The 57,671-nt window shown below is 69.1% G+C and carries 45 protein-coding genes and 1 tRNA gene (1 of these 46 cut by a window edge); 27 read left to right on the forward strand and 19 right to left on the reverse strand.

The window, feature by feature from the left end:
* Positions 1–1,692, forward strand: partial view of an acyl-CoA dehydrogenase family protein gene (locus DFR72_RS07715; RefSeq protein ID WP_090066647.1) — the 3' portion only. The gene continues 183 nt to the left of window position 1, outside the view; 1,692 of the gene's 1,875 nt are visible here — the last part of the coding sequence; its start codon lies beyond the left edge, outside the window; the stop codon is at positions 1,690–1,692.
* 220 nt (positions 1,693–1,912) lie between these two features.
* Here the strand turns inward: DFR72_RS07715 and DFR72_RS07720 are convergent, their stop codons facing one another.
* Entirely contained in the window at positions 1,913–3,082 is a 1,170-nt protein-coding gene (locus DFR72_RS07720; RefSeq protein ID WP_245982630.1) for an ROK family transcriptional regulator, read from the reverse strand.
* A gap of 151 nt (positions 3,083–3,233) precedes the next feature.
* Here DFR72_RS07720 and DFR72_RS07725 point away from each other — a divergent pair, with 151 nt between their 5' ends.
* A complete protein-coding gene (locus DFR72_RS07725; protein WP_090066648.1) occupies positions 3,234–7,469 on the forward strand; it encodes a GH92 family glycosyl hydrolase in 4,236 nt (1,411 codons plus the stop codon).
* A 261-nt stretch (positions 7,470–7,730) separates the two neighbouring features.
* On the opposite strand, the gene DFR72_RS07730 is transcribed toward DFR72_RS07725, so the two are convergent.
* Positions 7,731–8,639 (reverse strand): cation diffusion facilitator family transporter, encoded by a 909-nt coding sequence (locus DFR72_RS07730; RefSeq protein WP_090066787.1) that lies wholly within the window; start codon positions 8,637–8,639, stop codon positions 7,731–7,733.
* A gap of 150 nt (positions 8,640–8,789) precedes the next feature.
* Between DFR72_RS07730 and DFR72_RS07735 the strand changes: the two genes are divergently transcribed.
* Positions 8,790–8,861: transfer RNA gene (locus DFR72_RS07735), tRNA-Arg, on the forward strand.
* Between the two features lie 355 nt (positions 8,862–9,216).
* Positions 9,217–10,008: a hypothetical protein gene (locus tag DFR72_RS07740; protein ID WP_090066649.1), complete on the forward strand. Its 792-nt coding sequence runs from the start codon at positions 9,217–9,219 to the stop codon at positions 10,006–10,008.
* A 390-nt stretch (positions 10,009–10,398) separates the two neighbouring features.
* Here the strand turns inward: DFR72_RS07740 and DFR72_RS45385 are convergent, their stop codons facing one another.
* Positions 10,399–10,566 carry a hypothetical protein gene (locus DFR72_RS45385; protein WP_170176167.1) on the reverse strand — a complete coding sequence of 56 codons (168 nt, stop codon included), beginning with the start codon at positions 10,564–10,566 and terminating at the stop codon, positions 10,399–10,401.
* Positions 10,567–10,632: 66 nt separating this feature from the next.
* On the reverse strand, positions 10,633–13,614 hold the full coding sequence (locus DFR72_RS07745; RefSeq protein WP_170176168.1) for an AfsR/SARP family transcriptional regulator: 2,982 nt from the start codon (positions 13,612–13,614) through the stop codon (positions 10,633–10,635).
* Between the two features lie 210 nt (positions 13,615–13,824).
* On the opposite strand from DFR72_RS07745, the gene DFR72_RS07750 reads away from it, so the two are divergent.
* A complete protein-coding gene (locus DFR72_RS07750; protein WP_090066651.1) occupies positions 13,825–15,012 on the forward strand; it encodes a hypothetical protein in 1,188 nt (395 codons plus the stop codon).
* Positions 15,012–15,251 carry a hypothetical protein gene (locus DFR72_RS07755; protein ID WP_143086746.1) on the forward strand — a complete coding sequence of 80 codons (240 nt, stop codon included), beginning with the start codon at positions 15,012–15,014 and terminating at the stop codon, positions 15,249–15,251. The genes DFR72_RS07750 and DFR72_RS07755 overlap by 1 nt, the downstream gene beginning before the upstream one ends.
* Here DFR72_RS07755 and DFR72_RS07760 read toward each other — a convergent pair.
* Positions 15,228–17,339: a tetratricopeptide repeat protein gene (locus DFR72_RS07760; RefSeq protein WP_170176169.1), complete on the reverse strand. Its 2,112-nt coding sequence runs from the start codon at positions 17,337–17,339 to the stop codon at positions 15,228–15,230. The two genes, DFR72_RS07755 and DFR72_RS07760, sit on opposite strands and share 24 nt — an antisense overlap.
* Before the next feature lie 644 nt (positions 17,340–17,983).
* Between DFR72_RS07760 and DFR72_RS07770 the strand changes: the two genes are divergently transcribed.
* Positions 17,984–19,273, forward strand: coding sequence for an ABC transporter substrate-binding protein (locus DFR72_RS07770; RefSeq protein ID WP_245982633.1), 1,290 nt, complete (start codon positions 17,984–17,986; stop codon positions 19,271–19,273).
* Positions 19,274–19,276: 3 nt separating this feature from the next.
* On the opposite strand, the gene DFR72_RS07775 is transcribed toward DFR72_RS07770, so the two are convergent.
* Genes DFR72_RS07775 through DFR72_RS07785 form a run of 3 tightly spaced genes read right to left on the reverse strand, consistent with a single transcriptional unit; the run spans position 19,277 to position 21,962 of the window.
* Complete coding sequence (locus tag DFR72_RS07775) at positions 19,277–20,119, reverse strand: alpha/beta fold hydrolase (protein ID WP_090066656.1); 843 nt, start codon at positions 20,117–20,119, stop codon at positions 19,277–19,279.
* Between the two features lie 21 nt (positions 20,120–20,140).
* Positions 20,141–21,145: an NADP-dependent oxidoreductase gene (locus DFR72_RS07780; RefSeq protein WP_090066657.1), complete on the reverse strand. Its 1,005-nt coding sequence runs from the start codon at positions 21,143–21,145 to the stop codon at positions 20,141–20,143.
* 1 nt (position 21,146) lies between these two features.
* A complete protein-coding gene (locus tag DFR72_RS07785; protein WP_090066658.1) occupies positions 21,147–21,962 on the reverse strand; it encodes an oxidoreductase in 816 nt (271 codons plus the stop codon).
* A 114-nt stretch (positions 21,963–22,076) separates the two neighbouring features.
* Here DFR72_RS07785 and DFR72_RS07790 point away from each other — a divergent pair, with 114 nt between their 5' ends.
* Complete coding sequence (locus DFR72_RS07790) at positions 22,077–22,673, forward strand: TetR/AcrR family transcriptional regulator (protein ID WP_090066659.1); 597 nt, start codon at positions 22,077–22,079, stop codon at positions 22,671–22,673.
* A 446-nt stretch (positions 22,674–23,119) separates the two neighbouring features.
* Here DFR72_RS07790 and DFR72_RS07795 read toward each other — a convergent pair whose 3' ends face one another.
* Complete coding sequence (locus tag DFR72_RS07795) at positions 23,120–23,707, reverse strand: hypothetical protein (RefSeq protein WP_147290325.1); 588 nt, start codon at positions 23,705–23,707, stop codon at positions 23,120–23,122.
* Positions 23,708–24,470: 763 nt separating this feature from the next.
* Between DFR72_RS07795 and DFR72_RS07800 the strand changes: the two genes are divergently transcribed.
* From DFR72_RS07800 to DFR72_RS07810, 3 genes are read left to right on the forward strand one after another with little or no spacing between them, the layout of a single operon-like run.
* The gene (locus tag DFR72_RS07800) at positions 24,471–27,461 is read left to right on the forward strand and encodes a scabin-related ADP-ribosyltransferase (protein WP_170176170.1); all 2,991 of its coding nucleotides are present in this window, start codon (positions 24,471–24,473) and stop codon (positions 27,459–27,461) included.
* Positions 27,458–28,423, forward strand: a complete 966-nt coding sequence (locus DFR72_RS07805; protein ID WP_090066662.1) for a nucleoside hydrolase — start codon at positions 27,458–27,460, stop codon at positions 28,421–28,423. The genes DFR72_RS07800 and DFR72_RS07805 overlap by 4 nt, the downstream gene beginning before the upstream one ends.
* Positions 28,420–30,573, forward strand: a complete 2,154-nt coding sequence (locus tag DFR72_RS07810; RefSeq protein WP_090066663.1) for an SseB family protein — start codon at positions 28,420–28,422, stop codon at positions 30,571–30,573. The genes DFR72_RS07805 and DFR72_RS07810 overlap by 4 nt, the downstream gene beginning before the upstream one ends.
* Positions 30,574–30,577: 4 nt before the next feature.
* Here DFR72_RS07810 and DFR72_RS07815 read toward each other — a convergent pair whose 3' ends face one another.
* The 3 genes from DFR72_RS07815 to DFR72_RS07825 all read right to left on the reverse strand — a co-directional run bounded on the left by DFR72_RS07815 (position 30,578) and on the right by DFR72_RS07825 (position 32,502).
* On the reverse strand, positions 30,578–31,411 hold the full coding sequence (locus DFR72_RS07815) for a WXG100 family type VII secretion target (protein WP_090066664.1): 834 nt from the start codon (positions 31,409–31,411) through the stop codon (positions 30,578–30,580).
* A gap of 17 nt (positions 31,412–31,428) precedes the next feature.
* Positions 31,429–31,932, reverse strand: a complete 504-nt coding sequence (locus DFR72_RS07820) for a YbaB/EbfC family nucleoid-associated protein (RefSeq protein WP_090066665.1) — start codon at positions 31,930–31,932, stop codon at positions 31,429–31,431.
* A gap of 87 nt (positions 31,933–32,019) precedes the next feature.
* Complete coding sequence (locus tag DFR72_RS07825; protein ID WP_245982635.1) at positions 32,020–32,502, reverse strand: MarR family winged helix-turn-helix transcriptional regulator; 483 nt, start codon at positions 32,500–32,502, stop codon at positions 32,020–32,022.
* Between the two features lie 64 nt (positions 32,503–32,566).
* Here DFR72_RS07825 and DFR72_RS07830 point away from each other — a divergent pair, with 64 nt between their 5' ends.
* Both DFR72_RS07830 and DFR72_RS07835 read left to right on the forward strand, forming a co-directional pair.
* Complete coding sequence (locus DFR72_RS07830; protein WP_245982636.1) at positions 32,567–33,136, forward strand: hemerythrin domain-containing protein; 570 nt, start codon at positions 32,567–32,569, stop codon at positions 33,134–33,136.
* A 56-nt stretch (positions 33,137–33,192) separates the two neighbouring features.
* On the forward strand, positions 33,193–33,666 hold the full coding sequence (locus DFR72_RS07835; RefSeq protein WP_090066668.1) for a hypothetical protein: 474 nt from the start codon (positions 33,193–33,195) through the stop codon (positions 33,664–33,666).
* Positions 33,667–33,825: 159 nt separating this feature from the next.
* Here the strand turns inward: DFR72_RS07835 and DFR72_RS07840 are convergent, their stop codons facing one another.
* The 3 genes from DFR72_RS07840 to DFR72_RS44905 all read right to left on the reverse strand — a co-directional run bounded on the left by DFR72_RS07840 (position 33,826) and on the right by DFR72_RS44905 (position 36,996).
* Positions 33,826–35,913: a M6 family metalloprotease domain-containing protein gene (locus tag DFR72_RS07840; RefSeq protein WP_090066669.1), complete on the reverse strand. Its 2,088-nt coding sequence runs from the start codon at positions 35,911–35,913 to the stop codon at positions 33,826–33,828.
* A 64-nt stretch (positions 35,914–35,977) separates the two neighbouring features.
* Positions 35,978–36,781 carry a hypothetical protein gene (locus DFR72_RS07845; RefSeq protein ID WP_114773632.1) on the reverse strand — a complete coding sequence of 268 codons (804 nt, stop codon included), beginning with the start codon at positions 36,779–36,781 and terminating at the stop codon, positions 35,978–35,980.
* Positions 36,782–36,792: 11 nt separating this feature from the next.
* Positions 36,793–36,996 (reverse strand): hypothetical protein, encoded by a 204-nt coding sequence (locus tag DFR72_RS44905; RefSeq protein WP_090066671.1) that lies wholly within the window; start codon positions 36,994–36,996, stop codon positions 36,793–36,795.
* Positions 36,997–37,001: 5 nt separating this feature from the next.
* On the opposite strand from DFR72_RS44905, the gene DFR72_RS07850 reads away from it, so the two are divergent.
* Positions 37,002–38,312: a DUF2252 domain-containing protein gene (locus tag DFR72_RS07850; RefSeq protein WP_090066672.1), complete on the forward strand. Its 1,311-nt coding sequence runs from the start codon at positions 37,002–37,004 to the stop codon at positions 38,310–38,312.
* 3 nt (positions 38,313–38,315) lie between these two features.
* Here DFR72_RS07850 and DFR72_RS07855 read toward each other — a convergent pair whose 3' ends face one another.
* Entirely contained in the window at positions 38,316–39,125 is an 810-nt protein-coding gene (locus tag DFR72_RS07855) for a GGDEF domain-containing protein (protein WP_170176171.1), read from the reverse strand.
* 335 nt (positions 39,126–39,460) lie between these two features.
* Between DFR72_RS07855 and DFR72_RS07860 the strand changes: the two genes are divergently transcribed.
* The 5 genes from DFR72_RS07860 (at position 39,461) to DFR72_RS07880 (ending at position 43,753) form a co-directional block, all read left to right on the forward strand.
* On the forward strand, positions 39,461–40,168 hold the full coding sequence (locus DFR72_RS07860; RefSeq protein ID WP_090066674.1) for a hypothetical protein: 708 nt from the start codon (positions 39,461–39,463) through the stop codon (positions 40,166–40,168).
* A gap of 64 nt (positions 40,169–40,232) precedes the next feature.
* Positions 40,233–40,790 carry a hypothetical protein gene (locus DFR72_RS07865; RefSeq protein ID WP_090066675.1) on the forward strand — a complete coding sequence of 186 codons (558 nt, stop codon included), beginning with the start codon at positions 40,233–40,235 and terminating at the stop codon, positions 40,788–40,790.
* On the forward strand, positions 40,777–41,994 hold the full coding sequence (locus tag DFR72_RS07870; protein ID WP_143086748.1) for an MAB_1171c family putative transporter: 1,218 nt from the start codon (positions 40,777–40,779) through the stop codon (positions 41,992–41,994). The genes DFR72_RS07865 and DFR72_RS07870 overlap by 14 nt, the downstream gene beginning before the upstream one ends.
* Positions 41,995–43,362 (forward strand): FAD-dependent oxidoreductase, encoded by a 1,368-nt coding sequence (locus DFR72_RS07875; protein WP_090066677.1) that lies wholly within the window; start codon positions 41,995–41,997, stop codon positions 43,360–43,362.
* A 43-nt stretch (positions 43,363–43,405) separates the two neighbouring features.
* Positions 43,406–43,753, forward strand: coding sequence for a hypothetical protein (locus DFR72_RS07880; protein ID WP_143086749.1), 348 nt, complete (start codon positions 43,406–43,408; stop codon positions 43,751–43,753).
* Here the strand turns inward: DFR72_RS07880 and DFR72_RS07885 are convergent.
* Entirely contained in the window at positions 43,737–44,210 is a 474-nt protein-coding gene (locus DFR72_RS07885; protein WP_090066679.1) for a VOC family protein, read from the reverse strand. The two genes, DFR72_RS07880 and DFR72_RS07885, sit on opposite strands and share 17 nt — an antisense overlap.
* An 83-nt stretch (positions 44,211–44,293) precedes the next feature.
* Between DFR72_RS07885 and DFR72_RS07890 the strand changes: the two genes are divergently transcribed.
* Positions 44,294–45,247 carry a helix-turn-helix transcriptional regulator gene (locus DFR72_RS07890; RefSeq protein WP_090066680.1) on the forward strand — a complete coding sequence of 318 codons (954 nt, stop codon included), beginning with the start codon at positions 44,294–44,296 and terminating at the stop codon, positions 45,245–45,247.
* 66 nt (positions 45,248–45,313) lie between these two features.
* Here the strand turns inward: DFR72_RS07890 and DFR72_RS07895 are convergent, their stop codons facing one another.
* Entirely contained in the window at positions 45,314–45,793 is a 480-nt protein-coding gene (locus DFR72_RS07895) for a DUF4262 domain-containing protein (protein WP_090066789.1), read from the reverse strand.
* Between the two features lie 280 nt (positions 45,794–46,073).
* Here DFR72_RS07895 and DFR72_RS07900 point away from each other — a divergent pair, with 280 nt between their 5' ends.
* From DFR72_RS07900 to DFR72_RS07915, 4 genes are all read left to right on the forward strand, one after another.
* Positions 46,074–49,118, forward strand: coding sequence for a TIR domain-containing protein (locus DFR72_RS07900; protein WP_114773634.1), 3,045 nt, complete (start codon positions 46,074–46,076; stop codon positions 49,116–49,118).
* Between the two features lie 119 nt (positions 49,119–49,237).
* The gene (locus tag DFR72_RS07905; protein ID WP_170176172.1) at positions 49,238–49,711 is read left to right on the forward strand and encodes an RNA polymerase sigma factor; all 474 of its coding nucleotides are present in this window, start codon (positions 49,238–49,240) and stop codon (positions 49,709–49,711) included.
* The gene (locus DFR72_RS07910; protein ID WP_090066683.1) at positions 49,704–50,735 is read left to right on the forward strand and encodes an NsdA family TPR-like regulatory protein; all 1,032 of its coding nucleotides are present in this window, start codon (positions 49,704–49,706) and stop codon (positions 50,733–50,735) included. Before DFR72_RS07905 ends, DFR72_RS07910 begins: the two co-directional genes overlap by 8 nt.
* A gap of 57 nt (positions 50,736–50,792) precedes the next feature.
* Positions 50,793–51,596 carry an SAM-dependent methyltransferase gene (locus DFR72_RS07915; protein ID WP_090066684.1) on the forward strand — a complete coding sequence of 268 codons (804 nt, stop codon included), beginning with the start codon at positions 50,793–50,795 and terminating at the stop codon, positions 51,594–51,596.
* Here the strand turns inward: DFR72_RS07915 and DFR72_RS07920 are convergent.
* Positions 51,593–53,206, reverse strand: coding sequence for a PI-PLC domain-containing protein (locus DFR72_RS07920; RefSeq protein ID WP_090066685.1), 1,614 nt, complete (start codon positions 53,204–53,206; stop codon positions 51,593–51,595). The genes DFR72_RS07915 and DFR72_RS07920 overlap by 4 nt on opposite strands.
* A 181-nt stretch (positions 53,207–53,387) precedes the next feature.
* On the opposite strand from DFR72_RS07920, the gene DFR72_RS07925 reads away from it, so the two are divergent.
* From DFR72_RS07925 to DFR72_RS07935, 3 genes are all read left to right on the forward strand, one after another.
* The gene (locus tag DFR72_RS07925) at positions 53,388–53,876 is read left to right on the forward strand and encodes a sigma-70 family RNA polymerase sigma factor (protein WP_245982639.1); all 489 of its coding nucleotides are present in this window, start codon (positions 53,388–53,390) and stop codon (positions 53,874–53,876) included.
* A complete protein-coding gene (locus DFR72_RS07930; protein WP_090066687.1) occupies positions 53,873–54,799 on the forward strand; it encodes an LCP family protein in 927 nt (308 codons plus the stop codon). Before DFR72_RS07925 ends, DFR72_RS07930 begins: the two co-directional genes overlap by 4 nt.
* A gap of 86 nt (positions 54,800–54,885) precedes the next feature.
* Positions 54,886–57,645, forward strand: coding sequence for a helix-turn-helix transcriptional regulator (locus tag DFR72_RS07935; RefSeq protein ID WP_090066688.1), 2,760 nt, complete (start codon positions 54,886–54,888; stop codon positions 57,643–57,645).
* Positions 57,646–57,671: the final 26 nt, after the last annotated feature.

Consider the following 57,671-nt stretch of genomic DNA (forward strand, 5'->3'; position numbering starts at 1 on the left):
GAGTTCACCGAGTCCCACATCGACAACGCCGTCATCGAACGCGACGCGCAGATCCCCGACGACGTCCTGAAGGGCCTCAAGGACCTCGGCGCGTTCGGGATGAAGATCAAGCCCGAGTACGGCGGCATCGGCCTCACCCAGGTCTACTACAACAAGGCCCTCATGCTGGTGGGCAGCGCGAGTCCCGCGCTCGGGGCCATGCTCTCCGCCCACCAGTCCATCGGCGTCCCGCAGCCCGTCGCGATGTTCGGCAGCCCTGAGCAGAAGCAGGAGTTCCTGCCCCGGTGCGCCAAGGGCGAGATCACCGCGTTCCTGCTCACCGAACCGGACGTCGGCAGCGACCCGGCGAGGCTCGGCACCATCGCCACGCCCGACGGCGACGACTACGTCCTCGACGGTGTGAAGCTCTGGACCACCAACGGCGTCGTCGCCGATCTTCTAGTCGTCATGGCACAGGTGCCGGGCAAGGGCATCACGGCGTTCGTCGTGGAAGCGGGCGCCGAGGGCATCACCGTCGAGAACCGCAACGCGTTCATGGGCCTGCGGGGCTTGGAGAACGGCGTGACGCGGTTCCACCAGGTCCGCGTGCCCAAGAAGAACGTCATCGGCCGGGAAGGCGCCGGGCTCAAGATCGCCCTGGCCACCCTGAACACGGGCCGTCTCAGCCTGCCCGCCCTCTGCGCGGGCAGCGCGAAGTGGTGCCTCAAGATCGCGCGCGAATGGTCGAGCGAACGCATCCAGTGGGGTCTGCCGGTCGGCAAGCACGAAGCCGTCGCCGGCAAGATCGCCTACATCGCCGCGACCGCCTACGCGCTGGAAGCCGTGCTGGACCTCAGTTCCGAGCTCGCGGACGCCGGCAAGCACGACATCCGCATCGAAGCGGCGCTCGCCAAGCTCTACGCGTCGGAGAAGGCCTGGCTGGTGGCCGACGAACTGGTCCAGATCCGCGGCGGCCGGGGTTACGAGACGGCGGAAAGCCAGGCGGCGCGCGGGGAACGCGGCATCGCGGCCGAGCAGGTCCTGCGGGACCTCCGCATCAACCGGATCTTCGAGGGCTCGACGGAGATCATGCACCTGCTGATCGCCCGCGAGGCGGTGGACGCGCACCTCAGCGTCGCCGGCGACATCATCGATCCGGACGCCGACCGCAACGCGAAGGTGAAGGCAGCGGCCAAAGCAGGCGGCTTCTACGCCAAATGGCTGCCCACGCTCGTCGTCGGCAAGGGTCAGACCCCGGCCGGCTACACGGAGTTCGGGCCGCTCGCCAAGCACCTGCGGTTCGTCGAACGGTCGGCGCGCAAGCTGGCGCGGCAGACGTTCTACGCCATGTCGCGGTGGCAGGGGAAGATGGAGCGCAAGCAGCGCTTCCTGAGCCGGATCGTGGACATCGGGGCCGAGCTGTTCGCGATCAGCGCCGCGTGCGTGCGGGCCGCGCAGGACGAGAACCCCAACGCCCAGGCGCTCGCGGACGCGTTCGCCAAGCAGGCGCGGATCCGGGTCGACGAGCTGTTCGAGAAGCTCTGGAAGAACACCGACGACAGCGACCAGGTGCTGGCGAAGCAGGTCCTCGACGGCAACTACGCGTGGGTCGAGGAGGGCGTGGTCGACTCGTCGATCCCAGGCAGCTGGATCGCGGACTCCACGCACCACGAGTCGACGGCGGACAACGTCCACCGGCCGACACCTCGATAGCTCCGTTGCTGCACTGGGCAGGCTGATGGTGGTGCGGGCGCGGCACCTGCCCAGTGCACGGCCGGTAGGGGGCTACGTCCCCCGCATCCCCCTACCGGCTCCCCTTGCAACGGAAGGACACAACCCTCCAGGAGGAGGTGCCGGTAACGCTAAGCCACAAAACACCGTTAACAGTTACGACAATTGAGTGAACTACCAGGTGAGGGGTACTCAACTACTCTCAGAGAGTTACTGCAAATACCCATTCACGAGCGGCTTCGAGGCCCATCGCGATGGCCCCGGAGAGCACCGCGCCGTCTCCGAGCGAGCCCGCCACGATCCGCGGCGCCAACGGTGTCATCGTGCGCAACGCGGCTTCCAGCGGCTCCAGCAGCAGGTCCACGTTCGACCCGACGCCACCCCCCAGGACGACCAGTTCCGGGTCGATCACCGCGGTGACGGCGGCCACGAGGAACGCCAGCCGTTCCGCTTCCAGCCGCACGACCGCCAGAGCATGGACGTCACCTTTTCGCGCGAGTCCGAACACTTCACGCGCCGTGCGCGCCGTCAGTCCGCGCTCCCGCGCCAGTGCCACCACGGATCCCGCCGACGCGGCGTCCTCGAACTGTCCACGACGGACGTCCGAAGCGGACTTCCCGTACGGCAGGAAGCCGACCTCACCGGCCGCCCCGTGCGCACCGCGGAACAGCGTGCCGTCCACGACGATCCCCATGCCGACGCCGGTGCCCACCGTCGCGCACACGAACACGCGCGCGTCCCGTGCCGCCCCGTAGACGTGCTCGCCCAGGGCGGCCAGGTTCGCGTCGTTCTCCACGACCATCACCGGCCCGAGCGACGCCTCCAGCCCGTCGAGGACACCGTTCGACTCCCAGCCGGGCAGCTGCGGCGCGTGCCGCACGACCCGTGACCGCTGGTCGACCACCCCGGGGCTGCCGATCACCTTCACCAGGACGTCCGTGAGAGCGATCCCAGCATCGGCCACCGTCCGCTCGGCCAGGCCGGTCACCGTGCGCACCACGGCGGCGGCCGAGCGGCTGCGGTTCCGTTCGTCCACGCGGGCCACCACGGACCCGCCCAGATCGGCCAGCGCCACCCGGATGCGCTCGCGGCCGATGTCGACGCCCAGCACGTACCCGGCGGTGGGGTTCGGCTCGTAGACGACGGCCGACCGGCCGGGACCCGACGTCGTGCGGCCGGTGGGACGCACCAGGCCATGGCGTTCGAGGTCTGCCAGCGCCTGTCCGACCGTCGGCTTGGACAGCCCGGTGTCCTTGGCGATCTGGGGACGCGTGGCCGCACCCGAACGGCGCAGCCGGTCGAGCACAGCGCGTTGGTTGAGCACGCGCATGCCCGCCGGTGTACCCACCTCTGGCGGCTTGCGGTCGCTCACCTGGCGATTCTAGATCTTGATCGACTCGACTCGCGCGCCACTGTGGAGAAGACAGGTTGCGCGACAATTCCCGTCCACTCCCTTGACAACGATGTCACGTGCCGAAAAGGTCCCCACCAAAAGGGGCAGGCTAGGCGGCGGAAGGGTTGCAATGAGGCAACTGGGGAAGAGACGAACCAGAACTCTGGTGAGCGTTGCGATCACTGCGACACTGGTGTGTGGCGTCACCAACGGCTACGCGGCCGCCGCACCAGAGGAGCCAGGAGTGGGTTTTACGTCGTCCTTTGAGGACGGTCAACCACAACCGTCGTGGTCCAGCACCGTCGAGACCGACGCGTCGGGCAACCCGAAGTCCGCGGGCGTGATCGGCTCGGACGGCACGAGCGGCATCCCCGGCAACGTCGCCGACCAGGCGATCGCGGTGAAGGCCAACGGCGAGAACGCGGAGTCGAACGAGTTCGCGGTGAACCTCAACGACCTCAACGTGAACTCCAAGTGGCTGGTCTTCGCCACCACCGGCTGGGCGACGTACGAGTTCGCGGCGGCCCAGGACATCAAGAGGTACGCGCTGTCCTCGGCCAACGACTCGCCGGAGCGCGACCCGAAGAACTGGACGCTGCAGGGCTCGGACAACGGCACCGACTGGACCGTGGTCGACACCCGCACCGGCGAGACGTTCGCCGAGCGTTTCCAGACCAAGACCTACGACATCGCGGCGCCGCGGGCGTTCAAGCACTTCAAGCTCGACATCACGCTGAACAACGGCTCCACGAACATCGTGCAGCTCGCCGAGTGGCAGCTGTCCGACGGCTCCACGACTCCGCCCGCACCGAACATGCGCAGCGTTGTCGGCGCCGGCCCCACGGGTGGTTACACCGCCAAGGGGCGTGCCGGCTGGACGGGCGTGAAGGCGTTCCGCGCCCAGGGCAAGCACACGACCGAGGGCCGGGCGTACAGCTACAACAAGGTCTTCGACGTCGACGTCCCGGTCAACGCCAAGACCGAGCTGTCGTACATGATCTTCCCGGACTTCGTCACCGACAACCTTAACTACCCGAGCACGTACTCGTCGGTCGACCTCGCGTTCTCCGACGGCACCTACCTGAGCGACCTCAAGGCCGTCGACCAGCACGGCGCGACGCTGTCGCCGCAGGGTCAGGGCGCGGGCAAGTTCCTGTACGCCAACCAGTGGAACAAGGTGGCGTCCACGATCGGCGCCGTCGCGGCCGGCAAGACGATCAAGCGGATCCTGGTCGCCTACGACGGTCCCAAGGGCCCGACGGAGTTCGGCGCCTGGTTCGACGACATCCGCGTCGGCGACGTCGTCACCAAGCAGTACGCGAAGCCTTCCGACTACGTGCTGACCACGCGGGGCACGAACTCGAACGGCTCGTTCTCGCGGGGCAACAACTTCCCGGCGACCGCGGTGCCGCACGGCTTCAACTTCTGGTCGCCGATGACCAACGCGGGTTCGATCTCCTGGTTGTACGAGTACCAGCAGCGCAACAACGCGCAGAACCTGCCGACGTTGCAGGCGTTCACCACGTCCCACGAGCCCAGCCCGTGGATGGGTGACCGCCAGACGTTCCAGGTCATGCCGTCGGACAAGGCCCCGACGCAGGACCGCGCGCTGCGGGCGCTGCCGTTCAGGCACGACAACGAGGTCGCGAAGGCGCACTACTACGGCGTGACCTTCGAGAACGGCATGAAGACCGAGATCGCGCCGACCGACCACGCGGCGGTCTTCCGGTTCACGTTCGCCGACACGGGCGAGAAGAACCTGGTGTTCGACAACGTCAGCAACCTCGGTGGTCTCACGCTGGACGCGGCGAACGGCGTCGTCACGGGCTACTCGGACGTCAAGAGCGGCCTGTCGACCGGTGCGACCCGCCTGTTCGTCTACGGCAAGGTCGACAAGGCGGTCACGGCGAGCGGCAGGCTCACCGGCGCGGGCCGTGACAACGTGGGCGGTTTCTTCTCGTTCGGCGACAAGACCGTCGAGCTGCGGATCGCCACCTCGCTGATCTCCGTCGACCAGGCGAAGTCGAACCTGGGGCAGGAGGTCTCGGCGTCCGACACGTTCGACGCCGTGCGCGACCGCGCCCAGGCCGCGTGGGACAAGATCCTCGGCATCATCTCGGTCGAGGGCGCGTCCGAAGAGCAGCTGATCACGCTGTACTCCAACATGTACCGGCTCTACCTCTACCCGAACTCGGGCTTCGAGAAGGTCGGCGACAAGATCCAGTACGCGTCCCCGGTGTCGCCGCCGGTCGGTGAGACCACGCCGACGAAGACCGGCGCGAAGATCGTGGACGGCAAGGTCTACGTCAACAACGGGTTCTGGGACACCTACCGCACGACCTGGCCCGCCTACAGCCTCTTCACGCCGTCCAAGGCGGGCGAGATGGCCGAGGGCTTCGTCCAGCAGTACAAGGACGGCGGCTGGGTCTCGCGCTGGTCCTCCCCCGGTTACGCGGACCTGATGACGGGCACGAGCTCCGACGTGGCGTTCGCGGACGCGTACCTGAAGGGCGTCTCGAACTTCGACATCAAGGCCGCCTACGACGCCGCGGTGAAGAACGCGTCCGTCGTGCCACCGAGCAACAACGTCGGCCGCAAGGGCATGGACCGGTCGATCTTCCTCGGCTGGACCGGCAACGACCAGCTGCACGAGGCGTGGTCGTGGGCGATCGAGGGCTACCTCAACGACTTCGGCATCGCGTCGATGGCGAAGGCGCTGCACGAGAAGACGGGCGAGAAGCGGTACGCGGAAGAGCACGAGTACTTCCTCAACCGCGCCCAGAACTACGTGCTGACGTTCGACAAGCGGATCGACTTCTTCCAGGGACGCAACGTCGACGGCTCGTGGCGCGTCGAGGACCCGGCGAAGTACAACCCGCAGGACTGGCGCTACGACTACACCGAGACGAACGGCTGGAACATGGCGTTCACGGTGCCGCACGACGGGCAGGGTCTCGCGAACCTGTACGGCGGGCGGGACAAGCTGGCGCAGAAGCTCGACTCGTTCTTCACCCTGCCGGAGACCGCGAAGTTCCCCGGCGGCTACGGCGGCGTGATCCACGAGATGATCGAGGCGCGGGACGTGCGGATGGGCCAGTACGGCCACTCCAACCAGCCGTCGCACCACATCGCCTACATGTACAACTACGCGGGCAAGCCCTCCGGCACCCAGGAGAAGGTGCGCGAGATCCTGTCGCGCCTGTACGTGGGCTCCGAGCAGGGCCAGGGCTACGCCGGCGACGAGGACAACGGCGAGATGTCGGCCTGGTACCTCTTCTCGGCGCTGGGCTTCTACCCGCTGCAGATGGGCAAGCCGGCCTACGCGATCGGTTCGCCGCTGTTCACCAAGGCGACCGTGAAGCTGGAGAACGGCAAGAAGCTCGTCATCAACGCGCCGAAGAACAACGCGAAGAACATCTACGTGCAGGGCGTGAAGGTCAACGGCAAGGCGTGGAACAAGACGTCGCTGCCGCACGACCTGCTCTCGGCCGGCGCCACGATCGACTTCGACATGGGTCCCAAGCCGTCTGCCTGGGGCACGGGCGTCAACGACGTGCCGGACTCGATCACCAAGGGTGACGCGGTCCCGACGCCGCTGCGGGACGTGGCTTCGGGCGTTGCGGTCGGTGCTTTGGCCGACAACAACTCCTCGACCTCCGCGGTGGTCCGCTCGTTCGACTTCAAGGCCGCGGACGCCAAGGAGAAGGCGGAGTTCTACACGCTGACCAACGGCAAGACGGGCACGTCGCCGTCGGCGTGGGAGCTGAAGGGCTCCTACGACGGCAAGACGTGGTCGACGGTCGACAAGCGTTCCGGTGAGAACTTCCAGTGGCAGCAGTACACCCGGTCGTTCAAGATCGCCTCGCCGGGCCGGTACAACTTCTACCGGCTGGAGTTCTCCGGCGACGTGACGCTGGCCGAGTTCGAGCTGATGTCGAAGCCGCTGCCCGCCGCCACCACCACGGTGACGGGCACGGTCAGCGGTCCGCTGCAGGTCAAGGGCGTGACCTATGTGGACGGTGCCACGATCAGCGGCCCGGTGACGGTGCAGAAGGGCGCCACGCTCTACGTCTTCGGCGGCGAGATCAAGGGCCCGCTGTCGGCGTCGGACGCGGCCTCCGTCGTGCTGGTCGGCGCTCGCGTGGGCGGTCCGGTGACGGTCCACGGTTCTTCCTCGGAAGTCGCGGTGGAGAACTCCTCGGTCGGTGGCCCTGTGTCACTGACGTCGAACAAGACCAGGTCAGTCGTGGCGGCCACCTCGGTCGGCGGACCGTTGTCCTGCACGGGCAACGACCCGGCGCCGTCGAACAACGGCTTCGCGAACGACGTGAAGGGTCCGAAGGCAGGACAGTGCGCTGGGCTGTAACGCGCAACTGACCTTCACGCAGACGAGAAGGGCCGCGTTCCGTCACGGAACGCGGCCTTTCCCGTTCACCTGAAAGGATCTATCCCTTTCAGACATACTTCGATGAGATCTTGGCAGTTCGCGCGCGTGACTGGGGAGGCTGTTGTGGTGCCGTTCGAACGAGGCCGCGTGTGGGTGGCGGTGCCGCGACCCAGGCTCCCGGTCATTCCGTCACGAACCGGCGCGCAGTCCACCAAGGACGGGATCCGCGACCTGCCCGGCTCACCACGAAAGCTCCCGGCACCGCTGCGCTGACGAGCCGCCCTCGACCTGCAGCGTCGCGTGCTCGATGTGGTACTTGGTCGCCAGCAACGACTGCGCGGCCTTGAGCACGTTCTCGTGGTCCGCCTCCTCCGCGGTCGTGAGGTGAGCCGAAGCCACCTCCATACCGCTGGTGAGCGTCCAAACGTGCAGGTCGTGCGCCTCGGCGACACCGGGGATCTCCGTGAGGGCGGCCTGCATCTCCGTCACGTCCAGCCGCTCCGGCGCGTGCTGGAACAGGATGTGCAGCGCGTTCTTCGCGAGGCTGTACGTCCGCGGCAGCACCCAGACACCGATCAGCACACCCATGATCGGGTCCGCGTACTTCCAGCTCGTGGTGATCGTGATCAGCGCGGAGATGAGCACACCGACCGACCCGATCAGGTCAGCGAGCACCTCGAGGTACGCGCCCCGGACGTTGATGCTGTCCTTCGCGCCCTCCTTGAGGACGCTGAAGCTGACGAGGTTGGCCGCAAGCCCCAGCGTCGCCGCGATCAGCACCGGCCATCCCGGCACGCTGGGCGGGTCCTGGAACCGGCCGACCGCCTCGTAGATCACGTACCCGGCCACCCCGAAGAGCAGCACGGCGTTGGCCAGCGCGGCCAGCACCTCAGCCCGGTAGAACCCGAACGTGCGGTTCTTCCCGGCCTTGGCCCTCCTGGCGACCATGATCGCGGCCAGGGCCATGCCGACCCCGAGCACGTCGGTGAGCATGTGCGCGGCGTCGGAGATCAGGGCGAGCGAGGACGTCGCGAACCCCACGACGAACTCCACGACCATGAAGACCGCACCGATGCCGAACGCGATCCAGAGCTTGCCGACGTGCTGCCCGCTCGCCGAAGCCGATCCGTGTCCATGGCCGTGACCCATGCTTCGGAACATATAGCGACATGCGCATGAGTGCAATCCGAAGTATTCCTCACCAGGGCTCTTGGTGACGGAGGCCACGCCCAGCGGTTCAGCAGGGGTAGGTGTGAAACACGGTCGCGCGAGTGCGCTAGGATCTTCCACATAGCTACGGCCCCCGTAGCTCAGGGGATAGAGCACCGCCCTCCGGAGGCGGGAGCGCAGGTTCGAATCCTGCCGGGGGCACCGAAGTCGAAGGCGATTCGTGTTCGCGGAAAGCGCGAACCGGGTCGCCTTCGGGCGTTTTCTGGGGGCCGAGCCCCCAGACCCCAGCCGGGGGGCAAGCCCCCGGACCCCCGCAGGTGGCCGGGACCGTTTGCGCGTCGCCCTGCCGCGACACCATGCAGACCTGCTCACCACGAGCAGAGCGTTGCCTCGGTCAGGGTGGTGCGACACAGCCTCCCGAACCTGGTCCTCGAAGGCCGCGCGTCCAGCGGAGGAAAGCTCGCAGGCCCCGTTCTCTGGAGCTGGCAGGATGCGGTGCAGGGGAGTCGTGCTCGTCGGACGCGCGTTCCCTTTCCCGGCCCGAGGATTGGACGCAATGGGACGCTCGTCGGTGTTCACCTTCCAGTACATCGCCATCGACACGGAGGCTGGTGTCACGCCGGAGGAGTTCGAGACCTTCGTGCGTGATGAAGGTGTTCACCTGCCTTTGTACCCGGGGTGGCGGTGGACTCTGCTGCGCGGGTTGCGCGGAGAGCGGACCGGGCAGTACCTGATGTTGTACGAGATCGAGAGCGCCGAGCAACGCGACCGCTACGTCACAGCCCGGGGTGAGCAGACCGAGTTGGCTCGGCTGTTCTGGGCGCAGCGCCCCGAGGCGGAGCCTGTGCTGGCGCGATGGCGGCGGCTGGGCACGTACGGTGAGCTGCCGACGTTGTTCACCGACTACCGGCTGCTGGCCGACAATCCGCGGAGCACGGTCACGCCCGGCCCCCGCTACCGCGCTCGTCCGGGGGAAGAGCCCGTCGCCCGGGTCGTCGGGATCCACAACCTGGCGTTGCGCGCCGGTGTGACCGAGGAGATGTTCGACCGCTTCATCGCCGAGAACCACCACCGGATCGACGACTACCCGGACTGGCGGTTCCACGTGCTCAAGGGCGAGCGGGGCAACCGCCTCGACCAGTACGTGATGATGATGGAGATCGCGAGCCTGGACGCGCTGGACGTCTTCTACCCCGAGCCCGACATCGCCACCGGCGAGGCCGCGGAGTTCGCGGCCGCCCACCGCGACACCAAGCAGATGTACGAGGAGTGGAAGCAGCTGGCCTCGTTCTCGGGCTCGCCGCAGATCTACACGGACTACCTCGCGGTCGCGGAGAACCCGGCGTAGCCCCGCACGACCGGGACTGGCCCTGGGCCAGCGTGCCGGGCCACTACGAAAGCGCCGAGCCCTCTCCGGCCTGAAGCGAGCCAGGCTCCACCCCAGCCCAACGGGCCAACGGCGTCGAACGCTGCCCTGCCGTACTCAGCGGGGGGCAACGAGCGGTGACACCCAGACCGGGCACGCACAGGCTTCCCGAACACGCGCAAGGCGCAGATCGGCGCGCCTTGCGCGTCCCGGTACAGTGCTGGGCGGCCACCGCAGGCGGCCGCCCAGCAACTGATCAGGCCTTTCGGCCCGAATCTGTCTACTTTCAAAAGAACAAGTGAGTTCTTTCGTGATGGCGCGACGAGCGCCAGCCGAGCGCCTCTGCCCTGCTCGCTCGACCGCAGGCGAGCCTCAAGCTTGAAATGTCTGCAAGCTGACAGCAGGCGAACCGTAGATGACGCCGCCCCAGTCGGGCAGCAACGGCACCAAGGCCGGGATCAGGGCCATAACAAGCGCGAGGGCCACAGTGAGTTGCTTCACGAGCCGGAACGCTAACACCTTGGAGTTCGCCCATTCCATTGGGTTGAGCTTAACCCAAGGACCTGCACCTATGCACGTCACCGTGTGGCACCACCGGCGGCTCCGTCATTCGACCGAGCTACCACCATCAGGTCGATTGCTCACAGGCAAATCGGACTCACGCAGTGTAATCGCATCTTCGGCCCGGGGATCTGGAATGGACCGCCGCGCCTCGCCATGTCCCCGGAGGTGCGCCAGCAAGTGGTCATCACCGTGGTCCGGGGCGCTGAGCAGCAGTTCGACCGCCTGGCTCCAGCAACCCTCCGCCGAGACGAGGTCGTCGGAAACCGCACGGACGTGGCCGAGCACGTGGAACGCGCGAGCTTGCGCATTGGGGTGCCGGCAAAGACGGGTCGCTTTTTCCGCCGCATCAGCCGACTGCACGAAAGAACCGAGATCGTAGAGCGTCTCGGACATCACCAGAAACGCTTCACCCATGCCCGCCTTGTCGCCACTGCGCAGATGAGCTTCGAGCGCCCGCTCACCACACTTCAGCGCTTTGTCACTTTCCCCGTGTTCGTGATGTATTTTGGCCAGTTCAGTGAAGGTCGTACCTTGTCCACGAACATCGCCCACTTCTTCGCGAATGACCAGTGCTTGCTCGTGGTAATCAAGTGCGACGTCGTCGAGCTCCATTTTGTGGTGCACGTTGGCGAGTTGGTCCAAGGCGCACGCCTCAAGGCTCCGGGCGCCCGTTCCCCTGAGCAGGTCGAGCACTTTCTCATAAATCACTATTGCGATTCGTGACTGGCCGATCTTGAAGTGCACGGTCGCCAGGTTGTACCTGCTCACAGCACGCAACTCACGGTGCCCCAGCTCGTCGGCGAGCGCCGCGGCGGCGGAAAGCGCCTCCCGGGCTTCGTCGTACCGGCCGAGCCGGTACAGCACGACACCGAGGTTGTTGAGCGTGCCGCACTCACCCTCTTTGTGGCCCACCTCACGCGCCGAGGACAACGCGATCTCATGACTCAGCCTCAGGTCCGTATAAAACCCGAATCGATCAAAGGCCTCATTCATGTTCGCGGCCATCTGCCACGCGTGATCATGAAGTCCGTGCCGGGTCGCATGTGACACAGCAGCCGCCAAATTGGTCTGCTCCCGAGCAAACCAATCAAGGGCGGCACGGGCAGTCTCGAACTCCGCCGCGCCTTGCCAGGAAATTCCATCCAGCATGGGAACTCGAGTCCGTTCGGGCGTCACGCGCTGTGCGGCGTTCCACGTTGACGCCAGATACCAATCGAAGAGCCGGCGAAGCACCAATTCTCGTTGCTCAGGAACTTCCTCGTGGCGAACCAGATCGACCGCGTAGCCGTAGAGGAGGTCGTGCAGCCGGTACCTGGCGGCTGAGATCTGCCGGACCAAGTTGGCTTTCACCAGCATCCGCAGGTGCTCGACCACCACGGGCTCGTCCTCCCCCAGGACGGCGCACGCGGCTGAGATGTCGAACTGAGGCCCTGGATGCAGACCGAGGCGGCGGAAGCTCAGCGCGACCGCGGCGGGCAACGCCCGGTAGGACCAGGAGAACGCGGTGGACAACGTCGTGTACTCGTCGTCGCTGTCCGCGGAGTCCAGCAGGCCCAGGCCCTCGCGCTGTCGCAGCTCGTGCGCCAGGTCGAGCAGCGAGGTGTAGGGCCGGTCGACTGCGTGCTGAGCGATGATCCGCAGACAGAGCGGAAGGCCCTCGGCCAGCCCGACCAGCGCTGCCAGTCCTTCGTCCTCGCCTGACCGACCCTTTCCATCGAGTTCGGCCAGCAGCAGACCGGTGGACTCGTCCGGCCTCAGCGGCGGGACTTCGAGCGTCCGCACACCATCGCGGATGGTGAGTCCCTTGAGCTCGGTGCGGCTGGTGACCAGGCAGCAGCAGTCCGCAGTCGCGGTGAGGATCGGACGCACCTGGCCGCCGTCACGGGCGTTGTCGAGGATCAAGAGAATTCGCTTGCCGCTCAACGACCTCCGCAATCGCACTCGTCGTTCGTCGACGGTCAGCCTGTCGACCGGGACCCCCAGCGAGGCCAGCAGGATGGCGATCGCGTCGTCCGGCGCCATCGGTGCCGTCGGACCGTGGCCGCACAGGTTGACGAACAGCTGGCCATCCGGAAAGCGGGACTTCCGCTGATGCGCCCACCGGGTCGCGAGGCTCGTCTTGCCCGCGGCCGGCATGCCGTGCAGTGCGACGACCTGCCCCTGCGCCGTGGTGAGAAGCGCGTCCAGCCGGACGAGGAGTTCCTTGCGGCCGACGAAGTTGTGGATGTCCCTCTCCAACTGCTGCGGGGGTTCCGGTTCGATCTTGCTGACGATCGCGGTGCCCGCTTGTTTCTGGAGAACGGCCTGGTAGAGCGCGCGCATTTCCGGGCCTGGTTCGGCGCCGATCATGTATTCCAGCCGAGCGCAGAACTCGGTGTAGAACTCCAAAGCCCTCGAGTACTTGCCCATACCGTCGAGCGATCGCATGTAGTGACGAGCGAACATCTCCTCGGTGTCGTGTTCATCGACCAAACGGCCGACGGCGCTCATTACCTCGCTGTATTCGCCCAGCTGCAACTGGCTGTCGAACAACAGGTAGTAGGCGGGGAGGCGGTCGAATTGCTCCATCTGTGCACGACAGTGATCCGCCCAGATTCCGCCGAGATCGTCGAGAGGCTTCCCCTGCCACAAGGCCAGCGCTTCTTCAGCCAGTGTTTTGGCCATGAAGTGGTCACCATTCGCGGAAACCTGTCTAGCTTTTGTCACCAAATGCCGGAAGCGGTGGAGGTCTACCAGCAAGGGATCGAGTTCCAGCCGGTAGGCAGCACCTTCCTTGCGCAGCACGCCCCCTGAGCCGGACTCGGAGAGAACCTTGCGGAGCCTGCTTATGATGGGGTGAAACCGTCTCTTTGAGGATTCCAGCGTCTCCCCGCGCCACAGTTCGCTGATGATCAGATCGATCGGCACCGGGCGTCCGACGTCGTGGAGGAGCAAAGCCAGCACGCCGCGTTGTTTGGCCGTGCCGAGGTAGACGCTGTCGTCACCAGCCAGCAAGGACGTCTTTCCGAGGATCTTGAATTCCACCAGCGCCTCACCCTTTGCTGGTCTCTCCACTCGTCAGGGTTTCCAGTGTGCCCTTACGACGGATTTTCCGCGTCTCTATTCCCTCAATTGCTCCAAATCGGTGATGCCCGGACCGGGCAGACGGGGGGCAAGTCCGTGGCAAGTCGACTGGCAAGCGCGATCCGCATGCTTGGTGTCAACGGGGATGACCGCTGACCAAGGGGGAGTTTTATGACACGTGCTGAGTGGTTGCAGGTGCCTGTCGGACTGGACGCACCCCAGTGGGTGACGCGGCGCGATCTGCTGAACGTTCTGGTCGTCGTGCACACGGTCACCAGTGGCCAAAGACTGCTGGAACTGATCGAGATGGTGGAACGGGACTCCAGGGTGCAGGTGGCCTTCACCCAGGCGCCGGATGTGTTCAGCAACGGTGTGGATGACTTCCTCCGCAGCACCGGAGGCCTCGTCCTGCCGTGGGAACAGGTGATCCGGGAACGGTTCGACCTCGCGGTCACCGCGGGATACGGAGGGCTTCAGCACTTGCACGCGCCGCTGCTCGTCGTGCCGCACGGCGCCGGGTTCGGCAAGTCGCACGCGGGTACACCCGCCGTCTACGGTCTGGACGCTCAACGGCTGATGCACAACGGCCGGGTTCTTCCCGATGCCATCGTGTTGTCACACGAGCACCAGCTCGAGGTGCTTCGCGACCAGTGCCCACCGGCCGTCGACGTCGCCGTCGTCGCAGGCGATCCCGGCTACGACCGGATGATCGCGAGCCTGCCGCACCGCGACCGCTACCGGATGGACCTGGGAATCCGGCCGGAGCAGGAACTCGTCGTGGCGAGCTCCACCTGGGGCGGGCAGTCCCTGTTCGGGCAGTTCGCCGACCTCTTCCCGCGGTTGCTGGAGGAACTGCCGGGCCGCCACCGCGTTGCCGCGCTGATGCATCCGGCGGTGTGGTTCGGCCACGCGCCACGTCAGGTCCGGTCCTGGCTCGCCGACTGCGTGGACGCCGGGCTCGTCATGATCGGTCCGCACGTCGACTGGCGTGCTGTCGTCGTGGCCGCCGACCTCGTCATCGGTGACCACGGTTCGGTGGCCGTCTACGCCTCGGCGATCGGAACGCCGGTGCTCCTGGTGGATCCAGGACTTCAAGCGGTGACGGCGAGTGGATCACCGCAGGACCTCCTGCGGCACAACGCGGTGATCTACCGCGACGAGTCGTCGCTGCACAGCCAGTTCGAGGAGGCCCGAAGACGATCAGAACCGTTGCGGGGCAGGGTGGTCGAGAGCCTGACGTCACGTCCAGGTCACTCGGCCGGCCTGATCAAGGAGGCCATGTACCGGCTGCTGGGTGTTCCGATGCCGGGCAGACACCGCGCGCCGTCACCGGTGACGATCACCGAGGAGTGCCGATGATGACAGCGGTCGCTGAGGACGGCCGGACCCTGGACCTTTCCGCCGACGAACCACTCGAGGACTGCCTCACGTGGGACCAGCTCGTCGGGTCCGTGACGATCTCGCTCTGCACGTGGTTCACCACCGGCCTCGACCTGCGCCTGCTCGGCCGCAACGGTCTGCCGGTGTGGTGCGCGCAGCACCGCGCCGCCGGGACGGAAGATCCATGCGGGCGCCTACGAGTCGTCGTCAACCAGTGAACGCAGACGATCAGACACTGCTCCAGCCCTGGACGATCCCAGGGAGGTGAGGAGGTGGGCCGCCTGCCGCAGGTGGTCCACCGCGCCGGCGGTGTCGCCACGATGTCGTGCGACTTCCGCGATCACCTCGTGCGAGTGAGCGAGCCCGTCGACCGAACCGACGGCGCGCATCAAGCCCAGCGCCTCTTCGGCCACCTCGCTCGCACGGCCGAAGTCCTGCGCACGGCAGTGCACCCACGCCTGCGCCACCAGCACTCGCGCGCTGTTGTACGGATCCGGCTCCGGCAGCCGGTCGAAGATCGCCGCGGATTCGGACAGGTGCGTCAGTGCCTCAGAGCACCGGCCGATCCGGCTCAGCGCCGTGCCGAGGTGGATCAGACTCAAGGCAAGGCTCCGGTCCGAGCCCAACGCACGGTTGATCCCCACCAGTTCGGCGAACTCCGCGGCCGCTTCGGCCACCCGATCGGTGTCCGCGTAGAGCAGCGCCAGTCCCTCGCGCGCGTCGGCGACACCCCGCTGGTCGTCGATGGTCGCCGCGACCGCCGCAGATCCGCGCAGGTGCTCCTCGGCTTCGCGGTACCGGCCGAGCGTCGTGCAGACGCGACCCAGCCGCTTGAGCATGTCCGCCTCAGCGAACGCGTTCCCCCACCGGCGGGCGGCCTCGACACCTCGCAGGTCGATGTCGATCCTGTCGCGGTAGTGCTTGCGGTGCAACAACAACGGCCACAGCACGTCCGAGAGGTGCCAGGCGAGGTCCGGCCAGCCTTTCGCCAGGCTCACGTGCCCCGCGGTCATGAGGTTGGCCCGCTCCAGTTCCAGCCACGCAAGAGCTTCGTCGCGATCAGCGAACCGCGGCAGCTCGGCCGGATCGGTGCGGAAGGCGTAGTCGAGTCTTCGGCGGTGAGGCGTGACGATCCTGTCGGCGACCATCGCACCAGCCAGGTACCACTCGAGCACGTGCCGCAGGGCGGTGTCCCTGTCCTCCTGGTCATCCAGCTTGCCGGCTTGCTGCCTGGCGTGGAGCTTCAACAGGTCGTGGAACCGGTAGCGGTCCTCCGCGACCTCTTCGAGCAGGCTGCTGTCGACCAGTTCCTCGACGAGGCGACAGGCCTCGGGGAGCCCCCGGCCGAGCAACGACGCCGCAACCGCCGGTCCGAACGTCTGGCCGGGGTGCAACGCCAACCGGCGGTACACGACGGCGGTTCGCTCATCCAACGCGCGGTAGGACAGGTCGAACGTCGTCTGGACCGAGAGCTCGTTCGACGGGGACAACATCGCCAGGCGCAACTGCTCGTCGGCCAGCTCGGAGACCACGCGTCCTACCGACCACTTCGGTCGTGCGGCGAGGCGTGCCGCAGCCACCCGCACCGCGATCGGCAAACCGCCGCAGAGGTCGACGAGAGCCTCCGCACGATCCTGTTCATCCGCGATCCGGCTGCCACCCAGCGTCCTGGCCAGCAACGTCACCGCCGATGACGCCGCCAGCGGGCGGATGTCCAGCAGCCTGCCACCGTCGACGACCAGGTCGGTCAGGCGAGTACGGCTCGTCACGACCACCGCGCTGGAAGAGGAGTTCGGCAGCAAGGGGCGAACTTGCAGAGCTGCGCGGGCGTTGTCGAGCAGCACCAGAAGCGACTTGCCGGCCGTGAGCGTGCGGTACAGCGCTGCCTGTTCGGCGAGGTCAGCGGGAACGCGCTGCGGCGCCACACCGAGACTGCGCAGGAAGAGCCCCAGCGCTTCTTCCGAACTCATCGGAGTTTCGCCGCTGAACCCACCGAGGTCCACGTAGATCTGCCCGTCGGGGAAGCGGTCGCGCCCCCGGTGGGCCCACTGGAGCGCGAGTGCGGTCTTGCCGATGCCGCCCGGCCCCGTCAGCACGGCGAGCATCCGTTCGCCCGGTACGAGCATCGCGTCGAGCTCGGCCAGGTCCGACGCGCGATCGGTGAAATGCGCAGGCGCCGGGAGCAACTGCCGCGGGATGGGCGGTGCGGAGTCCGCGTGGAGGTGGATGTCGCCGTGGACGGCCCCTGCCTGCACCACACCGCCACGGAACGAACCCGACATCTCGTTGTGAACGCCCGCGCCCATGGCACCCCCAACTGTGCACTTGCACTTGCGCAACATGACGACCGTACGGCGTTTGTGCTCAAAGCTCGCGAAAACCACCCGTGACGACCAACACGACGTCAAGCTCCCGCTCAGTCCCCGGTGCCTGTGCGTTGCTCCGGCTTGGAAGGCGTGGTCGGTGTAGCTGCCGTCTTCGTGACAGGGAAGCCATCAGTTCGGGCGAGTTGGTGTTCCAGGCCTTGGGCCCACTGGTCCACGATCAGGGTGCCGTCGTTGTTGCGGTCGTTGTTTCCGTCGTACGACGCGATGGCCGCGGTCAATGTCCTCCAAAGTCAGCTAACGACTGTTTGCCTACCTCGGTGACCGAATCGGTCAGCTAACAGCTGTAAAGATGCGACCGCAAGGAGTTTTCAACCCGCACTGACACGTCCGCCTGGGAACGCTCCCGGAGATTTGGGCACGATGACGCTCAACCAGTTACTCAAAGCAACCGCTCCAAGACTGTGTGCGGACCACGTCCCGGGATAGCGATTTCTTATACCCCGCAACCGTTCAGGCCCGTAGGACCGGTCTTGGCCGAAGCGGCTTGACACCTCCACCTGACGACTTCAGACTCCCAAATCTGGGAGCGCTCCCAAGTGTCATCGCCGTCAGAGGAGTTTCACGTGCGTCCGAGCCGCTGGATCAACGTGGCGATCTGTGCCCTCGTGTCCGTCGCCATCACTTCCTGTGGTGCGGGTGGTGCGGCCAGCCGGGGCGCTGACGGCAAGATCGAGCTGACCGTTGCCACGTTCAACGAGTTCGGTTACGAGGAGCTGTTCAAGGCGTACGAGGCCGCGCACCCGGACGTCAAGATCACTCATCGCAAGACGGGCCAGGGCGCTCCGCACCACCAGAACCTCTTCACGAAGCTGGGCGCGGGGGCGGGGCTCGCCGACGTCGAGGCGGTCGAAGAGGGCTATCTGAGTCAGGTCATGGCCAAGTCCGACCACTTCAACGACCTGCTGGAGATCGGTCCGAAGGACGTGACGCCGGACCGCTGGCTGAAGTGGAAGGCCGACGCCGCGACCACCAAGGACCGCAGGTTGATCGGCTACGGCACGGACATCGGTCCGTTGGCCATGTGCTACCGCAAGGACCTCTTCGCGGAGGCCGGGCTGCCCTCCGACCCCGACGACGTCAAGCGGCTCTTCGCCACCTGGGACAGCTACTTCGCTGCCGGCGACAAGTTCGTCGCCAAGGTTCCCGGCGTCGCCTGGTTCGACAGCGCTGCGCAGGTCTTCCACGCCATGCACAACCAGCACGACGTCGGTTACTTCGACAAGGCCGACAAGCTGGTCGTCGAGTCCAACCCGGACATCAGGAAGGACTGGACCGCCGTCACGGGTGCCGTCGCGAAAGGACAGTCGGCGAAGCTGACCGCGTTCAGCAACGAGTGGAACACCGGCTTCAAGCTCGGCAGGTTCGCCACCACGACCTGTCCTTCGTGGATGCTCGGGGTCATCGAGACCCAGGCGGGGCCGGAGAACGCCGGCAAGTGGGCCGTCACCGACGCGTTCCCCAACGGCGGTGGCAACTGGGGCGGCTCGTACCTGACGGTGCCGAAGCAGAGCAGGAACGCGGCCGAGGCCGCGGCACTGGCGGCCTGGCTGACCGCTCCCGAGCAGCAGGTCAAGGCGTTCCAGGCGAAGGGGACCTTCCCCAGCCAGATCGACGCCCTGGAGAACAGGGCGCTGCTGGAGGACGTCAACACCTACTTCGACAACGTGAAGGCGGGCGCGCTGTTCGCCGCGCAGGTGCAGAAGGTCAAGGCGGCGGCTCAGTACAAGGGTCCCGCCGACGGGCAGATCCAGGACAACGTGTTCGGCCCGGCCCTGCAGTCCGTCGAACAGGGCAAGCGCCCGGACGAGGCGTGGAACACCGCGGTCGCGGAGGCGAAGAAGATCGCAAAGTGACGGTCACGACCCGAGGAACTCCAGAGCCTCGGCGACGAACTCGTCGTGGTGCTGGAAGATGCCGCCGTGCCCGGCATCGGGGTACAGCGTGAGCCGGGCATCGGGCAGCCGCCTTGCCAGGTCGGCGGAGTTGCCGCTCGGAACCATCCTGTCGTGGTCACCGTTCGCGACGAGGACCGGCTGCCGGATGACCGACAGGTCGGAAGGCCGCTGAACGCCCCACTCGTGGATCGCCTTGAGCTGGTTGCGGAACGCCGTCACGGAGATCGAGTCGTCGCGGTCGTCCGTGCGCTCCTTCAACCGGTTCACGAACTGGCGGGCCGACGTCCTGCCGTTGGCCGTCCGGGTGAAGAACAGGTATTCCTTGGGGTCCTTGAAGGTCAGGGCAGCCCTCAGGGAGTCGAGGAGGGTGATGGGGGTGACCCTGTCGATGCCCTCGCCACCTGCCGGGCCGGTGCCCGCGAGGATCATCCTGCGCACGAGCCGCGGTTCTTCCGCCGCGATCACCTGGGCGACGAAGCCGCCCAGCGAGAAGCCGAGGAGGTCGACGCGGTCGTGGCCCAGCGCCCGGATGAACGCGACGGCGTCCCGTGCCATCGCGGCCACCGAACGTGGCGTCCTGCCTTGGGAGGCGCCGACTCCCCGGTTGTCGAAGGTGATCACCCGGTGCCGGGCGGCGATGCCGTCCACGACACGGGGGTCCCAGTTGTCGAGCACCGCGGCCAGGTGGTTCAGGAAGATCACCGGCGTGCCGGTGTCCGGACCCAGTCGGCGGTAGGCGAACGTCGTCCCGCCGACGTCCACGGTCTGGGTGGGCGTGTCCTTGTAAGCGGTGATCACGGGCATGATGACTCCTTCTCGGACGAACTACCTGACCTTCACGACGACCTTGCCCTTGGCGCGTCCTGTTTGGACGTGCGCCAGGGCCTCGTTGGTCGCCTCGAAGGGGAAGATCCGGTCGACGACCGGTTCGATGACTCCGGCGTCGATGAGCGAGGTGATCTCGCCCAGCTGCTCGCCGTTCGCCCGCATGAAGAGGAACGAGTAGCTGACCTGGTGGCGCTGGGCGGCTTTCCTGACGCGGTGGCTCAGGACGCTCATCACCGGGCGCAGGAACCACGGCTTGCCGAGCTGCCTGGCGAAGGCGGGGTCCGGCGGGCCGGAGATCGAGACGAGCTTTCCGCCGGGCTTCAGCACGTTCAGCGACTTCTCGAGGGTCTTGTCGTCGAGGCTGTTCAGCACCACGTCGTAGTCGCGCAGAACGGTTTCGAAGTCGTCCTCGCGGTAGTCGATGACGACATCGGCGCCGAGTCGCTCGACCAGGCCGGCGTTGGCGGCGCTGGTCGTGGTGGCCACGGTGGCGCCCAGGTGTTTCGCCAGCTGGATCGCGAACGTCCCGACTCCTCCGGCACCGGCTTGGATGAAGACCTTCTGGCCCTTGCGCAGGCCGGCGATCTCGACCAGCGCCTGCCAGGCGGTCAGGCCGACCAGCGGAATGGCGGCAGCCTCCTCCATCGTGAGCCGCTTCGGCTTCAGCGCGAGGTCGTTCTCACTGATGGCGATGAGCTCCGCGAAGGTGCCGATCCGGTCCTTGTCCGGGCGTGCGCAGACCTCGTCACCGGGCTTGAACCTCCGCACCCCGGCACCGACCCGGATCACGACGCCGGCAACGTCGTTGCCCAGGACGAACGGCGGGCGGTAGGGCAGGACGAGCTTGAACTCCCCGTCCCTGATCTTGAGGTCCAGGGCGTTGACGCCCGCCGCGTGGACCTGGACCAGCACGTCGTGCTCGCCCACCTCCGGTTCGGGCACGTCACCGGCACGAAGGGTGTTGCCGCTCTTCCCGTAGCGGTCGACGATGAACGCGCGCACGTCAGCCCACCATCCGGTTGAGCTTGCGAACGCTCCTGTCGAAGGCCCACGCGGGCGCCACGCGGCGAAGCACGCTGACGCGCGCGGCGGTCGAGCCCGCGGTGTAGCGCCGCTTCGGCTTCGCGTCGGTGGCCGCCGTGGCGATCACCTCGGCGACGAGCGCGGGATCGTCGCCGCCTCGCATCGACTCCGCCATGACGTCGTCGTAGGCACGTCGCTGGCGCACGTAGACCGGCAGCGGGCTGTCCGCCTGCACCATGTTCGCGTCGAACGGGCTGTTGGTGGGACCGGGCTGGACGCGCACGACCTGGATGCCCTGCTCGCGGACCTCGTGGTCCAGGGACTCGGAGTACCCCTCGACCGCGTGCTTCGTCGCGACGTAGACCGCCATGAACGGGTTGGGGACGAACCCGGCCACGGACGAGACGTTGATGATGCGTCCGCTGCCGCGGGAGCGCATGTGCGGCAGGACGGCCTTCGTCATGCGCATCAGGCCGAAGACGTTGACGTCGAAGACCGTCTGCGCCTGAGCCACGGAGATCTCCTCCGCGGCGCCGTTGGCACCGACCCCGGCGTTGTTCACCAGCACGTCGAGGCGCCCGAACCGTTCGAGCACCTGCTCGACGACGGCGGCGACCGACTCGTCGCCGGTGACGTCGAGGTCCAGGAACGTCACGCCGTCGGCGGGCGTGGTCCTCGAGGTGTCGCGACTCGTGCCGATCACGCGGAAACCGGCGTTCGCCAGGGCGAGCGTGGCGGCCCCGCCTATGCCCGAGGACGCCCCTGTCACGAGCGCCACCTGCGGTGTTGCTGTCATCGTGAGCTCCAACCCTTTGTATTATGACCGTACGACCATAGGAGGGGACGCAGGCTCGAAGCAAGAGATCCGGCAGATTTGGATTATGATCGTACTAACATCGAGGAGGGGCACGTGGCGCGGTACGGCAAGGAGCACAAGCTCGCGACGAGGCAGCGGATCATCGAGACGGCGGGCCGCCGGTTCAAGCGCAGCGGCATCGACGGCTCCGGGGTCGCCACGCTCATGGCGGACGCAGGACTGACCAACGGCGCCTTCTACGCGCACTTCGCGTCCAAAGAGGACCTGGTGGCGACCGCGGTCTCCGACCAGCTGCGCGACCAGCGCGAGCGACTCGCGGCCGTCGCACCCGGCCGTGCCGGGGTGGAGCAGATCGTCCGCGCCTACCTCTCCCCCGAGCACCGCGACAACCCGGAGGAGGGCTGCCCCTCCGCGGCACTGCTCGACGAGATCGGCCGGTGCGGGGACCCGACCAGGCAGGTCTACACCGACAGCGTGCTCGCGATCATGGACGACTTCGCCGCCCGCCTCGCACCGCACGACCCGCAGTCGGTCCGCACCACGGTGCTCGGCGTCTACGCCCTCATGGTCGGCACGTTGCAGCTGTCCCGCGCCCTGAGCGACCGGCGGCTCGCCGACGACCTGCTGGAGCAGGGCGTCCGCAACGCGCTGGCGGTGCTGGACGGCGAAGGCGCCGCCTCGGGGACGTGACCGGGTTCAGGCGTTCAGCGCGGTGCCCAGCCGGCCGCGACGTACCCCAGCACAACGTCGAAGGCCTCGCCCGATCCGGAACGTCTCGTTCCCGTCGATCACGGTGTCGAACTGCACGTGCTTCATTCCTTGCCGCACAAAGAAAACCGGTCACGACTGGCGCGGTGCGACGAACTTTCGGCGCGCTTGCAGCGAACCAGTCGCTGACGCTTGGCACCTGACAGGAGCAGGTTCGGCGGCGCCCCGCGTGGAACACCACCACCCAGGTCGTCACTCGCGGTTCGCGGAGTGCGGCTCAGCCGGATGTGGCATCCTGCCCAGCAGGCAAGACGCATCTGGGGGATGAGTGTCAGCTCAGCGGGCCGACCTGGCCACGATCATCGGATGACCGGCCGCCAGCGCGGTCCGTCGTCTTCCTCATCGCACCACGGCAACGGCGGCGGTGATCACCGCAGCAGTCCGCCGGCCTCGTCGTCGTCCCCCTCGGCGGGTGGCGTCGGCGGTCGCGGCACTCGCATGGACCCCGACGCGGTCGAGAACCTGGGCGGCAAGATCGCGAGCCGCGGCGACCAGGTCCGCAACGCGGTGTCGAGCAAACTGAACATCAACGCCAGCAGTGGCAGCGCGGGCGTGTTCGGCCAGGTCGCCATGCAGCACGCGGACCGCGCCATCAGCACCGCACGCAGCTCGGCGGAGATGGCCGCGTCGGCCGCGGACAACGCCGGTGCCAAGACGAAGGCCACCGCGCAGACGACCCGCGACACCGACCGGTCCGTGGGCGACTCGATGCGGAAGATCGACCCGGCCGCTCCCGCTCCCAGCCGCAGCAGCTCGACCGGCTCACCTTCGTCTGCTGCTCCTCCATCGTCCGCAGGCGGCCGGACGACGGTGCCGTCTGCTCCACCGGGTGGCCCTTCCACGCCCGCCCGGCAGAGTGCTCCGGCAGCCGCCGGCGGCCCGGTCACGCGCGCGCCGGAACCAGGTGGCGCCAGGCGGGTCGCCGGTCCGGGCAGCACCCCGCCGCCTGGCGGCACCGGTGGTCCGGCGGGGAGGTCTTCACCCGCGGCGGCCGGGGGTCCCCCTCCTGGAACGAACGTCGCCGGCAACCCCTCCTCCGGCCGAGGACCCGGTGGGCCGATGGCGGGCGGTCCCGCGCCTGGTACCAGCACCGCGGGCGGTCCGCAGACCAGCAGGGGACCTGTGAGCCCGATGGCGGGCGGCCCGCCCCCCGGCCCCGCAGGCACTTCGCACAACAGGGGTCCCGCGGCCGGTGGTCCTCCCGCGGGAACCCCGTCCGCCGGCAGAAGCCCTTCCGGTCCCCTGGCCGGTGGTGCCCCCGGCACCAGCGCCGCGGGCAGTCAGCAGAGCGGCAGAGGACCTGCCGGTCCCATGACGGGTGGTGCGGCTCCTGGCACCAGCCTCGCAGGCAACCCGCAAGCCGGCCGGGGTCCTGCCGGTCTCGCATCGCCCGGCCACGCGGGCAATCCCCAGACCAGAGGCGGCCGGCCCCTCGCTGGTCCACCCCCTGGACGGGGCCCTGCGCCCGCCGGGCAGATGGGAAGCCAGCCTGCCTCCAGGCCACCTGCTCCGATGCCCGGTGGTCCCGCGCCCGGTGCCCGTCCTCCCGGCACCGGGCCGTTCGGCCGTGGTCCCGGTGGCCCGGTTCCCGGTGGCACGCACCAGAGCGGTCCGCCGGCCGGCCGGGCTCCGATGGCACCGCCTGGCGGTCCTGCGCACGGGGGACCGCGGCCGAGCGGCGGCGGCCCCGGTCCGCGCTCCTCCTTCGGACCTGCGGGCATGCATCCCGGCAACCAGAACGGACCTGCTCGTCAGACCCCCTGGCAGGGGCACCCGCACTCCACCGACCCGCGCACGGCTCACCCGCAGGGCACCCACCCGCAGACGGCGCCGCCTCGTGGACCGATGGCGCCCGGCAGTCATCAGAACGGGCCGGGGCCACACCCCCAGCGGCACGCGGACGGCCCGCCCGGTGGCGGACAGCGCCATCCCGGCCTGGGGAATCCTTCCGCTTCCCCCGGTGGCAGGCCCGTGCGCGGCGGCTCACCGCAGGACGCGCAGCCGCATCGCGCGCCCGGCCACGCTCCCGGACGCCCCTCCCACGGCGTGCCGGACCACAACACACCCGTGCGGCGGCAGGACGACCGGTCTCCTGGACACGACCGGCCGGCACAGGACCGCCTTCCCCACCAACGGCCAGGACAGGACCATCCCAGCGACAGGCCCGCTGACAGGAACGCACCAGACCCCACGCCCAGCAGCCGGCCTCACGACGGGCAGCTGCCGCCGGTCGCGCTCGGCCACACCGACCTGTCCCACTACGACCAGTCCCAGATCGCCCGCCGTCAGGTCGACGACTTCACCGCGGACGAGAACACCCTCTTCCGCGGTACCCAGCAGACCCCGGACGAGGTTCGCCGGGCGAGCGGGTTCGCGCCTCCCGTGCAGCACGGGCGGGCGGACATCCTGAAACACATCGAGGGCGACACCAACAGGTTCGTCAGCACCTCGACGGAGATCGACAAGTCCCTGACCTTCTCCTCCACCGGCGAACACGGTTACCTCTACCGGATCAAGGCTCCTGGCGGCATCCTCTCCGAACGCACGCAGGACCGGATGGGGCACGAGCACACCAGGTACGGCGAGGGCGAGGTCCTGTTCGCCGGCGGCATCGACTGGCGGTACGTCGAGGGGTGGCACAAGGTCGTCCAGGGGCCTGACGGCAAGCAGGTCGGCGAGTTCGTGCCGAACCCCGACTTCATCGGCCGGGAGCGGAAGAGCGAGCCCGAAACTCCGGACGAGCTCAAGTACGTTCCGCCGCCCGAACCGCCGCCCATCGAGATGCGGCCCTCGTGGAAGGTAGAAGAGGACGAGGCGCGCGAAGCTGCCGAACGAGGCGAAGTGCCGTCTCCCGAGGAAAAGCCGGCCGAGGCTCCCCAGGAGAAGAAGCCCGCACCGCCGTTGCCGGTGGACGTCGACATCCAGGCACGTCTGGGCGGCGAACCCGCACGGCCGGCACAGCCCGCGGCGCTGCATGCGGGGCAGGGCGACGAGTCGAGCCAGCAGCGGGTGTTGCAGGAGCGGTTCCCCGGCATCGAGCAGGTCAACGCGCACAGGCTCAGCGAGGACGGCCACCGGACGAACTGCGTGGAGGCGATGATCGCCGACGAGCGGCGCTACCACGGTGAGCAGGTCGAGGCGCGGCCCACGCGTCCCGAGGACGTGCCCGAGCAGGGCAGGCTGAGCCGGGTCCGGGACGCGCTGGGCGGCGAGTGGACGAGCCACAAGGACTTCGACAGCGTCACCAGGGCGATGGCGAGCACACCGGAGAACTCGCGCGGCGCGCTCGCGTACAGGTTCACCGACGAAGAGGGACGTACGCAGGGCCACGTCGTGAGAGTCGTCAACACTCCGGACGGCGTCGCGTACGCCGATCCCCAGACAGGGCGGCTCGCGACGTTGCCGGACGGCGCGACGGATGTCCGCCTCCTCTCAGAGGACTACACCGACGACACGGCGCACTCGCACGTCGATGACGACGGCGGCTACGGCGCGACACCCGAAGAACAACGCGACGACGCGGTCGACCAGGTCGCGGACGACCTCGGCATCAGTGATCCGGAGAAACGGCAGGCGCTGGCCGACACCTACGACGCCGCGAGGGAGTACACGGCACCGATCGTCGTGGACGTGGCGGCGCGCATCCACGACGACCTCGAGGCGATCACCGCTGCCGACCCGGACCACCGCGTGGTCTTCCTCGGACGCGACGGGCACAGCCTCGCCCTCGCGAGCAGGGAGCTCGACCCGGCGTTCTTCGACCGGCACGCGAGCGAGGTCGTGCTGTCGCGAGCGGTCGTCGAGGCGGCGTTGCGGGACGTCGAGCGCTCCGACCCCGACCGGGACCTCAGCGCCGTCGACGAGTTCCGGCTGCACAAGAAGGTCGCGGACGAGGACGTGCCGGGCGCGTACGACCGGCTTTCGGACTACCTCGACTCGGCGGGCGTGCCGATCCACGGCGACGGCGGCATCAGCCTCGTCGACACCAGCTACAAGGGCACCGTGCAGGAGATGCTGACGGCGGCGTACCCGGACCCGCGGTTCCAGGGCCACTACGCCTTCCACGGCCAGTCGCCCGGCGATCCACACCCGGACGCGAAGAAGGGCTACCTCGTCGACCTCGAACCGGAGGACGGCGGCGGCAAACCGTTGCGGGAGCTGCCGGACGACCCCGGTCGCACGTTCGCGCACCAGGACGCGATCGGCGTCATCGAGGAGACGTTGCACGGTACGATGTCGAGTCCGCGCAGGATCGACGAGAGCGGGCCCGTCCAGCAGCCGCAACGTTTCGAGCCCGATCCGGCGGCGGGCATCAACCCGCTCAAGGTGGCCGAACCGTTCCAGGACCCCGCGGTGCGCGAGGGTGCCAAGGCGATGAGCCTGCGGGCGGTCGTCGACGTGGCGCGGGAGATGGCCGAGCTCAGGGCAGAGGGCGGCGCGTGGCGGGACGAGCTGTCCGCACGGGCCGAGCACGGCCGCGACCAGGTGCGGTCCTGGGTGGCGGAGGACGGCAGCGGCGACCCGAGGTTCCGCGAGGTGATGGACTCACTGGTGCGCCGGGGCGACAAGGGCGCGGTCGCGGAGGTGGAAGCCGCAGTGCGCGACCTCCCGCCCGACGAGCAGCGTCGCGTGTGGACGGAGTTCGCCGCACGACCGGGAATCGCGGAACGGGTCGAGTACGCACGCGTTCTGAGGGAAGGGAAGCGATGAGCGAGGAGCTGAACCGGGAACGCCAGGAGCTGGCCGGCCTGGCGCAGCGGTTCGGGCTGCCGCAGACGGTGGCGGGCGATCCGTTCCCGCCGTCTCAGGAGGGTGCGCCGCTGATCATCGACACGGACGCCGGCGGCGACCCCACCGACGTCATCGCGCTCGTCGCCGCCGCTGCCGAACCAACGCTCACCCTGGTATCCACAGTGGACGAACTGGGCGGACGCCGGGCACGGTTCGTCCGGCACCTGCTCGACCTGCTCGGCCGCGAGGACGTGCGGGTGGTCGCCGGCGCTGATCTCGGCGAACGAAGGATGGACTGCATCGCGGGTCTGGTGCCGGATTCCGTCGAGCCGCAACGGACCGACCTGGCCGGCACGGTCGCGGAGGTCGTGACGAACGCGGACGACCTGGTCCGCTGGGTGGGCATGGGCCCGGCGACGAACCTCGCCGCGTTGCTGACCGAGAACCCGTCTCTCGCCGAACGACTGGTCGTGACGCAGATGGGCGGCGCGCTGAACCACCGCGATCCCGACCGAGCCGACCACAACTTCCGTCTCGACCCGGCGGCCGCGAACATCCTGCTCACCAAGGGAAAGCTGCCGAAGCTGGTGCTGTCGGACACGACGTTCACGCCGGAGCTGGAGATCGCCGAGGACTCCGGCTTCTACCGCAGGCTCGCCACGGCGGAGCCCGCGTGGGCGAAGCTCGTCACCGCGCACATGGCCCAGTGGTTCGACCGCTTCCACCCCGGCACCATCCAGCACGACGGTCTGGCGCTCGCAGCCGGCCTCCAGCTCCCCTACGTGGCACTGCGCCGGGAACGCGTGGTGCTGGACGACATCGGCCGGATGACCACCGCCCCGGACGGGAACCTCGCGCGGATCAGCGTCAAGGCCGACCACCGCGCCTTCCTGGCCTGGCTCACCAGGCGTCTGGACACAGCACTGGAGGAGACCCCATGAACCGCGACGAGGCGATCCGTTCCGCGTGGGACTGGATCGTCCGCACGCACGGTCCGAGCTCCGCGAACCTGCGGATTCTCACCGACGACGTGGTGCTGGTGCGCGGTCAGTGGCACGTGCCGTACGACGCGACCGACGACGTGCTCGCGCCGCTCCCCGCCGTGGAGGTACCCGACGACGGTGGCGAGCCACGCGCGTACGTTCCCACTCCGCCCTCACCGTGGAAGCGCGGAGTGCCCAGGGGACAGATGGGTCCTGAGCTCTCGATCGTCGATCCCGAATGGGACCTGGAGACCTTCGGGTACCTGGGGGTGCCGAACGTGGCGATCCTGGGCTGGCTGCGCGAAGAGGGCTCGGACGAGTTCCGCCGCAACGCGGCGCACACCCCGGGGCCCGGTGCCCGGGGATGGCCGCTGCCGCAGACGCCGGCCGACAAGATCTTCTCCTACTACCAGTGCGGTTGGCTGGAAGAGGACGCCAGGTTCATCTCCGGTGTCGTCGACGTGGTGGTGTGCACGACGGACCAGATCGGCCAGGACGACAACGGCCACACGTGGCTCGCCACCTACTCCTCCGACCGGCTCCTTCCTCCTGGAACCCGGCGGTGGCGCGAAGTCGGCGTGCGCGAACTCCTGACCACGACGACGGCGGACGAGGTGCGGGTCAACCCCGGCCACGACTGGCAGACGTCTCTCAGGAGGCCCATCCCGCTCGACCGCTGGCCCGCGCCGTTCCCCCTGCCCGCTGCGGTCGAACGCCACGAGGACGGCAGCCCCGCGCTGGTCGAACGCGTGGACGAGGCCAGGGCGCATGGTCTCTCGTTCACCGCGGAAGAACGCGAGATCCTCGCGGAATGCCTTCTGTGGCAGGAGACCGGACAGCCAGGCCCGCCTCCGCGGGGTGTCCAGCAGACCTGGGACGCGAACGGCGCGCGCGTGTGGCAGGCGCCGACGTTCGGCAAGGCCGCCGGGCTCCCGGCGACCCAGCAGAACGGGTGGCCGTGGCTGGCCGGTCTCCTCGCCGGCTTCGCCCTGGGCGACAACCCTTACGAAGCAACGCTTTTCAAGCTCATCGACGACGTCGTCCGCGCCATCGCGCAGAGGTCGCCGGCCTTCCGGTCCGATCACCCCTGGTTGCCGCGCCGCGCCGGATGGCTGCCGAACGCACAGGAACCCGTCGACGTGGTGCGGGCGATCGTGGCCGGCCTCGGCGCCGGGAACCCCGCTGTCCGGGCCGTCGGCTGGCACGACGAGATCAGTCCGGTGATCGCCCGCGCGGTGTCGCGCGAGGCATTTTCCCGTGCGCCGCACTACATCCTGCAAGAACTCGGCATGCCGGCGCCCGACACGGGCACCCCGTGGGGCTTCGCGGTGCGAATCGTGAGCTCGCTCGGCAACCACCCGCCGACGGCGCTCGCCGCGGCCGCCTTCGACCCACTCGTGGCCGCGCTGACCGGCGCTCTGCTCGGGGCGTGGCACGGGGTCGCCGGCCTGCCGGTCGGACCGCAGCACGACCTCGCCGAATGTGTTGCCACCGAAGCGTTTCTGGCGTTCGACCCGAAGTACGCGCCCACCGAGACCACGCATCCGGGACTTCCACCGATCAGCGAAGCGATGCGCGCCGAGGCGGCGAGGAACCCTGGTGGCTGGATCTACTGCGCGGACCCGGACATCGACCCGCGCTACATCCAGGGCACTCCGCTGTTCACGTTGCTCGGCGCCTACGAGGTCGGACCGGATGGCCAGTTCACCGGCAACACCTGGGTGAACGACGACTACAAGCCGAGCCCGCGACGTCTGGGGTTGCCCGAGCCGCTGTGCGAGTTCGAGGTGGTGCTCAACTACGTCACGGCGGGCTGGCTGCCGTACGAGGCGGCCATGTCTGCGGCGCTGGAGTCGCAGCTGCTGGCCCAGCCCGGCCCGGACGGCAACCTCGCCATCGCCAGGGACGCGCACGGCAACAACCTGATCGCGCTCTACTCGTCGCCGCGCTTCCTCCCGCCCGGCGACTACCGGCCGGGAGGGATCACGCTCAAGGACATCCTGACGGTGCTGCCGGGCGTCCAGGTGATGGTCAACCCCGGCGGCGCGGTGGGAGTGGACTTCAAGGGCGACGACCTGGTGGCGATGTTCACCGGCCAGCCTCGCTGAAGCGTCAGGCAGTGGCCGGCGGCATGTCGTAGGGCTTGACCGCGTCGTACGCGGACTTGGCGTAGCCGCCGTACTCCGCGAACCGCTCCAGCCCCTTGACGAGGCCCTGCATCTTCTCCGCCAGCTTGGCCATGCGGCCGCCGAAGCGCGCCATCGCGGACGCGAGCTTCGACAGGCGGCCGGCGATCTTGGTCGCCATCATGGCGGCGCGCGTGCCCGCGTAGCCCGCGAACGCGGCGATGGAGCTGCCCAGCGTGACCACGGCCGACGCGGCGGCGATCAGCGCGCTCGCGATCAGTTCGCCGATCAGGTCCGAGATCCAGCCGAACACCAGCGACCGCAGCTCGCAGACGAGCGCGCCGGACAACGCGTAGATCGCCGCGGTGCCGTCCATCGTCTTGCCGAGCGCGTCGTACTCGCCGGCCATCTGATCCATCTCGCGCTTGAACGCCTCGCCGGAAGCGCCCTCCCAGTCGGAGACGGAGCGCATGTCCTCGCGGTGCTCCTGGGCGACCACCTTCATCTGCAGAGCGGCTTGCTTGAGCTGGTCGGTGTTCGCGTTGATCTCGTCGGGGTTGCCCAGCAACGCGTCCAGCGGCTCGCGCAGGAAGTCGACGTGCTCCAGCAACCAGCCGACACCGGCGGAAGCGAGCATTCCCAACGGGTTCGCCATCGTCGCGACCACGTCCACCACCACACCGGCACCACCGAGCGCGACGTCGATGACGTCAGGCCCTTCACCCTCGGCCTCCGACGTCAGCGAGTCGACGAAGCCGGCGACGCTGTCCACCACGCCCGCGCCGGTCGACCACGTGGTCGTGCTGTTCTCCTCTGACACTTCTCCCCCAGGCGAAATCAGCGCTTCTTGAAGATCGAGTCGCCGCCGAAGTCGTCGTCCTCATCGGTGTTCGGACGCGGCGCGGGACGACGGGCAGGCGGCGGAGGAGGTGCGGCGGCGCGCTCCTCGTACTCCTCGTTGAACGCGTAGCCCGGTGCCTTCGGCTGTTCCTCTTCCTCCGGCGGCGGCAGGTACTCGGTGATCATGCGATAGGTCTCGGACCCCTCGCCTTCAACGGCCGCGAACGTCTCGGCGACCTTCACCGCCGCGCCGCGCTGCGCCATGCGCGCGATCTCGAGGATCTCGCCGGACAGCTGCGCGTGCGACTTCCTCATGGCGTCCGCGGTCAGCTCGAGCCCTGTCAGCGCACCGTTGGGCGCGACGCTCACGATGATCGTCCCGTCCTTCGAGGAGGCAGAACCGCCTGCCTGCGCCAGCCCTTCCTGGACTGCCGCGGCCTTCGCCTGCGCGTCGGCGATCTTCGCCTCGAAGTCCCGCATCCACTCTTCGGGCGTCTTCACCCAGTCCCCCAGCTCACGTTCGTCCGTACGGTCCAGAGAATTCCACAACCGCGGCGGCCGTGCCGGGGCAACCACCAGACCGGCGCGTCAGGTCGTGCTCGCCGCGATGTCCTGCACGGCCTGGCAGGCGCTCGGCACCGGGTCCAGCTCGTTGACGTGGCCCGCCAGCCGGCAGAGCAGCGCCTTGAACGTCTCCCGGTCCGAAGCCGGCAGCCCGGACAACACGTGCGCCTCGGCGTGGGAGAGCCGGAGATCCAGCTCCTCCAACCGCGAACGCCCCACGTCGGTCGCCACGACCAGGCGGGTGCGGCGGTCCGCCGGCGCCGGGCGGCGTTCCACCAGCGAGGCCCGTTCCAGGTCGTCGAGCAGGTAGGTCATGACGGTGCGGTCGATGCCCAGTTGCTGGCAGAGCGCCGACTGGCTTTCCGGCTGGTCACGGGTGGCGGCGGTGAGGATCTGGTAGCCGCGGTGGCCGCCGGGCAGATCGCCCACGGCGGCGTTGGTGGCCTTGACGAAGGCACGGAACACCACGCCGAGGGTCCAGCCGAAGTCGTCCTCTAGCGCTGTCACCGCACTAATGATAGTCCGGGTAGAACGTCTGTTGGACAGAATATCTGCATGGCATACTTTCGGCATGACAGATCATGGCGTCGAGCTCCTGTGGGACGAGTCGACGCGCCCCCGAGGTCCGGAGCCTGAAGCGGACGCGGTCTACAGCGTTTCGGGCAGGGCGATGGGCCGTCAGCTGGTCGGGGTCCACGACCACCTGCGTGAGGAGCTGGCGAAGGTCCGTTCGATCATCGAGCAGGCCGTGAACGGCACCATCGGCGTGGGCGAGGCGCGGTCCGAGATCAACACGATGACCATGCGCCAGAACAACTGGACGATGGGCGCGTACTGCGAGAGCTACTGCCGGCTCGTCACCCTCCACCACACGCTCGAGGACACCAGCCTCTACCCGCAGCTCAGGGAGGGCGACGCGCGGCTCGGGCCCGTCCTCGACCGGCTGACCGAGGAGCACCACGTCATCCACGAGGTGCTCGAACGCCTCGACGCCGCGCTGGTGGCCACGGTCGCGGAACCGCGGAAGATCGTCCAGGTGCAGGAGGCGGTCGACCTGCTCACGGACACGCTGCTGTCGCACCTGTCCTACGAGGAGCACGAACTGCTCGAGCCGATGGCCCGCATCCCGTACCACCACTGAGTGCACTTGGGCGTGTGCTCAGGCCCGCGCCCGGCGGCTGCCAACAGACTGGGTGCGTGGACACCAGGAAGCGAGTCGATCCCGTCCGGCGCGGTCGCACCATCCTGGGGGCGTCGTTGCTGCTTACAGCCGCCGCCGCGGGAACGAGAGCCGCCGCCGGGTTCAGCTACGCGCCCGAACTGGAGTCCGCGATCCGCGCGGACGAAGGCCTCGACGTCACGATCGCGCTGCACACCGGGCTGACGTACGCGTGGCTCGTGTTCGCGGTGCTGACGGCGGCCGCCGCGATCCCGTTGCTGGCCAGCGGTTCGGGGCGGACGTTCGCGGCCGGCGTCTGCTACGCGCTCGGCATGCCGTTGCTGCTGTTCAGCATCGGCGTGATCGCCCCGATCTCGACGGTCCAGACGCTGACGTGGCTGGCGTGCGGCGCCGCTCTGCTGACGGGGTGCTTCGTGATGCTGACGGCAGGACCGGTGCCGCAGCGGGAAGCTCCGAGCCGGCGCGGGCCGGCCCGGAGCCGTCGCCGCTAGGGCGTGTCCCGTAAGTCTCGTCCGCGATAGTCGCGGCCGAGGGCCCCGGAGGCGGCACCGCCGCAAAGCCCGAATACGCCCGGTATGAGGGCATTGCGGCGGCACCGCCTCCGGGACTCTCGACCGTGACTCTCATCGAACGGACTTACGGGACACGCCCTAGCGGCCGGTCACCGTGCAGGTCGCGGTCGCGGACCTGGCGGGGTTGCTCTCCGACACCGCCGTCAGAGTCACCTTCGACATGATCGGCCCGCCGTTGCGCTGCGCGTGCACCGGGACGTCGACCCGGCCGCCGAACTTGGCCGTGGCCAGCGCGTTCGGCACCGAGACGGTCCAGCCGTCCGAAGCCTTCGCCGTCACGCGGTAGACGTCACCGTCGAGGTACTGGTCGACGGGCTCCGGGTGCTGTCCACCGGGAGCGGCCGTGCGGCCGGTGTTGGTCAGCGGGAAGCGGCACGTCGCCACGCCCGACGAGTCGGCACGCGCCGCGGTCGGGTTGACCCGCACGCCGCGCTGCTGCGGTCCGGCGCCGTCGAGCGACCGGATCGCCACCGTGTAGGACAGCACGCCACGGGAGTCGCGTTGCAGGTCCAGCACGTAGAAGTGCAGGCGGTTGGCCGTGTCGACGAACTCGAACTCGCTGCCGGAGTTCGTGCCCGCGTGCAGCAGCGCGTCGGACAGCTGGCGGTAGTCGCCGATCGTGATCGGGACCTCGGTGCCGTCGGGCAGGACGTAGTCGGTCATGCCGATGTCCTGCGGGTTCGCGTCGATCACCCACGTGAACGGTGCGGCGTCGGCGTTCTTGGTCTTGGCCAGCATCACGCCGGAGTCCGGGGTGAACGAGTCGGCGCCCATCCGGTCCACGACCTCGAGCGTGTAGTTGTTGTAGCCGCCGCCGTCGCAGAACGGGTTCGTGGAGACGTTGCAGGACGGGGACTTGTCGCCGGTGCCCAGCGCGAGGTTGATGCCGGTCAGGCCGGTGGCGCCGGGATCGACCTCGCGCGCGGTGATCTTCGCGATGACCGTGCCGGACCCGGCCAGTGCCTCGCGGGACAACCGCAGGACGTTCTTCTCGTCCACGATGCCGAGCTTGATCTTGTTGCGCAACGTCTGCTGCGCGCCGAGCGACGCACCGCCGGTCGCCGGGATGGTCCAGCGGGAGTGCGGGCCGCCGGGGCCGTTGAACGAGCCGCGCGACAGCATGTCCCACGGGCCGCTGTAGTCACGGCGCGGCGGGCTGCCGTACGGGTTGTTGTAGTTGTCGCCGATGCCGAGGAGGTGGCTCAGTTCGTGCGCGTAGACGCCCTGGCCGGAGCTCTCGGCCTGGGTGGACGAGCCGCCGCCCGCGTTGGGCCAGATCGACGAGCCCGCGGCCCACGAGGTCCAGTCCACGTACCGGGTGCTCGACCAGTTCGGCAGCGCGGGATCGGGCGGGCCGAAGGCGTCGGTCACGTCCTCCTTGGTCCGGAACTTCATCATCCCGAACTCCTGCCACGTGCCGGACTCGTCCTGGCCCGCCGACAGGTAGTAGGTGAAGTCGTAACCCGCCGGCACCTCCGCGCCGACGTCTGCCACCCACGCGGCACGGCCGTCGGTGCGGATGTTGCGGTTGCAGGAATCGCCTGCGGGACAACCGGTTCCGCCCTGGAACTCCATGGCGTACTCGTGGTCCTTGCCCGGCATCGTGTACGGGCCGAACGCCTTCAGGTCGACGCCGTAGCGCCCGCCTGAGGTCTCCATCCAGTACTCGTGCACGGTGTGGCCGCGGTTGAGGCCGTTCGGCTTGTTGAGGAAGTCCTGGTAGAACTGCCCGACCTCGGCGCGCGGCACGTTGCTCGCCTCGGCGCTGGGGTTGCCGAACACCGTGGAGTTCTTCGCCTGCGTGACGACGAACGGCTGGTTCGGGTAGTCCAGCAGGACCAGTGCGCCCTTGAAGGTGCGCACCGAACCCTTGACCGCCGGGTCGGCCCAGTTCGTACCGGGGATCTTCTTGTAGTCCCGTTCCCACGTCATGTGGTCGGGGTTGACCCAGTTCTGCGGGTCGATCGGCCCCGGGAAACCGGCCTGCGCGAGCACGCGGGCCGAGTCCCTGGACTGCTGCCACGGCTGTTGTTGCGGCCAGTGGTCGTACTGCCAGTGGTTCGACGGTTCTTCCGGAGGAGCTGCGGCCGAGTTGCCGGCGGTGAACATCGCGATCGAGAGGAGCGCGGTGATCAGCAAGGCAGGGCGCCGGTGTGTGCGTTCCATGCCCTCACCGTGGTGCAGACAGGCCCGTCCCAACCACCCTTCGATCGTCTGCTGGTCAACGGATCTAGGGCACGAGTGCCCATGCCTGCTGCGCGCTGGCCTTGCAGAAGGCGAGCCACCGGCTCTGGGTGGTGATCACGCCGTCGTAGCCGGCGCGGGCGAGGGCGGCGGAGGAGTTCTGCTGCGTCTGCGGGCCCCAGTCGCCGTCGATGCCGGTCGAGATGCCCCAGATGTACTGGCAGGCGGCCTGGACGAAGTAGGTCTGGGTCGCCGAGCCGGTGGTGAAGCTGGAGTCGCCGCTGCCCGAGATCGCGTTGTCGATGTGGGCGTGGTTGTGGTGCTCGGCGTTGTCGAGGTACGAGATGACGTGCCGGAAGTGGTGGTGCAGCGACGCCATCGTTCCCCAGTAGCGGATCCGCGCGGTGCGCAGGGCGTCACCGGTGGAGTTCTTCCACTGGTCGTACCGGCCGTTGAAGGCGGTGAACGTCGCGCCCGTGTCGCGGTTCGTGATGAGCATGCGGGCGAGGTCGAACGCCCTGCCCTCGCCGTGCATGCCGGACTTGTTCACGTACGCGCCGTACGAGTAGATCTTGTGCGGCGCGGTCCAGTGGTACGGCGTCCAGTTCCGCCAGTGCACGTGCCAGGCCTCCAGGCGGGAGTAGAAGCCGGGGTCGTAGCGGAACGACGTCGCGGCGCCGTTCACCTCGTAGAAGGTCGGCTGCGAGTTGATCTCGCTCTGGGTGACGAGGGCCGCCGCGGAGGCGTTCCCGGTGCCGAGCAGAACCGCCGCTGAGCCCGCCACACCCGCGGCGAGAATGCTCCGGCGCGACATCGATCCGTTCATGCCCGGCAGTCTTTCGCCGGACATGAACGCGATCCCTAGTCCTGAGGCCAGTCTTCGGCCTCGGCCTCCTCCTCGGCGTGCCGCGCCTCCTCCAGCACGCGACGCACCTGCTCCTCGCTCGCACCGAACATGAAGCACATGCCCGCGACGTTAGGCGCGTCGATCCGCGAGGGCTTCTCGATTCCTGCTCGCTCTTCGCGCGCGTCCGGCTTCTCCAGCGGACTTCGGCGTGCTGTCATGCACCATGACAGATCGCGGCGACCGCATCGTGAGCGTGCTGGAAGAGGCCTTCGCGGGCCTGATGGCGGCCGACCCCGCCGCGTTCCGGCACAAGTTCCGCAAGATGGCGGCCGAACCGTTCACGTTCTACCGCGGCAGCGCGTGCCTGTTCTACGCCGACATGGCCGAGCTGCCCGACGAGTGGGCCGACGAACGCACCAGCCGCATCTGGATCCAGGGCGACCTGCACGCGCAGAACTTCGGCACGTACATGGACTCCGAGGGCACGCTGGTGTTCGACGTCAACGACTTCGACGAGGCCTACCTGGGCTCGTTCACGTGGGACCTCCGCCGATTCGCCGCCTCGATGGCGTTGCTGGGCTGGCGCAAGGCCCTGCCGGACAGCGCGATCGCCGACCTGATCAGCACCTACGTCACCGCGTACGTCGCCCAGGTCCGCACGTTCGCCGAGCACCCGGACGACGAGCTCTTCAGCCTGCGCCTCGACAGCACCGAGGGCACGCTGCACCGCGTCCTGCAACGCGCCCGCCTGTCCACCCGGATCGGCCTGCTGGACGAGAAGACCACGATCGTCGACTACGAACGCCGCTTCCGCCGCGACCGCGAGGGCATCCACGAACTCTCCGAGGACGTCCTCGAGACCGTCGCCCGCGCCTTCGCGTCCTACCTGGACACCATCCCGACCGGCAAACGGGCGTCGAGCCGCACCTACGCAGTGAAGGACGTGGTGGGCCGCAGCGGTTTCGGCATCGGCTCAGCCGGCCTGCACGCCTACAACATCCTGGTCGAGGGACGCTCCCAGGCGTTGGAGAACGACGTCGTGCTGTCCATGAAGCAGGCCAACGTGGCCGCCCCCAGCCGCATCGTCCCCGACGCCAGGATCCGCGAGTACTTCACCGACCACGGCCACCGCACCGCCGTCTCGCAGCGAGCCCTGCAGGCCCACGCCGACCCGTGGCTCGGCCACACCGAGATCGACGGCGTCGGCTACGTCGTGTCCGAACTCTCCCCGTACGAGGCCGACCTGGACTGGTCGGACCTCACCGAGCCCGCCGACATGCTGCCCGTGCTCGGCTACCTGGGCCGCGCCACCGCGAAGATGCACTGCGTGGCCGACTCGGACTCCGCGCAGACCCTCGTGGACTTCCAGTGCGAGGAGGCGATCGCGTCGGCCATCGGGGGCCGGGACGCCGAGTTCTGCGAGTCCGTCGTGGCGTTCGCCCTCGACTACGCGCGGCAGACCCGGGAGGACCACCGGCTGTTCGTGGACGCGTTCCGGGACGGGCGGATCAAGGGAGTGGGCTCGACGGCCTGAGCGCTAGTGCACGAGGCCGTGGTGGCGGTTCGTCCACGCGGCGACGGCCGGCAGCACGTCCGTGATCCACTCGCGGGCAGCGGCCGTGAGTTCGTAGCGAGCCGCGCGGCGGAGCACGAAACCGTTGTCCTGCAGGCGTTCCAGCGTGAGGATCACCTTCGGGCCGAGGTTCGAGAGCAGCTCTTCCGCGCTCTTCGCGCCGTCGGACAGCGCGACGAGGACCTGCGGCAGCTGGTCGCTGCTCATCAGGTCCTGCAACGCGAGCAGGTGGTGCAGGGCCGCGGAGTCCGCCTTGCGCTCGGTGGCGAAGGTGCTCGGGTCGTGGACCTGGACGCGGGCCCGGCCGCCTCGCTTGGCGCGCTGCAGCGCCGCGTCGGTGTCGCGGACCAGGTCGATCAGCGTGTCCTCGGCGGTGGGCACGTGCGACGCGACGCCGATGGACGCCGTCTGACCGTGCAGGGTGACGTGGTAGCCGTCGTTCGTGGTGATCTCGGTCTGCAGTGCGCGGATGCCGCGCAGGATGCGTTCGGCCACCATGGCCGCTTCTCCGCTCGTGGTGCGGGGCAGCAGCACGAGGAACTCATCGCCACCGTGGCGGCACACGAGGTCCGTCGGGCGCGTGTGGGCGGTCAGCACGGCTGCGACGTCGCTCAGCACCACGTCGCCGGCGGGGTGGCCGTACTCGTCGTTGATCTTCTTGAACCGGTCGAGGTCGATCATGAGCAGCGCGACCTGTTCCCAGCGGCGCTGGGCGCGGCGGTACGTCGCGGGCGCCTGGTCGTCCCAGCCCCAACGGCCGAGGAGGCCCGTCAAGCGGTCAGTCGCCCACGCGCCAACGGGTTGTGCGCACGAATTACAGCGCGAGGGAGCGCTCTCGTCGTGCAGGCGCAGAGAACCGTGGTCCACCGGTAGCCCCATCCGCACAGTCGCCATGAGTCCCCCCAGACTTCAGCTCTGACCGGCCCGATCTGCCCCTTTCAACTGAGGTGACGTCGTTCGGATCAAACGCGACACATCAGTGCAAGCGGCGGAGTGTGATCATAGGGCTACCGACAGGTGGTTTCAACCCTTGTGATGCCATATGCTCTCTTGGTTCCACAACAGTGGAAAGATCCCCGGGCCCTTGGTCGCTCCAGCGGAGGTGTGGCGTGAGGCCGTTCGCCGAGGTCCTCAACGAGCTGTGCAACAACCCGCCCGACGGCCGGGGCAAGGTCACCAACGTAGCGCTCGCCGCCGCGGTGAAGGCGCGGGGCGGGGACATCGGGCACGGCTACATCTCGCAGCTGCGACTCGGCGTGAAGGACAACCCGACGTGCCAGGCGATCGTCGACCTCGCCGGCGCTCTCGGCGTGCACCCGGCGGTGTTCCTGAACGGTCGCCGTGAACTGCACACCGCAGAACAGCCCGGTTGGCGCCCAACGGCGTTGAGCACGCTCTTCGAGGCCGTGCACCCGCCGGACCGCGGCCCCTGGTCACCGGAGGAGGTCGCGACCGCGATCAGCTCGTCGGGCCAGTTCGGCAGCATCTCCGCCAGCTACATCCGCGAACTGCTGAGCAACACCAGCGACAACCCGCGGCTCAAGCACATCCTCGGCCTGGCCGACCACTTCGGCGCCGATCCGGCGTACTTCTTCGACGACGACCTGGCGGCGCGGGTCGACTCCGAGTTGACGGACTTCCTCGCCCTGCGCGAACTCGGCGTCGTCGAGTTCGTCACCCGTCTGGCCGAACACACCGGCGATCTGTCCCCGCAGGCCAGGGCTGCTGCGGTAGAAGGGTTCCGGCAGGCGCTCGAAGTCGGCGAAGGCTGGTCGTTCCCACTGAACAGCCGCCGTCCGTCCGCGGACCGGACTTGATGACGACGACGGCGTGAAGATCTCTGCTTGGATCGCTGCAGACGACATCGAGAGGAGGCGACGGGTGAACCGCAGGAAACTGCGCAAGCTGGTCGACGAGGTCGCCCGGGACCTCGACCTGCCGCCCGACGCCACGCATCAAGAGGCGAGCCGCCGGGTCTGCGAGCTGATGAGCGAACGGCTCGGGCGTGCTGTCGACGTCCGCTTCGCCGCCATCACGAACGCGGTCTGCCTCAGCGGTGCGACCGCGTTGCTCGAGAACGGCACGTACCTCGTCATCTGCGCCGACTCCCCGTCCTGGTACCACCGCCTGCACGTGCTGCTGCACGAGTTCGCGCACGTGCTTCTGAAGCACCAGCCCGTCGCGCTGACCCGCGACGAGGGCATGCGCAGGCTCGCGCCACACCTGCTGCCGCGGATGGCGAAGATCATCGCCGGGCGGACGACGCTGACCGAGGACGAGGAGCGCGAGGCCGAGAACCTCGCCGACCACCTGCTGGAAAGGCTGACGGAGCACCGGGTCTGGGCGGACACGGCCACCACCGAGGAGCCCGCGCACGTGCGCCGGGTGGCCGAGTCGCTCGAAGGAAGATCTCGCTGGGTGCGTCGTGGCGATCTTTAACCTGATCTACCTCTCCTGCGGCATGGTCGGTCTGTTCCTCCTCGCGTACAAGATCCGCGCGCTGCGGTCGAGCTGGGGCAGTCCCCGTGTCGTCGCGCTCATCTCGACCGTGTTCTTCTCCGCGTTCGCCCTGCTCTTCGCCGCCCCCGCGAACATCGCCTGGATCAACTGGACGAGCGGCGTGCCGAACTTCGCCGCCCTGCTCGTCTACAGCCTGGTGGTCTGCTTCGCCGGAGCGGCGTTCGCGTTGGTGCTGTACTGGCGGTACCCGGCGGCCCAGGCGTGGCAACGGGTCCGGCTGATCCTCGTCAGCTACAGCACGATCGTCGCGGCGATGGTCGTGCTGTTCTTCAAGTCCGAGGTCGACGAGGAACGCCAGGTCGACTTCGACACCTACTACGCGACGCAACCGACGATCGCGGTCTTCCTGTTCATCTACCTCGTCGCGACCATGGTCGGCTGCGGCGGTCAGGCCTACCACTGCTGGCAGGGCTCGCGGGACCAGGCGATCTCCGCGCGGCCGTGGCTCCGGCTCGGACTGCGCTGGTACTGCGCCGCGGCGCTGTTCCCCATGGCGTTCGCGGTCATCAAGCTGTTCGTGCTGCTGATGGACTGGGCCGGCGAGCGCAGCTTCGACGTGCTGAGCACGACGGCGCCGCTGATGGCGTCGCTGAGCATGATCCCGCTGGTGATCGCGATGGCGCTGCCGGTCTTCGGGCCGCGCCGCCCGTCACCCTCGCTGTGGGTGCGGCGCTGGCGCACGTACTTCGCGCTGCGGCCGCTGCACCGCGCGCTGGTGCACGTGAACCCCGGCATCGTGCTGGTGGCGCCGGGCAAGTTCCTCAACCCGCACCACCGCGTGCGCCGGCAGATCATCGAGCTCAACGACTGGCGCTGGGCGCTCACGCCGTACTTCGACCTGAGCATCGGCGAGGCCGCGACGTCCCTCGCACGCCAGGCCGCGCTGCCCACCGACGAACTGGCCGCCGTGGTGGAGGCCGCCCAGCTGCGCGCCGCGGGCTCGTCCGACGGCCGCGCACGGGCGCCCGAACGCCGTCCCACCTCGGTGATCGTCGACGGCACCGACCTCGCCTCCGAGCACGACAGGTGGGTCCGGATCTCGCGTGCGTACCAGCACTCGCCGATCGTCGACGCCGCCGTCGCCGACGCGGCACGAGTGCAAGCAGCAGGGGGAATGGATTAGATGGCACCCACACACGCCGTAGTCCTCGGCGGTGGACTCGCGGGCATGCTCACGGCGTCCGTCCTCGTCCGGTACTTCGACGAGGTCACCGTGGTGGAGCGCGACAAGCTGCCGGACGGCCCCTCGCCGCGTTCCGGCGTGCCTCAGGCCCGCCACGCGCACCTGTTGATGTCCGGTGGCGCGCGGGCGATCGAGTCGTTGCTGCCGGGCACTCTGGACGCGTTGTTCGCCGCCGGGGCGCACCGGATCGGCGTGCCGAACGCCCTGGTGTCGCTGAGCGCCCAGGGCTGGGTGCCGCGGTTCCCGGAGATGCAGTTCATCGTCTCGTGCAGCCGCGGCCTGCTGGACTGGGTGGTGCGCAGCCAGACGTTGCGGGACAACAAGATCTCGGTGCTGACCGGCACCGAACCGGTGTCGTTGCTCGGTGACCGGCAGGCGGTGACCGGGGTGCTGGTCGAGGACCGGATCTCCCGCGAGCAGATCTCGCTGGAGGCCGACCTGGTCGTGGACGCGACCGGACGCGGCTCCCGGCTGCCCGCCTGGCTGGTGGACTTCGGGCTGCCCGCCGTGCACTCCGAGAGCGTCGACTCCGGACTCGCCTACGCCACGCGGATCTTCCAGGCGCCGCCGACGGCCGCCTCCGGTTTCCCGATCGTCAACGTGCAGGCGAACCCGCGTGATCCGTTCCCCGGTTGCACCGCGACCCTGCTGCCCATCGAGGACGGCAAGTGGCTGGTCACGCTGTCCGGGACGCGCGGCGGCGAGCCGTCGACCGACGAGTCGGAGTTCGTCTCGTTCGCCCGCTCGGTGCGCAACCCGGTCGTGGGCGAGCTGATCGCCGCGGCCGAGCCGCTGTCGCCGGTGTACGGGTCGCACAGCACCGCGAACCGGCGGATGTTCTTCGAGCGCTTGAAGTCGTGGCCGCGCGGCCTGCTGGCGCTGGGCGACTCGGTGGCCACCTACAACCCCGTCTACGGGCACGGCATGTCGGTCGCGGCGCAGAGCGCGCAGGCGCTGGACGCCGGTCTGGCGGCCGGGCACTCCGCGCAGCAGGTCCAGCGCGGCATCGGCAAGGTGGTCGACGGGGCCTGGGCGATGGCGACCAACCAGGACATCCTCTACCCCGGCGCGGTCGGGAAGCCGTTGCCGCTGGCCGGACGGGTGCTGCAGCGTTATGTGGACCGTTTGGTGCGCACGGCGACGACGGAGGCGCCGGTGACACGGGCGTTCCTGGACGCGTTCACGTTGTCCGCGCCGATGGCGAACCTGGTCAGGCCCAAGATGATCTGGGCGACCCTGCGCGGGCCGCGGTCGGCTGCACCGGAGCCGACGCTGACCGCGGCCGAACGGGATCGCGTCACCGGCTGACGCGTACTGCCTTCAGGCCGCCATCGCTCGTGCCGGTGTGCCGGTGAGCGCTCTCGTCGTTCCGCTGGCGCGGGACCTGGTGCTGCTGCCGCTGTTCGACGCGCCGGACAGCGGACAGGTGGCGGACTGGTCGTCGCGCGGGCCGGTCGCGCTCGTGGACGCGGAGCACTTCGGCGGCACGGGTTCGCAGCGGACCCAGGTGCGGGATCAGGGCCGCAGCGTGCTCAAGCCGTTGGTGCGGGAGGAGGACGACCCGGTGCCGGACGTCTCGCCCATCTCCCAGTCGCTTTGGTGGCTAGGTGGCGTGACGGGCGAGCACCACGACGAGTTCGAGGCCGTGGGGCTCGGCCGGCACCGCGACACCGCGGACTGGGTCACGTCGGCGGGGTGAACTCCGCGCTCTGCACGTAGGTCATGGCCTCGACGAACTTCGGGTCCGCCATCCTGGCCTCCAGTTCGGCCCCGGTGGGCTCCGCGACCCGCTGGTGCAACCACCACAGGTTGCCGAACGGGTCGGCGAACCGGCTGACCCGGTCTCCCCAGAACAGTTCGGTGGGCTCGGTGACGACCCTGCTGCCGCGCTGCACGGCGCGCTCGAGCGTGGTCGCGTCGTCGGCGACGTAGAGGCGCAGGAACGCGGGGGTGGGCTGCCAGTTCGGCTGGTCGAACAGCATCACGACCGAGTCGCCGATGCGGACCTCGGCGTGGCCGATCTCCGGCGCCTCGCCGACGCGGCCCAGTTCGGTGGCGTCGAACACCTCGGTGATGAAGTCGATCAGCTCTGCCGTCCTGCCTCGGCTGATCAGCCACGGCGTCACGGTGTGGTAGCCCTCGGGCACGATGTTCATCCGGTCTCCCCTTTGCTCGTCGGGGATGACCGTATGAGCCATGTAGGACGACATCGGTCCTAGTTCCTGGCTAGATTCGCGGTATGAGTGATGCCGCCCGGTTGTTGCGCCTGCTGTCGTTGCTGCAGACACCGCGCGAGTGGCCGGGCAGCGAGCTCGCTGCCCGGCTGGAGGTCACGCCGCGGACGGTGCGGCGCGACATCGACCGGCTGCGCGACCTCGGCTATCCCGTCGAGGCGTCGATGGGCGTGCTCGGCGGGTACCGGCTCGGCGCGGGCGCGGCGATGCCTCCGTTGCTGCTCGACGACGAGGAGGCCGTGGCCATTGCGGTCGGCCTGCGCACCGCCGCCCGGCAACCGGTGGCGGGCATCGCCGAGGCGTCGTTGCGCGCCCTGGCGAAGCTGCAGCAGGTGCTGCCGCCCCGGCTGGCCCGGCGCGTCTCGTCGCTCACGTCGGCCACCGCTCCCACCCCGGCCTCGTACGCCGCACTGGTCGACCCCGGTCAGCTGACCGTGATCGCCGGCGCGGTCGCGGCCCGCGAACGGGTGCGGTTCGCCTACGTCGCCAACGAGAACGTGCTGTCGAAACGGCACGTGGAGCCCATTCAGCTGGTAGCGCTCGGCCGGCGCTGGTACCTCCTCGCCTTCGACGTGGACCGTGACGACTGGCGGGTCTTCCGGCTGGACCGCGTCTCAGCCGCCCTGGCCACCGGGGCTCGCTTCGCACCCCGCGTGCCGCCCGGCGGGGACGCGACGGAGTTCGTGACGCGGAAGATGTACGACTCGGCCCCGACCTTCCGGGCCCGCGCGACCCTGCGGCTGCCCGTGGAGCTGGCACGGGCCCGGCTGGCGGACTTCGCCGGCGACCTGACCGCCGTCGACGACGGTTCGTGCTACTGGCACAGCGTCGAGGACACGATCGACTACCTCGCGTTCCGCCTGACCCTGCTGGGGTGCGACTTCGTGGTGCACGGGCCAGGTGAACTGGTGGAGCACCTGCGAGGGCTGGGTGAGCGGATCGGCCGGGCGGTGGGTTGAGCCCAGGGCTCCGCGTGGCTGAGGACCTTGCGCGAGGGAGGCGGTTCCCCGCACCGGCCGCGCTGCTCATCCGCCGGGCGGCCCCGCTCTCACCCCCAGCACCGGCTGGCCTCCCACCACCCCCTCGTAGGAGCCGTCCCAGGGCCAGCGCCCGGACTCGTCGGCGTGCACGAACTGCAGGGCCTCGATGCCCTCGCCGTACAGCCGCGCGGACACCAGCAGGTGGGCCCAGGGGCGCGCCACGCGGACGACCTCCAGCAGCGGGCCGCCGGGCACGGTGAAGCGGTGGCCGGGTGCGGGCAGGCAGCTGTGGACCAGGTGTTCGGCCATGTCGTCGAGCAGGCGGCCCGCTTCCAGGACGGCCATGCCCGTCACGACGAGTTCCGGGAGGCCACGCGGGGTCAGGCCGACGGTGTAGGCCCAGGGTGGGTGGGCCCGGTCCCGTTCGATCGCCTGAACGGCCCAGCCCCGCACGTCGATGCAGCGGCGCAGGGTGGCCAGGTGTTCTTCCATGCGGCCGGCGGGGTGGTCGCAGCTCCAGCACATGACGGTCTCCTCGGATCGGTGGTGGATCCAGTGTGCCGAGGAGCACCGACAAGATCGTTTGAGCAGTTCGTTGACAGAAAGTGGACAAACGATCTGTGGGCCGTCTGGATCGTTAACCTGCGACGCACGGAGGATCGTGCATGCGCCAAAGAACGCCTTTCCCGGCGGCCACGCGCCCGCCGTTCCGATCAGACGGAGCACTGGGCGGGACCACAACCGGCTGCGCCGGCCGCCAACCGACCACAAAGGACAGTGCAGGCGCTCGGAGCTGCGGGAACTGATGCACTTCGAACCAGGCACCCCACTCGCGGACGCGGTCAAGGCCGCCAGGTCCGCCGCACTGCGCGGCAACGTCCTCGGCGTCGACCTCGCCTACGCGAGGGCCGCGAAGATCACCCCTGCCGTCGCCCACGACCACTGCGCGACGCTGCTCAACCTCGGTGCCGTCGCGAAGGCCGCACGACGCTGTGACGAGTACCTGAGCACCGGCAACGACACCACGCTGAGGATCCTGCGGGCCCAGATCCGCAGTGCCGCAACGGATCACGTCGCCGCCGAACGGGACGTGCGCGAGCTGCGGAAGCTGAAACTCACCGAACTGGAGCAGGCGAGGCTCGCGAGAGTCGCCGCGCTGGCCGCCGCGGACCGCTACGACTACCCCACCGCGGAAAGCGAGCTCGACGCCGCCGAACGCCACTTCCGCCGTGCCGGCCGGCCAGAGCACCTGGAGCACATCGGCAGGGACCGGCTGCTGCTGGACGTGCGCAGGGGCACCCGCGTCTCGAAGCTCCGCGACCGGACTCCCCGCACGCCGGCCGAGTACCTGCAACGCGCCGCCGCGCTGCGGCGCGAGGTCCGGTACGAGGAAGCGCTGGCGTTGATGACGAGGTGCGCCACCAGCTACCAGATCGAACCCGCGCTGCGGTTCGCCGTCCTGTACGAGCTGACGGTGCTGCTCGTCCTGACCAGGCAGGCGGGCACGGCCCGCAGGCTCTTCCCGCTGCTGGTGGCCGCGGCCGGTCCGGAGGTCATCTCGCGGCTCCCCGACGCCACCCACACCCTCAGGCCGGAACGCCGGCTCACCCACGTGCGCCGCCTGATCGCCCGGGACGAGCTGCTCGAGGCAGAGGGCATGCTGGGCGAGGGGAACTCGCCGCTGTGGCACCTGACCGCCGCCGAGCTCGCCTACGCGCAGGGCCGGCTCGAACAGGCCGCGCGGCACTTCGAGATCGCGAGCCGGGCGGGCCACGCCGAACTCACCGCGCTGGCGTTGCGCAAGCTCGGTGACACGTTCGCCGACGCGGGCCACGAGGACATCGCCGCCCGGCACTGGGCCGAGTCGCACAGCGTCGAGGAGGACCTCGCGGACCACCGGGACAGCCCCAGCGTCAAGCTCCGGATGCTGCGCACGGCCCCCGACGTGCGGGACGGCCGCGTGCGCGCCGCAGCTCGCCGGGCCCGGCGTGACGGCCGCAAAGCGCTGGCGGGCCTGGTGGTCGCCGTCGAGGCGGCCCGAGCCGGACCGGGTCCCACCGGACCGCGCGAGCTCCCGGGTTTCGCCGACCTGCCGGCGGCCAGGCGCTGGCTCGCCGGGACGACGAGGCACCTGCCGAAGGACCAGGTCGTGTGGATGATGCACGCGACGCCGGACCAGCTCCACCACGTGCTCGTCGGCCGCAAGGTCACGCACGTGACGACCTCCGTCCACATCGGCGACCTCACCGACACGATCCGCCGGCTGAAGTCCTGGAAACCCAAGTACGACAAGGCGATCCTCGGCGCGCTGCTCGCCGAGCTGGCGGGCCTGATCGGACTGCGGGACGTCGTCGCGGCCCTGCCTCCCAAGGCCAGCAGGCTCGTCGTCGTGGCGGGCGGCGTCCTCGCGGACGTCCCGCTGGCCGGCCTGCCCGTCCCCGGCACGAACCTCTTCCTCGGCATGACCCACGCGCTGTCCAGCCTGCCGTGCCTGTCCGCGCTGCGCCCCCGGCAACGCAGCGCCCGCAGGCAGAGGGGCGACGAGTCGGCGATCTGCGAGGAGGCCTCGCAGCTGCGGCGGACACTCGGAGAAGGCCGCTCCCAACGCGTCCGCATCGACGCCCAGGCCGCGCACGACCGCATGAACCCCGATCAGTCGTGGCTGCAGTTCGCCGACGAACGGGTGTCCGTGGGAGCGCTGGGAGACATGGACTTCAGCGCGTGCGGCACGGTCGTGCTCGGCGCCTGCGAGTCCGGCGTGGTCCGCGCGGTCACGTCCGCGGGGGCGGGTGCGGTCGTCGCCGCCCGCTGGCAGGCGGAGGAAACAGCCGCACGGCAGGTGCTCGACGCGTTCGGCCGGCACCTGGCGAAGCTCCCCCGAGATCGCGCCCTGCAGCACGCGCTGGTCGAAGTCGCCGATCGGCACCCGGCGGACTGGGCGTGCTGGTCCCTGCACGGCGACGCGGGCTTCCAGACCTCAGCGGGCCCGCTGCGCAGAAGACTCAGGAAGAACGGAGACCCCGTGCCGCTCGAAACCCGTCCCAAGGTGTTCCTGTCGTTCGCCGGAAAGGACCGCGCGCACGCCGAGCAACTCCGTGCCGAACTGGAGTCCCGCAACGTCAGCGCCTACCTTTCCGAGGACGAGATCGCGCCCGGTGACAACGCTGCCACCGCCGTCGACGAGGCACTGGCCACCTCCGACTACCACGTCCTGCTGTGGTCGGCGAACACCCCGCGGCGCGAGCCGGCGGCGGAGTGGACGGCGGCGTTCACCCGCGAGATGACGCGCCGCCGCGCGTTCCTGTTCATCGTGCGGCTGGACGAGGAACCGCTGCCGCCCCTCCTCGCGCCCCGCAAGCACATCGACCTCGTGGACGCCGCGGACCGCCTCGTCGCCACCTGGCGCTCCGACCGCAAGTCGGAGCTCCCCGTGTTCCCGCAACCGGTCCCGCCGAAGCCGGACGGCCCGACCGTCGCGATCTCGGTGCGCAGCCACGACCTCGGCACCACGCACGTCGTGATGACCCCGCTGCACCTCACCGGCGCCTCGTTGTACCGGGCGGTGTTCGACGCGATGCAGCTGCCCACCGAGCAGATCACGTTCGACGGCACGATCGGGATGCGGTTCACCTACGAGCTGTACCAGCAGAACGACCCGATCCCGGACGACGAGTCCGTCGTGGAGCTGGCGTCGGACGTCGTCGACATCGCCGTGCGCGTCGAGTCGTTCGGCGGGCGCGGCTCCCATGGCAACCGGGAGTACCGCCAGGACGACGAGCTGGACGAGGGCTTGGACGTCGACCAACAACGCATGCTGCTGGTCGCCGCCTTCCGCCACCTGCTCCCCTAGGCCCTCCGAACGGGTGAATTCCCTTCCCGCTGTCAGCCTTCGCTGGTTTCAACGCCTGTCACCGGTGAAGGTCGCCCCAGGGCGGTTAACGACACGAGCGGACGCTGAAGGGAAGGCCGTTGAGCGCACCGGATCTGGGCTTCGCGGAGTTCTTCCGCGAGTGCCTGCCCGTGGTCACCAGGACGCTGACGGCTTTGAGCGGCGACACTCGCGCGGTGGAGGACATCGCGCAGGACGCGATGCTGATCGCACAGCACCGATGGAGCGATATCCACACGTACGACAAGCCAGAGGCGTGGGTGCTCAAGGTCGCCCTACGGCTCATGCGGCGCTGGCAGCAGCGGTACGAACGCGAAACGCCGCTGGCCGAGGTGCCCGAGGTCGTTCAACCGGTGCACGACGTGGAAGCGCTGCACGCGGCGTTGCGCGAACTCTCCCCCAGGCACCGCGAGACCGTGGCGCTGCACCACCTGCTCGGCTACTCGGTCAGCGAGATCGCCGCGGTGCTCGTGGTCGGCGAGTCCACCGTGCGCACGCACCTCACCCGCGGCCGCGCCGAGCTGCGGCGGATCCTCGGAGGCAGTGATGAGTGAGCTGCTGGCCCAGTTCGAGCTCGACGACGCCGTCGAGCGGCAGTACCGCCTGGGCGAGGCCGCGGAACGCGCGGGTCGCCTGCGCGAGGCGGCCGTGCACTTCCGGGTCGCCGCCGACCAACGCCTCGGTGATGCCGCCGTACGGCTGGCCCACGTCCTGTTCGCGCTAGGCGAGGAAGCCGAGGCCTTGCAGTGGTGCGCTGCCGCCGTGGCGGACGGTTTCCCCGAGGCCGAGGAGCTGGCCAGGGAGAACTCCCAGGCACGGCAACGGTTCCTGGAGCACGCCGCCCGGATCACGGTCGGCGCGCCCACGTTCGACTGGCTGCCGCCCGCGATGCCGTCCCGCCGCATCTCCGCCGACGCGATCACAGCACGCACCCGGGCGTTGCGGACGCTGGACCAGCGTTACGGCGGCATCGCCTGCCACAGCTCGGTTCTGGAGCACCTCGCCGCCGTCGAACCGATGATCGTCGTCGACGACACCACGTGGACCGCCGTCGCCGAGGTCCACGAACTGGCGGGCTGGACGGCGTTCGACAGCGGCCGGCCCGGCACGGCCCTGCCGCACTTCGCGAAGGCGCTGACGCTGGCACGGCAGGCGGAGAACGAGGCGCTCATCGCCTCCGTGCTGACCCGCGCGGGCCGGATGTTCCTGCACCACAACGCACCCGACGACGCGCTGAAGGCGTTCCAGCTCGGTTTCGTGGCGGCGCACAACGCCTGGGCCGACCGGCGTGCGTTGAACGATCCCGCGCAGGCCATTGCCTCCCTGACCACGAGGGTGGGCACATATGGCGAAGGCCGGGCTCGCACCCTGACGTTGACGGCACTGGCTCGCAACCACCTCGCTCTGGGCGATCTCCCCGCAGCGATCGAGTTCGCGGAGAAAGCCGTGGAGTCGGCCAGGAACCTCCGTTCGGCACGCGCGGAGGACCACCTGCGCTGGCTCGACCAGGAAGCCCGTGCGGCAGGCGCATTCCTGCTGGCAGAGCAGATCTCAGTCCGTTTCGCGCGTTCTGGATGACGCTTTCACTGATACGGGCCGCTACACGCGTGCGCGCACACGAGTAAGTTCTGCGGCATGTCCGAGCCTTTCTCCTGGGTGCCCGCAGGAATCAACACGGACGTGCCCAGCGCGGCACGGGTCTACGACTTCCTGCTGGGAGGTGGCCACAACTTCGCGTCGGACCGCATGGTCGGCGACAAAGTGCTGCAGATCCTGCGCGAAGGCCGTGCGATCGCCGCGTCGAACCGCTCGTTCATGCGCCGCGCCGTCCTGCTGATGATGGAACAGGGCATCACGCAGTTCCTCGACCTCGGCTCAGGCATCCCCACGGTCGGCAACGTCCACGAGATCGTGCAACAGAGGAACCCCGACGCACGAGTCGTGTACGTGGACTACGACGAGGTGGCGGTCTCGCACAGCCAGCTCATCCTGGAGGGCAACGACAACGCGGGCGTCGTGCAGGCGGACATGTGCCGCCCGGACGACGTCCTGTCCGACCCGGTCGTGAAGGACCTGATCGACTTCTCCAGGCCCGTCGGCCTGCTGATGATCGCCGTGCTGCACTTCGTCTCGGACGACAAGGGCCCCGCCGAGGTCGTCGCCCGCTACCGCGACGCCGTGCCCGAGGGCAGCCTCATCGCTTTGTCGCACCTCACCGCCGACTTCAAGCCGGACGAGATGGGCGCCGTCGTCGAGGCGATGAAGCACAGCCGCGACCCGATGTACTTCCGTGCGCGCACGGAGTTCGAGCCCATGTTCGCCGGCATGGAGGTCCTCCAGCCGGGCGTCGTCCCGGCGCCGAACTGGCACCCGGAACTCGGCCCGGCCGGAGAAGGCGGCCCGGAGGACGTCTACGTGGGCATCGGCCGCAAGCTCTAGCGGAACTTCCACGCCTGGGCTGCGGAACCGTTGCAGCTCCAGATGTTCAGGCGCGTACCGGGAGTGGCCGACGCACCGGGGTCGTCCAGGCACAGCCCCGACTGCGGGTTCTGCACGGAGCCGTCCGCCCGCACGCGCCACTGCTGCGCGCCCGTGCCGTTGCACTCCCACAGCCGAACGCTCGTGCCGTTGGTGGTGCCGCCGTTGTCGATGTCGAGGCACCTGCCGGCGATGGCGATGGTGCCGTCGGCGACGACCCGCCACTTCTGCGCGTAGGTGTTGTTGCAGGTCCAGATCTGGACCGGGTTGCCGTTGGCGGTGCCGCCCCTGTCGTTGTCCAGGCAGAGGGCCGGGGCGGCCGCCAGTTCGACGGATCCGGCGCCGGACGGGTGGCGTTCCGCCGGGAGTGACGGCGTGTTGAGGTGGTAGAAGTCGACGGCCAGGTAGTTCGGGGTCTTGCGGGCCGCGGGTTCGCAGAAGCGCTGGGCACGGTTGACGAGCTTCGAGTTGTCCGTGGCGACGGTGCCCTGCATCGGGACGTCGCGGAAGTGGTTCATCACGAACAGCGGGCGGAAGCCGGTTTCCGTTGCGGTGAGCGGCTTGTCGCCCCAGCGGGAGTAGCAGGACCAGTCCGAGGCGCCGGTGCCGGAGCCCATCGACCAGTAGTTCTCGACCGTCCAGTCCTTCTGGTAGAGGACACCGGAGTTCTCACGACCGTCGCGGCCGTGGTCGGTGAAGATGAGCAGGCGCTTGCCGGACGCCCTCATCTGCGACAACGTCGGCCAGCCGTTCTCCCGGACGCCCTCGGCGCGGAACAGCACGTCGTTGAGGCCCTGCACGCGGGCGAGCTCGTTGCGCAGGACGTCGGCGGAGACGTAGTCCTCGAGGAACACCGTGACGATCTCGGTGGGGCGTGACTTCAGGAAGTCGACGATGCGCTGGATGTCGACGTTCAACGCCACCGGCCTGATGACGGCCGTGCAGCTGTTGTGGCAGAGGATCGCGCCGTCGGGGGTCTGGTGGATGTCGAGCATGAAGCCGCGGACGCCGTCGTTGAGCTGCTGCACGATGCCGCGGGACTGGTTCGGGGCGATGTTGGCGAACATGAAGCCGCCGTCGACGCCGTTCGCGTAGGCGTTGTGGGAGGTCAGGAACGTCATCTCGTCCAGGCGCGGGTCGGCCGGGGTCTGGACGCGGACCGGGGTGACCGGGGTCAGGAACCACGTGTCGTTGCCGGTGCCGACACGGATCTGGTCGGTGCCGGACGCGATCAGGTAGCGGTCGGCTCCGGGATCCTTGAAGCGGTATCTGTCCTGGTCGTCGAGGAGCCCGACCCACCGGGCCTCGGCGCTGGTGCAGCTGACCACCTGGACGGCGTCGCCGGCGCGGCCGAGGCACTGGCCGCCTTCGGAGAGGGTGCTGCCGTTCCAGGAGAACTGCTGGCGGTCCTCGTTGCCCTTGGGGCGGTGCTGGACGACGGATGAGCCGGAGACGGCGGCGTTCTGGCCGGTCACGGCACTTTGCAGGTAGTAGTTGCCGTTGGGAGCGGCGGCTGCGTCCACGGGGACGAGCAGCAGCGACAACAGCGCGAGTGCAGGGATGATGCGCATGAGGTGAAGGCTCGACCATGGACGTGAACATGAAAAGGCTTCACTTCGAAATCCATCCAAACCGAGACATCTGTGGCCCAGGACACAAAAAGCCGATGCAGCGGATCGAGGGGCGAAGGGGGTTTCCCACACCGCAAACGACCGAGGACGAGAAGGGGGCGGCGTGGGGTTCGACCAGTTCGTGACTGATCGACTGGACCGGCTGCTGGGGTACGCCACAGCCATCACCTGCGACAAACACCTGGCGCAGGACATCGTGCAGAACGTGCTCATGCGCGCGCAGGGCAAGTGGGAACGCATCGGGGCGATGGACGCGCCCTACCTCTACGTGAAGCGCATGGTGACCAACGACTACCTGTCGTGGCGGCACCGCAGGGCCGCGCGGGAGATCGCCGTGGAACGCAGCGAGCTCGCGAAGCACGTGCCGTCCATGGCCGATCCAGCTGACGCGCACGCCGAACGCGAGGCCATGCGCGCACGGATCGCCATCCTGCCGCGCAAGCAACGTGCCGCGCTGGTGCTGCGGTTCTACGAGGACTGCAGCGACGCGGAGATCGCACAAGTGCTCGGCTGCGCGGAATCGACTGTGCGCAGCCAACTCTCTCGCGCACTGCAAACGCTGCGCACTCACGAACTCGCCCGGTCCGCCACCCTGGGGGTGCACTCATGAACGAACTGATCCGTCAGGCCATCAACGCTGAGGCCGAGGAGCGCGTCGACTCCCGGACCGTGCTGGCCAACCTGCACAAGGCCAAGAAGCGCAAGCCGCTCGGGCTGATCGTCGGGGTCGCCACGCTGACCGCGGCTGCCGCGGCCGCCGCCGTGATCATCCCGACGGCGATCAAGAAGACCGAGGCGGCGCCACCGGCGGCGCAGGCCACGCAGGAAGCACAGAACGTGCTCCTCATCGGTCTCGACGACTACGACCACACCGACGCGCTGATGCTCGCGCGGTTCCGGGCAGACGGGGCGGCCATGATCGTGTCGCTGCCACGCGACATCCTCGTGGACGGCCAGAAGATCAACAGCCTGTTCGCCCAGGACCCCGGGAAGCTGACCGCGGCCGTCGAGAAGACGACGGGGACGAAGGTCGACCACTACGCCGCCGTGAAGATGTCCGCGTTCGGCCAGGTCTCGCAGCTCCTCGGTGGGGTCGAGGTGTGCCTGAAAGCGCCGTCGAACGACCCGATCACCAAGGTGAGCTTCCCGGCCGGCAGGCAGGTGCTCCAGGGTGACCAGGCGCTCGCCTTCCTGCGCCAGCGCCACGGCCTGGAGAACGGCGACCTCGACCGGGCCAGGCGGCAGCAGATGTTCCTCGTCGGGCTGGCCTCGCAGATCACGAAGGACAAGGCGCTCGCGCTCGCCCGCGGGGTCAGTGGATCGATCAGCGTGGACGACGGCTGGGACGTGCTGGGGTTCGCGCAGCGGTTCACGGGTCCCGTGGGGATCAGCGTGACGACGTTGCCGGTCGACGCGCCCGTCGAGCGGGAGACCGGGTTCGGGTACGAGGTCGACCCCGCCAAGGCCAGGTCGTTCGTCGCCAAGGCCCTCGACGAGGGCGACCACTCCGGCGAAGGCGGGTGCGTCCGTTGACGATCACTCGGATGGAGCATCAAGTCGCTCTTCTGCGCAGCCGATGATCGGCACGTAGCGCACGGAACGGCCGCTACGATCAATTCGTGCGCGAACCGCTTGAACGTGACTCCGAGATCGCGCACATTCGTGAAGCTCTGGACGCAGCCACCCGTGGTGAGGGTCGCGTCGTCGTCATCGAGGGCCGTGCGGGCATCGGCAAGACCAGGCTCGTGCAGGAGTGCCGCGAGCTGGCCAAGGAGCGCGGGTTCGGGCGGCTGCAGGCCGTCGGCGACGCCATGGAGAGCGCGATGGCGTGGGGCGTCGTCCGGCAGATGGTCGAGCGGTCCGTGTCGCGGTACTCCGGTGAGCTGCGCGAGAAGATCCTCGCCGGGCCGTCCGGGGCGGCGCTGAAGGCCCTGGACGACGCCGAGCTCGACCCGAGCCAGGCCGAGCTCGCCCGCACGCTGCACTCGCTGTGGTGGGTCGCGGTGGACCTCTCGTCCACCCGGCCGCTGCTGATCACGGTGGACGACGCGCACTGGGCGGACCACTCGTCGCTGCAGTTCCTCGTCTACCTGTCGCGCCGCATCGCGGACCTGCCGATCGCGCTGGTCGTCGCGACCAGACCGCCGGCGGACAACTTCGGCCCGCTGGCGCAGCTCAGCGTGTCCGCCGACCGCCTGCTGCCGCGTCCGCTCACCACGGACGCGCTCAGCGCGCTCGTCGGCGGGCACCCCGAAGTGATCACCGCACTGCACGCGGCCAGCGGCGGGAACCCGTTCCTGTCCGGCGTCCTGGTCGACGAGCTCGCGGCGCTCGGGCTGCCGCTGGACGACGCCGCGACGGCAGGCAAGGTCGGCACGCTCGGCCCCAGCACCGTCTTCCGCGCCACGCTCGGACGCCTGCCGGCACCGGCGGTCGAGCTCGCGGGCGCGGTCGCCGTGCTCGGCACGCACGCCGATCCCTGGCAGGCCGCGGAACTGGCGGAGGTCACCGACCTGCCGGCCGCGGTCGAGGCGTTGACGGCGGCGAACGTCCTGGTCACCGGTGAGCATCTGGAGTTCGTGCATCCCGTTGTGCGCGAGGCGGTGCTGACCGGTCTCGGGCCGATCGCGCGTGCCTCGCTGCACGCGCGCGCCGCGAAGTCGTTGCAGGAGTCGCACGCGTCGGCTGACCGGGTGGCCGCACACCTCGTGCACGCTCCCAAAGGGACGTTGCCGAACGCCGCGGACGTGCTGAGGAAGGCCGCGGCGACGTTGCTCTCGGCGGGTGACCCGCGCTCTGCCGCGGGACATCTGACACGAGCGGTGGACGAGCGGCCCACCGACGCCGGACTGCGCGCGGAGCTCGGGCGCGCGTTGCTGCGGCTCGGCGACGCGGTCAACGCGCACCGGCACCTGAAGGCGGCGGCGCAAGGGCTTCCGGACGCGGAACTCGTGGCGGCCGCGGCCTCGGCGACGGCCGCGCTGGAAGGCCCCGCCGCGGCGATCGCGGAACTCACCGAGGCCATCGCGGCCCGCCCGGACGGCGAGTCGCGCCTGCACCTGGAGGCACGGCTGGCGGTGTTCCGCTCGTTCCTCCCCGACCAGCGCCAGATCGCGTCCGCGCACCTCAGCGGCTACTCCGGTCTCGCGGGCGGCACCCCGGACGAACGCACGTTGCTCGGGCTCCTCGCCCAGATGGGCCGCTACGAGGTGTGGCCGCACGACGAGGTCGCCGCGACCGCGACGCGTGCGCTCGCGAACGGTGCGTACCTGGACGACGCGACGGGCAGCACGGACGCGATGGTCGCGTGGCTGGTGGCGTTGCTCGCACTGATGGCGGCGGACGGTGTGGACACCGCACGGCACGAGATCGAGCGGGCCAGGCTGAAGGTGCGGGCCCACGGGTCGCCGATCGAGTTCGCGATGGTGGCGAACGCGTCGCTGTTCCTGGACTGGCGCTGCGGCAACATGCGGGCCGTCGAGGCAGAGGCCGAGGGCGCGCTGGCCGCCGTCGCGCACGAGGACCCGGTGTCCGAGGTGATCAGCCTGCGCGCGACCTCGACGCACTTCGCGGTCTACGCGGCGCTCGAACGAGGCGACGTTGCAGCGGCGTCCGCGTTCATCGGCGCGTTCGACGGCGCCCACGCCGATGCCCGGCTGACCATGCCGATGATCTGGTTGCACGAGGTGCGCGCGTTGATCGCACTGGCCGAGGGCGACGCACGGCGCGCGATGGCCGAGGCGTACCGCCAGCGCGACGCGATGCACCAGGTGCACGTCGACCCGCCCACTGTTCCTTGGCGCGGACCGGCCACCCGCGCGGCGTTGCTGCTGGGCCAGCAGGAACTGGCGCTGGAACTGGCCGCCGAACAACTCGAGGTGGCCCGCAAGTGGGGCGCTGCCACGGAGGTCGGCGCCGCTCTGCGGTTGCTCTCGAACGCCGACGCGGACTCGCGGCTGGAGCTGCTGACCGAGTCCGTGACCGTGCTGGAGGACTCGCCTTCACGCCTGGAGCTCGCCCGCTCCCTGGTCGACCTGGGCGAGGCGCTGCGGGTGGCCCGGCGCCGGACGGACGCGCGCGAGCCGTTGCACAGGGCGATCGAACTGGCGGGCGACTGCGGTTCGACGGTCCTGCAGACCCGCGCGGTCGAGGCACTGGAAGCCCTCGGTGACCGGCCACGACGGCAGGTCGTGCTGGGGGCGGAGGCGCTGACGGCGTCCGAACGCCGGGTGGCCGACCTGGCGGCGGCGGGCCGGGCGAACAGGGAGATCGCGCAGGAGCTGTTCGTGACGCCCAAGACCGTCGAGAACCACCTCGGCCGGATCTACACGAAGCTCGGAATCGCAGGTCGCAAGGATCTTTCACGAGTCCTCGCCTGAGACGGAGCGACGTGGGGGTGTCCCTG

The organism is Lentzea flaviverrucosa (assembly GCF_003350445.1).
Classification (GTDB): Bacteria; Actinomycetota; Actinomycetes; order Mycobacteriales; family Pseudonocardiaceae; genus Lentzea; species Lentzea californiensis.

Excerpts from the sequence above, each read along its gene's own strand:
- DFR72_RS07725 (WP_090066648.1), top strand. The coding sequence starts at position 3,234 with ATGAGGCAACTGGGGAAGAGACGAACCAGAACTCTGGTGAGCGTTGCG.
- DFR72_RS07730 (WP_090066787.1), bottom strand. The coding sequence starts at position 8,639 with ATGGGTCACGGCCATGGACACGGATCGGCTTCGGCGAGCGGGCAGCAC.
- DFR72_RS07740 (WP_090066649.1), top strand. The coding sequence starts at position 9,217 with ATGGGACGCTCGTCGGTGTTCACCTTCCAGTACATCGCCATCGACACG.
- DFR72_RS45385 (WP_170176167.1), bottom strand. The coding sequence starts at position 10,566 with ATGGAATGGGCGAACTCCAAGGTGTTAGCGTTCCGGCTCGTGAAGCAA.
- DFR72_RS07750 (WP_090066651.1), top strand. The coding sequence starts at position 13,825 with ATGACACGTGCTGAGTGGTTGCAGGTGCCTGTCGGACTGGACGCACCC.
- DFR72_RS07755 (WP_143086746.1), top strand. The coding sequence starts at position 15,012 with ATGACAGCGGTCGCTGAGGACGGCCGGACCCTGGACCTTTCCGCCGAC.
- DFR72_RS07760 (WP_170176169.1), bottom strand. The coding sequence starts at position 17,339 with ATGGGCGCGGGCGTTCACAACGAGATGTCGGGTTCGTTCCGTGGCGGT.
- DFR72_RS07775 (WP_090066656.1), bottom strand. The coding sequence starts at position 20,119 with ATGCCCGTGATCACCGCTTACAAGGACACGCCCACCCAGACCGTGGAC.
- DFR72_RS07785 (WP_090066658.1), bottom strand. The coding sequence starts at position 21,962 with ATGACAGCAACACCGCAGGTGGCGCTCGTGACAGGGGCGTCCTCGGGC.
- DFR72_RS07800 (WP_170176170.1), top strand. The coding sequence starts at position 24,471 with ATGCATCCCGGCAACCAGAACGGACCTGCTCGTCAGACCCCCTGGCAG.
- DFR72_RS07805 (WP_090066662.1), top strand. The coding sequence starts at position 27,458 with ATGAGCGAGGAGCTGAACCGGGAACGCCAGGAGCTGGCCGGCCTGGCG.
- DFR72_RS07810 (WP_090066663.1), top strand. The coding sequence starts at position 28,420 with ATGAACCGCGACGAGGCGATCCGTTCCGCGTGGGACTGGATCGTCCGC.
- DFR72_RS07830 (WP_245982636.1), top strand. The coding sequence starts at position 32,567 with ATGACAGATCATGGCGTCGAGCTCCTGTGGGACGAGTCGACGCGCCCC.
- DFR72_RS07840 (WP_090066669.1), bottom strand. The coding sequence starts at position 35,913 with ATGGAACGCACACACCGGCGCCCTGCCTTGCTGATCACCGCGCTCCTC.
- DFR72_RS07845 (WP_114773632.1), bottom strand. The coding sequence starts at position 36,781 with ATGTCCGGCGAAAGACTGCCGGGCATGAACGGATCGATGTCGCGCCGG.
- DFR72_RS44905 (WP_090066671.1), bottom strand. The coding sequence starts at position 36,996 with ATGACAGCACGCCGAAGTCCGCTGGAGAAGCCGGACGCGCGCGAAGAG.
- DFR72_RS07850 (WP_090066672.1), top strand. The coding sequence starts at position 37,002 with ATGACAGATCGCGGCGACCGCATCGTGAGCGTGCTGGAAGAGGCCTTC.
- DFR72_RS07875 (WP_090066677.1), top strand. The coding sequence starts at position 41,995 with ATGGCACCCACACACGCCGTAGTCCTCGGCGGTGGACTCGCGGGCATG.
- DFR72_RS07885 (WP_090066679.1), bottom strand. The coding sequence starts at position 44,210 with ATGAACATCGTGCCCGAGGGCTACCACACCGTGACGCCGTGGCTGATC.
- DFR72_RS07890 (WP_090066680.1), top strand. The coding sequence starts at position 44,294 with ATGAGTGATGCCGCCCGGTTGTTGCGCCTGCTGTCGTTGCTGCAGACA.
- DFR72_RS07895 (WP_090066789.1), bottom strand. The coding sequence starts at position 45,793 with ATGTGCTGGAGCTGCGACCACCCCGCCGGCCGCATGGAAGAACACCTG.
- DFR72_RS07900 (WP_114773634.1), top strand. The coding sequence starts at position 46,074 with ATGCACTTCGAACCAGGCACCCCACTCGCGGACGCGGTCAAGGCCGCC.
- DFR72_RS07910 (WP_090066683.1), top strand. The coding sequence starts at position 49,704 with ATGAGTGAGCTGCTGGCCCAGTTCGAGCTCGACGACGCCGTCGAGCGG.
- DFR72_RS07915 (WP_090066684.1), top strand. The coding sequence starts at position 50,793 with ATGTCCGAGCCTTTCTCCTGGGTGCCCGCAGGAATCAACACGGACGTG.
- DFR72_RS07920 (WP_090066685.1), bottom strand. The coding sequence starts at position 53,206 with ATGCGCATCATCCCTGCACTCGCGCTGTTGTCGCTGCTGCTCGTCCCC.
- DFR72_RS07930 (WP_090066687.1), top strand. The coding sequence starts at position 53,873 with ATGAACGAACTGATCCGTCAGGCCATCAACGCTGAGGCCGAGGAGCGC.